Here is a 56,399-nt window from a genome sequence, read left to right as displayed (position 1 = left end):
GACTACGAGCGGGCAAACCGGCTGGAGAACCTGATCACGCTCTGTCAGCGCCACCATATGCGATGGGAGGAGTTCGCCCCGCTTCAGCCCGATATTCGCTAACCGCACCCGGTGGTGTTGCTCGCCCCCGGCAATGGGTGGCGGGGCCACCAGCGATCCCGTCCCACAATGACCGACGACACGACACTCACGGCCCGTGAACGGCTTCGCATTCACCTCCGCGAAGCCCGCCGCACAACCGACTCCCCAAGCGTGGAAGCACAGCTCGACGCCGCGCTGGACGCCTGGAACGACCTCCCGCCGACACCGCTGCGGGAGTGTCCCGTCTGTGGGAAGGTCGGACTTCCAGAACGGATTCGACATCACAGGTGTGACTGAACCGGTGAGAGAACCCGTTTCGCCTTTTTCCGAATTAAACGCCATCGGCTCTATTGAAATCTACTACGCTTCAATAGACCCCCACGAATTTGGGCTGTCAGGAAGGGCCCAAGGCTACTACTTCGATCATCGCAACGTCCAACAAAGCTGGATTTTCTCGCTCAAAAAAGTGTACAAAAAGCCTATGACCCTGTCGAGTTCGAGTGATAGTATGCCCTCCAGACGCGCACTTCTCACAACGGGGGGAGCCATACTTACCACGGCACTCGCCGGGTGCTCGCTCGCACCGAGTGGCCCCTCCACGGAGTCCTATCCATCTAGTGCTCCGAACGTCTTCGTCGCTTTCGACTGGGATCCTGACCGGTCTACACTCATCGTAACGTTCGACCGTGGCAACCGCCTGACGGCCGAAAACACCGGGCGACTCCACGTGGTGACACCAGACCCCGAACGCGTAGAGACAGTGTGGGTCGACCCCGGGGATACCGACACGGTCTCTGAGTTCCCACTCACACCCGGAGCGACGCTGCGGCACAGGATACCGGCCCCAGAGACGACCCATGTAGTCTGGGAGGGCCCGGAGCAGCAGGACACGCTGGCGGTCGCTGAGTGGCACCCAGAGACGACTCGTTCGGAGGCTGGTAGATGAACCGCCGCCGGTTTCTCGCCGGGGCAGGCATAACGACTCTCGGGACGGTCACGGGGTACGGTGGTCTCCGGATTGCGGACATTCGTCCGTACGACCCAGCGCTCCCGACGGGTGAGTCGCCGCGTGAGTCTATCACGGCGGCTGCTCAACACCGCCATGCTGCCGACCACAGAGCGGTCACGAACGTGCGGGTGCTGGACGATTGGACCGGTGAGACGCCGTATGACCTCGATGTCCGCAAACTCTGGCATCAACCCTCCCGTCGACGGCATCTCCATACGCTGACGACATTTGAGACGCCGCTAACACAGAGCAACCGTCTCGCGGACGCCCCCGACAGGGAGTACGTCACGCCACACCAGACGTTATGGGCGCTCCTTCACTACAACCGAGTGTTGGATGACGGCTACGACCTTCCGTTGACAAACGTCCGCTACATCACCGACGGAGCTTGGCTCTATGACCACGACGCGCCGACACCAGCAGGAGGCGCTGTACGCGTCTCAGACAATCGGAGTGGACACATCCCCGATGGTGACTACGAGCGGGCCTCCGAGCCAGTCCGTCGTGATCTCGTCCGCCCTCACCAGACCGACTGGACGCGAACCGCTGCCGACGACGAGACCATCACCTACCGCCTCGTTGGAGCAGACGCGTACGCACAGGTCGTCCCACTGCCGTTCGCGCCCATATCGGGGTTCGGCGACTGCTGGATCGAGGTGACACTGGACCGCAAGACGGGGCGCCTTCGGCGGATCGTCGAGAATCGTGCCGTCGTCATTGATCTCCAAGATGGCGCTGGAGAGCGGTCGTTAACGTATCGCATTGAAACCGATATCGACCGGTACGGGGACGTACGCGCACGCCGGCCGGCTGGGAGCGTCAACGGGGACCTCGAATCGCATGTGAAAGCACTGCTCTTCGACTTGGTGAACTACTGATTCCCTACAGATAGGGGACACACCGAGTCTTGCTCACTCTCCTCCTACTCATCACAATGGACGGTACACATTTGACTGCTTCCAACAGGGTGTTAGTGATGCTATCACATCTGCGATGAGGAGCAGTCCCGAGCTCAGGTAGATCGCCCAGAACAGAGCTCTTCCCATGAAGCTCATTTGTTCGTGTCCGACTTCGTGGAGGAAGACGTAATCAACGACGTCTTTTGAGAACTCATTTTTGGCCTGTGCGTTCATCAGCAGAGTTTCGAGCGGAGAGTAGTCTACCATCCGCCTGCTGTCGTTGCGGAACTAGTACACTGTCCGTGAGACCCCGCCCGCAGTGTATTCGCTGGTCTCGGTTACTTCGTCCCAGATTTTGGCATATTGATGAGTCAATCCAGACTGTATTTTACCGAGCACGGTTGCGATGTACCCTCTTTTCAGCACATACGGAAAATTGACGTATAAACAAACTAGCGGAGAGAGTCAATCACGGGATGGTCTTTCCAATGGGTTAATCACAGGCGGAGACTTCATATACTGCTGGAAAATGTCTGATAACTGGCTTTCTCTTTATTTGGACTGCTTTACGTTTGGAGGTCCACCTCGTCGTATCTTCTACGCTATTATCCTAGAAGGTGTATTCCTTCTCGGCCTTTTCAGCTTCACCTCGGAAGGTTTACTAGATACTAGTGTAGTGCCTCAGTTTACCGAGGTGCTCACTGTTGGCGCCATTGTAACTGGTCTCGGCGCATATCTCATATCACGGAGTGCCGCTAAGGACTCGTTCTCCTCCATTCTACACACGGATTTTGTCCCTGCTTTTATCGCAGTAGGTTATCTGTTCCTCGGTGAATTAGCGACTGCGATCGGGTTTTTGCTCCATATCTGGGTTTACCAGACGCCGCTAACCCCGACCAACGAAGAGATCTGGGTGGGTCTTTGTATCGGTGTTCTCTTCGGATTTTTGATTCTGTTCTACTTCGACCGTTACGAGATCGACGCCCCAGATGACTACTACCAGTTTGAGGAGGCCTCTGAAGAGGTAATCAAGGCGAAGAAGTTCCTAGAGAAAACCGAGCTACCGCCGATCGATTTGACCGGGAGGTACAAAGCACTGGAAGAATCGATGCAAGAGACTGCGGATGTGCTAAAGAAGGCGAAAACTCAGGACGGAGCAAGGCTAGCTCAGGATGTTGAGGCTTGTTTGGATGATCTCCGAGGTCGACCAGAGCCATCGAAGCATCTGATCGCCGGAGATTCGCAATCCCCAGAGCAGCAAGAATTAAAAGATCGGAGACAGGAGCTTAATTCAGTAATTAAGCGGATAAAGAAGATAGCCAATCATGGATGAACCTGTAGATGTCGAGTCTGTCTGGCCTCATACGGAGATGGTTCTGTTTCTGGTAGACTCAGATACCTGCTTTGGCGAACCGATGGGCGGCATCATGGAAGAGGTCGTAGATTGTGAGCACGTAAACGGCGAAGGTCGACACATCGATAATGACCTCTCGGCCGACACTCAACGGTTGCCCAAAGCCAGTATCGAGAGAGACAAGGAGATCATCCCTAACAGCTTGATTCTGGTTCACTGTGACCTAGTTATTGGAACTAAGATGGAGGACTATCTCAATGGGACAACGATTCCTAAATCCTCCCGCATAGTAGCCATTATTGACGATTCAGAGCACTCGAACCCGGGACAAAAACTCGATATGATTCAGCGTCCTATTGAAAGAGCTTCATCGAAGGAAGAAATCATGGATGAGGCCAGGGATTACTTCAGGACGATTTGTCCGGAGTGCAGCGGCCTATCTGCTCGTTCCTGGGTTTTCAGATGGTGCGAAGGCGCCTACCACAGGGTGGAGAATTAGCATGGCTCGCCACGAAAAAGCCTTGCTCAGAGTGTCGCAGTGGTTGGATCTTTCGCGCACGGAGCGGCAGGAGTTCGTTGATACCGCTCAGAGGATTTCATCTCGGCAGGAAGCCGCGTTCAGCCAGTACGATGAAGAGTATTTAGAGCACCTGAAGCAGGATGTCTTCACCCACGAGGAGGTACTCAGCTATCTAGAGGAGGCTGGCATCGGGGAAGACGTCGTCCAGGACTTCAGTTCCGGAGAGATTCCTTTCGACGAAGTCTACCAGAGCTGGAATGAGATCCGGTACTCGGTTAACGAGATTCTGGATCTAACGATGCTGCTTAAACTGGTTCACTCCTGCTCGGAAAACCCCGAAACGCTTTCTCAAGGGATTGACAGCCGGTACAAGTTCCAGAAACTGGTCTACCTGGTGAACCAAGAGCTCGCAGACCAGAACCGAATGGACCGTGACACTGCGCCATACGATCACGGCAAGTTGGAGAAAACCGGATTCCGCTACACATACCGGATGCGGAGCTCCGGGCCTTTCGCCAAGACATTGGAAGAAGATAAACGCCGACTCTACGCCTCCAACCTGATTGATGAGGAGGTGATGGCGAAGGTGGAAACACCGGAAATAAACGAGGAGAACTGCCGGTACCGGATCACACTGGGACGGTCGGGTGAAGTGGTGATGGACCGTTTCGCTTCCCGGCTTGAATCATTGGAGACAGAGGTCTTGTCGGACTGGGAGGATGCAATTGACCACGTCGTCCTCCAGTTCGGTCACATGACCGTGGAAGAACTCCACGAATACATCATGGACTTGGACCCGGTCAAGGAAGCAGAGGACCGGGACCTGCTGTTAAGAGGGAGACGAGTGAAGTATGATTCTGAACCCTGGATCACGATTTCTACTGGAGGAGAGATAGGCCATGTCTGAACCCAGAATTAAGGAAGAAGTCCAACAGTCGATACGGGAAGATGAGGGAATCGACGACGAGTACGTAGACGAGTTCATCGACCTTTTCGACGCTAAGTACCGGGACCTCGAGTTTGACGATGAGCTGGTCTCCTTGACCCGGATGGATATTGAAGGGTTCAAAGTCATCGATGAGTTGGACGTTTCCATTTCTGACCGGGCTACCATCATTCACGGACGAAATTCGAAAGGGAAGAGCAGCTTCATTGAGGCCACCCGGTTCAACCTTTTCGGCAGAGACAATGACGATCCATTGATCACGAGACCGATTAACCGGAACTACAAGAAGCTGAAAACCGACGGGTACTGGCGGAAGGGCCGCCGCAACTACCTAGTCCACCGGGAGATGGAGCGGAATCAGAGCTATGAAGGCTACAATAAGCCCAACGTCATCGAAAATCCGGAGGATAGTGAACACAGCGAGGCGGAGCAACGCACCCAGTCAGAAGTCGACGACCTAATCGGCATTACACCGCTGTATGAGCAGGGTTTCGACCGGTTCAACATATTCTCCTTGTTCAGCGTTATCTCCGGTGACCTCCGCAGCTTCTATGGTTGGGACGAGGCGACGGATCTGATCGATCTGCTGTTCGGTATCAAACTCACCAAGGTGGATAGGGCGTTACGCAGTGAACTTGAGGAGTGTAAGTTGGAGGACGAGGAACAGGAAGCGAAGACTAGGTTGCTGGAGTACAAGCAGCGGGCTAAACGGATCAATGACGAAATCCAGGAACTGCGGGAGGAGCAGGAACAGGTAGAGAACCAGCTTTCTGAGAAGGTAGAAAGACGGGAGGAACTTGGTCGACTTCTTGATAAGAGCGAGGCGGACTCGGCTCTCTCCGAGAAAATTGATTTGAAGGATGAGATATCGGATATTCAGTCTCGTATCCAGGAGAAGGAGGACGAGTTCCGAAGTGTGAAACAGGAGATATCAAAATTAAAGGATGAGACCGCCACCGACGAGATTGCCCCTGCTTTACAGGAGATTCAGCAGCTGATCTCGCTGCCGAACCGGTGTCCAGTCTGCACCCGCGATGTTGACCCGGAGCAGCAGCAACGTTTCAACGACCACGGCGACTGCCCGCTCTGCGGAAAGGATGTTCCAGACAACCGTTACGAAACGGTGTCCGAGGTTGACGAGGAAGCCGAGGTAATTGAGCGAGAGAAGAGGCAGGAAGAACTGGAGGAATTGGAGAGCCGGCAGAGGACACTGGAGGGAGAGATCGAGTTCTTGAAAGAAGAACTGGAGGAGAAGAGGGACCAACTTGAAACCGTAAGAACGCGGGAAGAGCAATCCGGCTTTGCAGAGTACAAGCGTGAAAAGGAGAAGATAGAGCAGGAAATCGAAGATCTGCGGGACAAGAATACTTCCCTCGAACTCAGTATCGACGCGAAGAAAGGCACGTTGCATGGTGTTGCCCGGCAGGTGTGGGAGTGGAGCCAGATTGACGAGGAAAGACAGAGGAAGGAGCAACGTATGGATGCGTTGGAGTCCTATCAAAGCATTATATCCGAGGAGCGGAAGAAAGCCCGTCGACGGTTGAAGAACAGGCTGGAAGAACGGATGGAATCCCTCTTGGACATTTTCACACGCGGCACCTTTGCCAATGCCACCGGTGTCCGCTTCGACAGAGGCGATTCGTACAGCTACACGATCCACCGGACAGACAACGCGCAGAAATCGCCAGGACTGTTGGGGCAGACTGATGCAGAGCTCCTTCTACATATGCTGCTTTTCCACACTACGGTTTTAGCAGAGTTGGAGGAAGAGCGTGAGACGGTTCCGCTTAAATTGCTGCTGATTGACTCGCCGTACGGGAATGGCCCGGACGATGAGAACGCAGCAGACGTTACAGACTTTTTGTTGGAGCTTCCTGAAATCCTGGAAAGCTACCAGCTGATTGTGGCGATGGCGGATTCAAACCTGACCGGCCGGGATAAACTGGAGGAGTCCTACGCCTTGGAGCCGGTTGAGCAACATATCTGAAAAGTTGATGCCCGTATAGGCCCACAGAAGGGGATCGGCCTCGGCGCTCATACCTTTCATTACGTTTTCGAGGACTAGGACGCCGTAATTTAAATCCCGCCAAATCCCTCAATAGGTGAGGCAGTCCCGCGTAGAGTCTATTTACCCCTGAATGGGTGAGGGGCTCGCTGTACTGGCGGGTTCCCGAAACACGGTGAGTTCAATGGCAACCAGAGACATCTACGAGAGCGGATTCGACGAGGACGTCCGAACGGAACCGAGCGCGAACCAATGTCCCGAGTGTGACGGACGGGTCACCACGAACGCGGTCGAAACGGTCTGCGAGGACTGTGGGCTGGTCATCGACGACCAGCGTATCAATACATGGATAAAAATGAAGTCTATAGCTCCAGCCTTATGAGTAATACAGCAAGATCCGAAACAGACCACGAGCCATAGCAGTCGGACTCCCTAACACCGTCCGTAGAAAATTTAAACAAATAGATCAACTTATTAAATACAGATGGAGGACGTGATTCGCACCGTCAAAGTCAAACTCAACGTGCCCACCAATCGGTGCGACGATCTCCATCAGACGAAAGACCAGTTTCTCCACTGCGCGAACACGACCGCGGAATGGGCGTGGAGACACCCGGACGAGTACTGTGTGACCTCAAAACAACAAGCCGAAAACGCGCTGTACGAGCGACTTCGGGACGAGACGGATCTGACCGCAAACCTCGTTCAGAAGGGGATTCGACGCGCTATCGAGGCTACAAAAAGCGGTGTCGCCCGACTCAAAAACGGCGAGACCACTAGTCAACCACACTTCGACGCGTGGAGCGTCGTCTACGACAAGCGCAGCGCGACCTTCCACCGCGATCATGTGTCTCTTTCCACGGTGAACGGGCGCGTCGAGTGCCCGTACGTGATTCCCGACGATCCTGAGCAGACACCGATCGGTGAGTACCTGCTGAACGAGGACTACGAATTCCGGGAGTCTACGCTCCAGTACGATCGTTCGAGCGAGACGTTTTACTTCCACGCACGAATGCGCCGGACCACAGACGACTACGAGCGGGCCGCGGTGGCTTCTTCAGACGCTGAGCACAGAACAGTCCTCGGCGTTGACCTAAACGTGGACGGCTCGCTCGCCGTGACGTCAACAGGTGCGTTCATCGGAAATGCCGATAAGATGAATCACCGACGCCGCGAGTTCGAGAAGACCCGCGGGTCGATGCAGCAGGCAGGCACGCGATCGGCGCACCTAGCAATTCAATCGATGGACGACCGAGAGCGCCGCTGGGTACAGGATGAATTGCATTGTGCCTCAAACGAGATCCTGACAGAGGCGCGCAAGCACAGCTGTACGCACGTCGTGTTTGAGGACCTCACAGATATTCGCAAGCGAATGGCTGGTGTCAAGCGATTCCACGCGTGGGCGTTCCGATGCTTGTACCAGTACGTCGAGTACAAAGCTGAGGCGCTCAGGATCGGGGTCGAGCAAGTGAGTCCGGCGTACACGAGCCAGCGGTGTTCCAAGTGCGGATTTACTGATGAGATGAATCGACGGTCGAAACACACGTTCGCGTGTCAGAAGTGCGAGTACGAACTGAATGCGGACTACAACGCGAGTAAGAATATCGCTCGGAAGCTGTTGAAACGACTCCATTCGGGGCCTACGTCTTCGGATGGAGGCGCACCCTGTCAGTGTGCGCTCAAGTCAGGGACACTGACCCTGAACGGCGAGTTCCACGCCTCCGTCAGTTCGACGGTAGAAGGAGAGTCCACTGACAAGCCCACAACTGAAATCGTGGGTTACTGACGGGCCGGAGTGGCGATCATTCAACGGTGAGACGACACCCACTCGGACGCGAGACCCACTTACTGTCGCACGCCACAATCGTGAGCTCTCAGCCAAAATCACCCACTAGGTAGTTACAAACTGAGCTAAGCTAACTGGACAGAAGCGCACACAGCATACGCAGATCCGTCAAGAGTAGATCCGTGGACAGCTCCGATCAAAAACCGATCAGACTCTCACGGATGGACTGACCGAAGTCTATCGGGTCGTAAGCGGACTTGGTGTCACAGATCTGTTCCGGAATCAAGCCTCCCAACTCTCCCGAGCGCTCAGAACGAGGATCTGCCTCGTGGCAGATCCATCGAAATCAATACTGCGGCCTGCCTCTACACGGCCCGTCGCGAAGAGGGACGCTGGCTGACGCAATCCGAGGCCGCGGCCGTGGCGAACGCCTCGATGGTGACTGTCCGTACACACTGGAATACGTTGGAGGAACTGGTCGCCTGACAATGCTCGCCCCCAGATAACCCCGTAGATAATTTTCTCAGAAAATTATTTGTTTCTAGCCCGCGTAGCACCCAGTATGACCGAGACGTGGGACGACGTCAACGAGCAGGTCAAAACGGACTGGAAAGACGACACCACGCCATTCGAGCGGGTGTACGAAGTCGTTGAACAGACCCACGACGGGCAGTCGGCAGCCAAGATCGGCGAGCGGGCCCTCGTGAGCGAGCCGACAGCGCGTCGCCACTGTAAGTCGCTCGTGAACACGGGCTTCGCCGAGACGGAACAGGAGGGCCAAACGACGCTGTACAAGCGCAACAGTGATCGGGTGTTGATGTCCCGGATCCGCGAGCTACGTGAGGAAGTCACTCGACCGGAGTTGCTTGACAGTATCCAGGAGATGAAGGCCGAGATCCGGCGCTACGAGGACCGGTACGATGTGGTGTCCCCGGAAGAACTCGCCCAGCAACTCGACGCCGACGAGACGGATGGCTGGGACGACCTTACCGCATGGCGAACGACGCGGCAGAATCTCGCCGTCGCGCAAGCCGCACTCGCCTACGACGAGGCCAGCCACCAGCTCGCCGTATGAACGGTAACGACCGTGCCGGCGAGTTCGGGCCGATCTATCTTCCGGCGCTCCAGCGGATTCGTGACCTTTGGCTCGAACTCGAGCCGCTCGTCGACACAACGTCGTACGATGATGTTGTCGCCCCCACGGAACTGCAGATCACTCTTAGCGATGGGCTCGGCGGCGCCGACAGCGCTCGGCTCGATATCCAGTGGAGCGAACTGGGGATGTATTCATTCCACTACGTCGATAGCGACGACGTCAATTGGCGCTTCGATCGCCACCCGAACACACACTCCCCCGAGATCCACTTTCATCCCCCGCCCGCGGCCGCGACGACGGACGCCGAACCGTCGTGTATCGACGTGACTGAGGTCTCACTCGTGACGCGTGCCGTCCACACAATGTGGCGTGCAGCGTACGAGGACAACAACGTCGACCAGTTGAATAGCGCCTCAAACCCGCCGTAAGGCGACATTATCGCATGGCGCGGTCAGCCACGTCCATCATCTGCTCGCGAGCAGCTTCGACATCCGAGTAGAGCACCAACGCGTGCTTGATGAGGCGACGGTCCTCCAGGTTCTCTTCCCAGCGTGTAATCACGTCACGGCGTTCGTGAAGTTCGTCACTTGAGAGATCGCCATCAGCAAGCGACTGTTCGAGCTCTTCCCACGTCTCGACATCGTAGGTCGCCTGCCACTTCTCGATCTCTTCGGTGATCGCGGCCAATTCGTTGCGCAGCTCCTCGCGCGTGTTCTCCTCAATGAGCGAACGGATTTCCTCGAAGAGCAGGCGCGTGTAGTCCGGCTGATAGCGAGTCGTCTCGCCGGCCTCGACGCGACGCAACTGGCCCTGGTCGACGAGATCCTGAAGTTCCTCGTTGGTCGTGCTCCAGGCGGCGTCGGCCTGCTCGCTGATCCAGTTGACCGACCGCGGTTCCCGAAGGGTCTCGGCGACTGCTCGAATACGGTCGCGGGCACTCATCGACTTATCCCACGACTGAACGCCATCTCGCGAGGATTCGGACATGCGTGGCACCTCTTGCAATAGTGTTCGTGCCTTATACTCATATATGGTTGTACCTTCTCGCATAATCAAGAGTTCCTTACGGGCATACGCGTCCGGACATTGAAATACGAAACCGACAGAAGCTATGAGCCAACCGATGCATAACAGATATTCAGACTTTGAGGAACTGCGGCCGACCGGCGAGGCGTCCCACGTTCCGGACACGAGGCTGGACGACGGGTACGAAGGTAACCCCAGACGGCAACGTGTCGCGACGAGCACTGACGGCTATCCTGCTGCGCCGACGGCCACCGACGGCGAGTGCCGGTCCTGTGGGGCGTCAGTTCCAGACGGACAGACGAAATGCCGGTTCTGTCTCAGCAACCATCTCGAGAGTGACACCACCAGCACGGGCGAGTCAGCGTCGACGACGGTCCTCGGTATCGTCCACCTAGTCGTCGAGTCGACCACGTTCTACGGCGCCGTCGCGAAGGGCGGCGCGGCAGCGAACCTCCTCTCCGCCAACGAGGCGGAGCCGGCCGTCGACGACTACACGCTCATCTACGATCTCGACGAGGCACCGGCTCGCCAGCTGGCCGAGCAATGGCCCTCACTTCCCGACGCGGTACAGGTGTCCTCAGCGGAGGGAGAGCAGCTTCTCAGTGCCGCCCGTGACCGGACAGGGTGCCACGGCCAGGGAGCCACGGCGCAGCAGCAGCAGCAGCCCCCGACGCGCCTCTACGACCAGCGTGGGGACGGCATCCGCGACGCGTCGCGTCTCGACGCGATCCTCGACGACACCGACGACGCGATGTGGCTAATCCCGGCGATGGTGTTGACCGAATCCGCTCGGGAGGATGAAACTGACAGCCAGGTGTCGTCGGTACCGACAACGGAGCAACTCGACTGTCAGAACTGTGGACGGACGACCGACCATCGGTTCAAGACCCACGAGCCGATTCCTGATGAGTCGTGGACGGGCCAACCGATCTGGGAGTGCCGGGTATGTGGCACAGCTCGCTACGGCCCCAGTCTCGAGTAGCGCCAGCGCTGGGCGTCGGTTAACCAACAGCCTGCGCATTCCCCCCGCGTTTTGTTGGTTAAGGCCGTGACCTCCTCGAACCCCGACGCCAGTCTCGTAGGAGTCTTTCCGCGCCGGCGAGCGGTGAGGCGCTTCCGATGGAGCAAGAGTTCAAACAAGGCTACCGGATGCATCGTATACTCAGCAATCTCAACCGGCTCGATGTCGACCGGTTGGACGACGCGGATCGAGAGCGAGTCGAGACCGCGAGAGAACTCCTAGAAGAGGTGAGCATTCTCACGCGGCCGGGCGACGGAGCCGGGGAGGATGCCCACGCAGACACCTAACTGGAGTCCCCGGCCACACCTCGTCGGGAGGCACCTCTTGCGTCTGTTTATCACCCCCGACAGGGGTACGGGGGCAACCCCGTGAAGTCCAGATATGGCGACACTGCAAGCTGCGACGACATCGACCGGCGCATTCGTATCGAATCCACAGGCAGTCCGCGAGCTCTGTGAGAGCTACTGCTTCGGGACGCTCGACTGGGAGGTGACCGAAGACGGAGAGCTCACCATCTGGGGGAACGATGACTTCGAGGTGTACGAGGCGCGTGAGAACGGCCTCCCTGACTACGAAGGCGGCATCGTGACCCACGAGTTCTTGCGAGAACTCGCCGACCATCTCGAAGCCGACGAAGAGTTCGATATCCAGACGGCGGGATTTACCAAGTGTCGCTTCCCAGTGCTGGCGAAGCGGTACGTCGTTCGCGACGGCGAAGTCCTCCACGCGGACCTCAGTTCCCCCGACCCGATCGACGAGTAGCGTTGTTCGTCCCCCCAGAGGGGTGCGGGGCGATCCAGTCGCGGTCGCCCTGCGAGGTGAGTGTTCAAATGGGTCACCGCGCACTTGTTGCGTACGAACGCACAGACGGACAGTACACGCTCCACTACAGCCACTGGGGTGCAGCAAATCTGAAGCTCAAACATCGAATCTCGGCGGAGTCGCCGTTCGGTGGCGAAGACACCGACTCCAAGTGGGCGAAGCAGCTCCTCGCGGAGTTGGCCGATGGCCTCGAGGCAGACGCCGTCGACGGCTACCTGGCCGGTGAGGATCGACCGCCGACGGTCGTCGAGCCAAAACCCCGTGCTACAGGCCTCTCGCTTGACGAGATCGTCGCTGACCATCTCGACTACCTCCACCACGAGGCGTTCTACGTGGTGTCGACGACGTTCGAGGTGACCGCTTATCGGACGCTATGGTTCGGGCTGCAGTACGATTCAGAGACAGTCGAACAGGGAGAGACGGTGGGGAACGGCGCGCTCGCGACGGTGCGCTGGTACGACGGCGAGCCGGTCGGCGACGGCCACCTGCAGGGACAGTTTGCGGCCCTCAAAGACGTCGTCGGCGATATGCTCGACAAGGGCGTCTTCACGCCGTCGACGGCGAGACAGTACCTGAAACGGAAGCTGGCCGAACGAGTCGGAGACCGACAGGAGCTGCTCATTCCGACCGAAGAATCACCCTTCGAGACAGCGAGTTTCGGCAAGCCGTAACACCAATCCCTTAGTGGATACCGGGGAACACACAAGTATGTCAAATCAATCTGAAGACGGTCTTCGTGTCTGGCTTGTCGAACGAACGTACTCCGATGACGAACAGAACCTGATCATCCTCACCTACGCGACGCCCGATGGAGAACAGTACTATCGGAAGGAACGCGCACTCACGTCCTTCACCGACGTCCGAGACACGACAGCAGCAGTCGATGCTGAACCCGGCAATCTTGGCATGGTCGATGACCCCGACCTCCAAGAGCAATACGCGGCCGAAGCACAGCGAATGCAGGAAGTTCACGACCCTGACGACGTAATCTGAGGTCTACTGGTCGACAACGCTGCAGGCCATGGGTTATGTCGTAGCAGGCCTTAGACGGGGTATGCGCGAACTCGTCTTCGCTCTCGAATACGAGCCCGGCTGTAACAGGGTGGCTGACGCTCTCGCCGACCACTCCGACGCCCGCGTCCGCTCGCTCTCGCTGCACGCCACTGCCGAACGTCTCTGGCGGGTCGACCATGCTACCGGAACTCCTGAGGCGCTCGACGCTATCGAGGACGCCTTTCTCACCGGCGACTACTACGCCGACTGTCTGGCGACTGAGGATTGCGGCGCCACACAGACCACCCGCGTCCTCGACCGCACGGACGACGCGCTCATCCTCTACTCAGATTGGGAGCGCACTCCGACCTGCGCCTCAGTCCCCCACATCGCTCGCGACCACCTCGGCGACGGCGTGCTGTTCGAGACTCGTCACGAGGGCCGCCACTACACGTGGCGACTCATCCACTCCGGTGAGGGCGACATGGCGGCGTTCTTCGACGCTCTCAAAGTCGCCGTCGGGGAGTGCGCCCAGATGGAGATGCTCCGCACAGCGGACACAACATCAGCTAGGGGACGCGACGGGACACCGAGCGGCCTCCCGCCAGCCCAGGAGGCCGCGCTTCAGGCCGCGGTCGAACACGGCTACTACGAATCACCCCGTGAGGTCGACGTCGGCGAGCTCGCCGAGCATCTCGACGTGCCACGGTCAACACTCACCTACCGACTCCGTCGGGCGGAAGAACATTTGGCGAAGCAACATGTCGCCGGCGAGCGGGTAGCGGAAGAACGGCTGGCATCCCACTGAAGGCCGTAGTTGGAATATTCCAATAAAGACATATCGAACTCCCGCTCCTACCGTGACGTGATGACAGAGAATCCGGACGCAGCAGGAGGAACGAGCGGCGGCGGGCAGCGACGTGAGCTGACCGCCCGCCTCGCCGTTCCCGAGATGGACTGTCCCTCTTGCGCCCAAAAGGTGGACAAGAGCCTCCAGCGTGTCGACGGCATTACTGACGCCACGCTCCAGCCGACCACCGGCACGGCCAACGTCACGTACGACCCTGATCGGACTAGCGAAGCCGACGTAATCAAGGCGATTGAAGGCGCCGGCTACGAGGTCGTCGGGGGCTCGGACGCCGAGGGCGATGATGAGGACAACCAGGCGGCCGATGGCGTCGACATCGCACCACCATCGGAGGTCTGGACGAGTCCTCGCGCGAATAAGACGTGGCTCGGCGCGGCGTTCCTCACCGCCGGGCTCCTCTTCGAGTTCCTCCTCGCAGGACAGAATATCGCCATCGCAAGTGTCCTCGAGTACCCGCTCCACATCGCAGATGTCCTGTTCCTCGGCGCCGTCGCGGCCAGTGGCATCCCGGTCGTCCGTAGCGGGTACTACTCCGCGAAGAACCGGAGTCTGGACATCGACCTGCTAATGGGGACGGCCATCATCGCAGCGACCGGCATCGGCTATTTCGTCGAGGCCGCGACGCTGGCTGTCTTGTTCAGTATCGCCGAACTGCTCGAAGACTACGCGATGGACAGGGCGCGAGACTCCCTGCGTGAGTTGATGGAACTTTCGCCAGAGGAGGCGACCGTCCTTCGCGATGGTGAGGAAGTCACGGTGCCCGCCGACGAAGTGGAGGTGGGCGAGACCGTGGTTGTTCGCCCCGGTGACAAGATTCCGCTCGACGGGACGGTCATCGAAGGCGAGAGTGCAGTCGACCAGTCGCCGATCACGGGCGAGAGCGTCCCCGTCGACAAGGCTGCCGGCGACGAAGTGTACGCGGGCAGCATCAACGAGGAAGGATACCTCGAGTTCGAGGCCACTTCGGCCGCCTCGGATTCGACGCTCTCGCAGATCATCGAGATGGTGCAGGGCGCACAGGCGAAGAAGACCGAGTCTGAGCAGTTCGTCGACCGCTTCTCCGGCTACTACACACCCCTCGTCGTCGTGCTGGCAATCCTGACCGCCGCAATCCCGCCGCTGGTCATCGACGACCCCATCTCGGTCGACCTGGCCGGGTACGGGTTCACCTTCGCGAGCGACTGGCAGACGTGGTTCATCCGGGGGCTCACCCTGCTGGTGATCGCCTGTCCCTGTGCGTTCGTCATCTCGACGCCCGTCTCGGTGGTGTCGGGAATTACGAGCGCCGCGAAGAACGGCGTCCTGATCAAGGGCGGCAACTACCTCGAGGCGATGGGCGAAGTCGACGCCGTCGCCGTCGACAAGACCGGGACGCTCACGAAGGGCGAACTCGCCGTCACCGATGTCGTCCCGGTCGGTGACACCACGGAGGACGATCTGCTCCGTCGCGCCGCCGGACTGGAGCGTCGCAGTGAGCACCCCATCGCTGCGGCCATTCTCGCCCGTGCTGAGGAGACGGGCGTGGGTAATCTGCCCGATGCGACGAGTTTCGAGAGCCTCACGGGGAAGGGCATCCGGGGCGAGATCGACGGCAAGACGTACTATGCGGGCAAGCCCGCGCTCTTCGAGGAGCTGGGCTTCGACCTCGCTCGAGCACGCCGCGAGACGGACGGCGGCGTCGTAGCGGAAGAGTCGTCAGAGTCCGACGACGGGGCGTTTGCCGAGAATGCACTCTCCGCGCTGGAGCGGGAGGGCAAGACGGTCGTCATCGTCGGGACGGAGTCGGAACTGCTGGGTGCGATCGCCATCGCCGACGAGGTGCGGCCGGCCGCCGAACGGGCGGTCGCACGGCTGCACGAACTCGGCGTCGCGCACGTCGTGATGCTGACCGGCGACAACGAGGGGACGGCCCGTGCGATCGCCGAACAGGTCGGCGTCGACGAGTATCGCGCAGAACTATTGCCCGACGAGAAGGTCGATGCCGTGGAGGCGTTACAGGCGGAGTACGGCGACGTGGCGATGGTCGGCGACGGCATCAACGACGCGCCCGCGCTGGCGACCGCTGAGGTCGGCATCGCGATGGGCGCCGCCGGAACGGACACCGCAATCGAGACCGCCGACATCGCGCTGATGGGCGACGACATCGGGAAGCTCCCGTACCTGTACGAACTGTCGCACACGGCCAACGGCGTCATCCAGCAGAACATCTGGGCAAGCCTTGGTGCGAAGTTGATACTCGCGCTCGGCGTCCCGCTAGGGCTCGTAAGCGTCGCGCTGGCAGTCGTCGTCGGCGACATGGGGATGAGCCTCGGCGTCACCGGCAACGCGATGCGATTGTCGCGGATTGAGCCCGACCACTTCTCCGACGCGTGAATTGAATAGCAGGAACAGCATTCCCGATTCAAACCGCCCCGAATCGAAGTTTCCGTATCCGACTTGATTCGATGCAGGTGCTGTTTTTCGTGGGGTGGAATGGGTGAGCCCCGGCATAGGATCGTGATTCGATGACCTCAGAGGACGACCCGTTCCACGACTGCGAGTTGGATCCCGAGGCGATCCTCGGGACACACACCTTCGAAGGCGTCCTGTTCACCGACGAGACGGAAACCCCGGTGAACGTGCTGACCGGCGAGACGCCCGCACATTCGCAGGCCACCGTCGAGGAAGCGAAGGCGTTCGCTGCGAGTATCGATACGGACACACCACAAATCGCGCTCCCGGCCTCTGTCGAGACGCAGATCGAGACCCAGAGCAAACCCTACACCGCGGCCGCGTTCTTCCACTTCAAGGCGACCAGATCCCTCGAGCGTCACCGCGCCTACCACGCCGCCTACGATTCAGATGCGTACACCGTCGACTTCGAAGCGGACTACGAGTCCGGGGATCTGACCATCACCGCCGAGCGTGTGGCCGACTCCTGAACGCGATCTCCCGAAGCAGGTTTATCGAGCGCCGGCGATGGGTGCCGGCGCACCGAGCAGACAGAGCGGAGCAGAGCCCGGTGAGTCGGCGCTCCGAGGTGAACGAAGATGCATATGATCATCTACGCCTTAGTCGAAGCACCGACACGGCATGATGCCCTGATCGAAGGAAAAGCAGTCTTCGACCGTCTCGTCGGGGCGAATCCCCACGGCTGCGCCGTGTTTGATTACTACTGTACTTTCGACGAGGAGGATACGACGGTCGCCGGGAAGGCTCGCTGGGGAGATCTGCCGACGGCAGCACCGATAAACTCAGAGGAGGGTGGTGAACTGCTCGACCGGGCTTGGAAGGCCACGAAAGAGGAGTTTCAGCGGAATCTCGACCGGGTGAAGGAGGCGCTCGACGAGCTCAGCGACGAGGCGATCATGCGCGACAAGGACCTCGCCCGCCACGCGTTCCACCAGGTCGGCGCGTACGAAGGGCCCTCGATCCCGATGTACGACCAGCACGCACAGGGGATTCGACATCGGGATCAGCTCGACCGAGTCCTCGAGGAAGACGAGGACAGCCAGACGCTCTGGATCGTCCCCGCAGACGTTCACTTCTAACCGACGATGAGCAGAATCACCAATTGGTCCCGGGAGAGTCGTACACCAACACTCGCGTATCGGAACACCGAGACCGGTGCCCGAGCCATACTACACCGGCCCCCAGCGTCGTACCGATACAAGTGGCGCGCGGCGATCCTCGTCGACGGCTACCCGGTCTGGTCGCGAGGCTTCGAGACGAAGGAAACGACATCGTTCCGTGACGAACTCCGGGAGCGGCCCGCACCGGACCTCAGCTGCCCGGAGTGTCCGAACAACGACGTTCGCGTCGGCGAGAAGGCAGCAGACGGGGCGAAAATCCAGCGATGGTACGACTGCCCCGACTGTGGGTACGAAGCCCCCTCACGCATCGTCTACGGGCGGAGTACGCCGTGACTCAGGGCTTAGATTCGAGAGTGATGCCCGCACGTTCCGCTAAGGAACAGGTGTGCGTGGTTCGTTCGCTTCACCTATAGGAGGAGTATCCACCGATCAAATTAAGTATATCTAAAGGATATACACAGATATGGCGAATCGGTTTCAAATCGACGGCGAGGAAGTTCTCGACGGCCAAGTCAAGGAGTTCGGGAACAGCGCCCACGTCACCGTCCCCAAACGCTGGCGTGGGGCTAACGTGAAAGTCGTCCGTACCTCAGAACCAACCGAACAAGACGAAGAATGACTAATTCACAGGCTCTCATCAAGACGCTGGACTTCCAGCTCGACATCCAGAGCGATAATGAGAGCCTGCTGTACGACGCCACCCTCGAAGCGAGGTCGGTATACAACCAATCTATCCGACTCGCCAAGGAAGGTGTGGATTGGAACGTTATTCCCGACCGCGTGGCCGAGGACGCCAGCCTCGTGAAAAACACGATACAGCGCGTCGTCGCCAAAGCACTCGGTGCGATGGAGAACTACTACGAGTATGATGACTACAACAAACCCAGCCACACCAAAGACGGAACGTACCCGCTCCGAACGAACTACGAGGAGGGGTACAACCTGTCACTCACCGACGACGGCGACGTGGCGTTCCGGATCAGCGCGAAGCCCTACAAGCACGTCAAGGGCGTCCTCGATGGTGACGACGCTCATCTCGACATTCTCAAGACCGCCCTCGAAAGCGATGCATGGACGATTGGGACGGCGGAAGCCCTGTTCCGAAACGGCAACGCCGAGCTGCACGTCAACGTAACTAGCTCCGAGGGGACCGTTCGAGACAAGGAAAATTCACGGACAGTCGTTGGCGTGGATGTCAACGAGGACAATGTGGCGCTGACTGCACTCTCCAAGGGCAGTGTCGAGGACACAGTCGTTATCGAATTTCCGGACATCAAGTTCAAGCGCCACCGCTATTTCACGATGCGGAAGCGCGTGCAGAACTCAGGGAAGGACAGCATCCACGACACGTTGGAAGGACGTGAGGAACGGTTTGTCCGCGACCGACTCCACAAAGTGAGTCGTCATATCGTCGAGTGGAGCCGTCAGTTCGAGAAGCCGTGCATCGTCTTTGAAGACCTCAAAGAGATGCGCGACGGCCTCGACTACGGCACGCGGATGAACCGACGCTTGCACCGCCTCCCGTTCCGCGCGCTTCAGCACTACACGTCCTACAAGGCAGCATTCGCGGGTATTCCGACGGCTTGGATCAATCCCGAATACACGAGTCAATGCTGTCCGATGTGCGGCCATACGGAACGATCGAACCGTCACAAGAAGCGGTTCAAGTGCCAGTCCTGTTCGCATCAAGACCACGCCGACCGGAGTGCAAGCGTAAATATCGCCGTGAAAGGTGTCGAAGAGTATCAAGAGTGGACTGTGCCTGCTCTCAACAGCCTTCCCGTTGTTCGGAAGGTGCGACGGCAGGCATCGGGGGCTGTGGACGCCCCGACCGTGACCCACGACGCCGTTCGAGGCTATCAGACCGATGGCGTCGCGGGAGTGTCCGACTAATCCACGGGAAGTCTCGAGGACCGATCTCGAGACAGTTCACGGCGCCGAACGGTGAGCGAGTGGATCCCCGCTGGCCGCTGTTTTTCGGCCGGGCACGAGGTGGTGGCCCGGTACGACCGGGTGAGTCAACCAATGAGTCTCGAAGTACTTGACCGACACAGCGAGGCACTGTTCGAGTTCCTCTGGTGTCCCGTCTGCGGGCAGGAGGTCTTCACTCACATCCCGTTCGAGGGGGTGTTCTGCAAGAACTGCAACACCCAGGTCGAACTCCAGGAATCCCGAGAGACGCGCGGCTACGAGGAGGCCGTGCTCGCCTGCTTCGATTCTACCACGACCTGGAACCTCCACGTCGACGAGAAGCTACGTCGCGACCTGCCTGATGGGTCGGCCCGCGTGAAAATCTTCGGCGCACCGGGCGCCTACAAGGTCGACTGGTGGAGTCCAAAACCTGACGACGATTGGGAGCCGGTTGAGCGAGGCGAGTTCGACGACGTCGAGGAACCTGCGGAAGTATCGCACTTGGCCTAGTGGTTGCGGAGGACGGCTTCCTGACCGAGTCACTCATCAGCGTCGTCGAATTCGATCAGATTCTCGCGGCCCAGCTGGAGTTTCTCGATCGTTCCCTCGTCGACCATGTTCCCGATGACGCGTGACGTTTTCGAGGCCGACCAATCAAATTCGTCGGCGATGGCGGCCTGGCGCATGCGCCCACCGTTCGCTTCGAGCAGGTCCTGGACACGTTCGGGATCAGTCAGGACCGCCCCGCCTGTCGCCACGTCATCCGTCGGTGCGTCCTCACCTGCCGGTGCCTGCGTCTGATCATCTGCATCCCCGGCTTCGTTTACCGACTCTGGTTGGTCGCTGCCGCTCGAATCGTCGCGGCGGCGCCAACCGACGTACGCAGCGATACCGACGAGGGTCACCAGGAGTACCCCACCCAGGACGACTCCCGGTCTCGTATCACCGAACGGCGACGACGTCGCCCTATCGGGCGACGGTGACTGCTGATCGGGCTGTTGTGACTCTGTGGTGGTATCGAACACAACGCGCGGGTGGCGGTTGGCGAAGTCCTCGCGACCGACCCACGTCACGACCCCATCGTCCCGGCTGGCAGGCGTCGGTTCCGCACGACTGATTTCGTACCCGGTCGGTGCCTCCATCTCGAGCGTATCGTTCGCCGCCAGGAAGAAGCCACCCTGGAAGACGTCGCCGACGGCGAGCGAGTCATTCTGTTGGGCGGCGAAGCCCGTCCAGGTAAACTGGTAGGTGACGATCCCCCAGCGGCGGGGGACCTCCTGGATGCTCGTCGAGGCGGTGAAGTTCACGGCACGCATCTCGCGTCCGGTTGCGTTCGCTGCGTTGGCCACGACACCTTGCATCCGCTGGCGGAAGGAGTCAAGATAGCGCGATTTGTTCTCGCGGAAGCGCTCTTGGAACGCTTCGTACTCGGTGACTCGGTCGTCGGTGTCCAGTCGGGTTCGAATCCGGATCGTCCACTGCGCCGATCCGTTCGGGGAGACGTGAATACGGGTGACCGTGTTGTCCGCTTCTGGTTGTGCCGTCTGTCCTGCAGCGCTCACGGCCGCCATCGGCAGAAGGGGCGCAGTGAGCAAGAGCCCGATGACACACATCGAACCGACAGTCATCGAACGATTCCGCAGAAAATCAGTCATTCAGTTACATCCAGATTCCGACGAAATACGTATAAGTTGTTTGCTCATCGGACGCGTCTGCGGGTCAACCCGCCCGAGGTGCGCTCGATTACGGATAGGACCTGTATCACTCCGAAGTAAGGCGATTTGAACGGACATTCCCGTTGCAAATGAGTGCAAACGTCCGCGAATGACTCTGACTATCTTGACAGTTTATGACCGTATCCCGTATACAAATGGCTCACGATGAAAGCAACGTCACTCGGATACGTACTTCTCGCACTGTTCGTCGTCGTCGGGATGACGATCCCGGCCGCGGCGGTCTCATTCGATGGGGCGACAGCCACCGATGAAAACGCGGCAGTGGCCGCTACGACTGCCCAGGTGAATGAAACCCAGAACAACTCGAGCGTGAACATCAGCGTCGGACAGCAACTCTCGACGGTCATCAGCGCGTCGAGCGACGAAGTCCAGACCGACTTCGAGAACACCGCCTTCGAGGTATCGGTTGAGGGCGCTGATGAAGAAGCACAGGCCGAGGCCATCGCCGACCGCGCGGAGGGGTTGCGCGACCGATCTGAGGACATCCGCGAGGACTACGAAGACGCCACCGAGGCGTACGAAGAAGGAGAGATTACCAAGTCCAAGTACGCTCAGCGGCTCGCCACGCAGAACGCGCGGGCGACGAATCTCCTCAACAGCTACGAACAGCTCCAGAAGCGCGCTCAGAACGTCTCCGCGCTCGAACTCCGGGCGGCTGGCATGAACCAGTCGGCGCTACGTGCCTCCGTCGAAAACCTGAGTAGCGTCAGCGGCACTGGAGCCGCGGCCCTCCTGAAGCAGTTCACCGGCGAAGCCGAGGGTGAGATCGAACTCGAGACCGCCGACGGCCTCTCGATCGAGATTCAGAACGAAGACGGCGAGCAGTCCCGCGAGATCGAACGCCCCCGTGATGCCGATTCAACCATCACGGTGAACCAGTCGACCGCCCTCGACACGGCACGGGCGGCGCTTTCGACGCCGGAGAACGGCACCTGGACGCTCACCGAGGCAAAAATCAAGCAGGACGAGGGCGCCTACGAGTTCGCGTTCGTCCTGCAGGGTGCTGCCACTCAGACTGGCGAGGCTGAAGTCAGCGTCGACGGATCCTCGGGCGAGGTCTACAAGCTCGAAGAGGAGATTGAACGCAACGACGCCGAGGACGAGGATGAGGAGGACGAAGAGGAACGTGAGGAAGAAGATGAAGAGAATGACGAAGATGCGGAAGACGGCGAACTCGCGGTGCTCGTCTCCGACGGGACGCCCGGTCCGAACGCGACCGTGACGCTCACTGTCCTCTCGAACGGGGCACCCGCCGAGAACGTCACCGTCTATCTGAACGAGGAGGCCGTCGGGACGACCGACGCCAACGGCACGGTGACGGTGACGTTGCCCGAGCGCGGTGAGGCGGAACTCACGGCCCAGAAGGGTGATGCCGAGGGTGAGCTCGAATTCGGGTTCGAGGAGGACGACGAAGATGACGAGGTCTTCCAACACCTGAACGTGGACGCGTCGCTGGCTGACGACACCGTCTCAGTGTCTGTCGCCTACAACGGCTCGGGCGTCGCGAATGCGACGGTCTACGCGAACGACCAGGTGCTCGGGACGACCAATGCTGACGGGACGGTGACGTTCACCATCGACGCTAATTCGACCGAGGAGCTCGAACTCGAGATCGTGAAAGGCGCGTTCGAAGCCGAACTGGAATACGAGATCCAGGACGGCGCACTCGTGTTGACCGAAGAAGAACACGAAGGCGACGGTGACAAGGCCGAGGACGAGGAGGAAGAACGCGAAGAGGACGAAGAAGACGAAAGCGAGGGTGACGATGATGCGGACGAAGAAGACGAAAGCGAGGGTGACGATGATGCGGACGAAGAAGACGAAAGCGAGGGTGACGATGATGCGGACGAAGAAGACGAAGAGGAAGACGAAGATGAGGATGATGACGAGGAGGAGGATACCGACGAGGAAGAAACTGAGACCCCCGAAGAGGACACTGACGAGGACGACGAAAGCTAGGTAACCTCCTGGCTCCTGCGATTTCAGGTTGTCAATTGGATCACGCACCGTGTTTATTCAGTAATGACAGTTTCCACTGACCCATAATACTCATCCATGATTGACCGTACCGACTCGACAACACGTCTCGCGGGAGCGGAGGGCATCCGTGTCGGCTGCGTCCTCGTCGTCCTCGTCTGTCTCGTGACCGCGCCGGTGGCTGCAACGGCGGCGACAGCACAATCCACCGAATCGGTAGCGTCGCTGTCTGCGGAGCCAGCGTTCGTCGTCGGTCTCGAAACAGACGAATCGGCTCGCGTGACGCTGGTCACCACCTTCGATCTGACCACCGATAGCGAACGTGAGGCGTTCGAGGCGCTGCGCGCGAACGAGACTGCCCGAGAACAGCGAACGAACCGGTTTGCGACCCGAATGCAGGCAATCGCAACCCGGGCGCAAAACGACACCGGTCGCGATATGGCGATTCGTAACCCCGCAATGACGTTCACGACCGAGAATGATACCGGTATCGTGGGCCTGTCGGTGACGTGGGGCGGGATCGCCGCTCAGGAAGGCGACCGACTCGTGCTTCGGGAACCCTTCGCCAGCGGCTTCGACATCGATCGGCCGTTCAGGGTCGTCGGCCCCGACGGCTACGCGCTGGACACAGCCTCCCCGCCGCCGACCACCCAGAAGCAGAACAGCGCGACATGGAGTGCGACGACGCAGTTCGAGGGGTTCGAGACGGTCTTTGCACCCGCAGCGGGCGGAACCGCGACTGACGCGGGTGATGAGGCGAGCGGAGCCGGCACCCCAGGATTCGGGATCGGCGTTGCGGCCGTCGCAGTGCTGGCCGCCAGCGCGCTCTTGGTGGTTCGTCGCCACCGAGAGTGACCCGATCGAGGCTCTCGCTCAGGGAGATGCGTTCCCGAAGCCTCGCCCTTGTAGCCAGTCCGCTACGTATGGAACCCACTCCGTGAATGGTGCCTGGACGTTTCGTATTCTCGTTCTTGAAATCGATTCTACTGTCCTGGGTAGCGTTTATTTCGCGCCGGCGATGGGTGCCGGCGCACACGCGCCGGCGAGTACCGATGTCGACACGGAGTCAACTCCGATTCGTCCAACGAGTCGAACAGACCGGTGAGACAGATGGCAGCGCCGACCGCGTCGCGCAGGTGTACCGGCATTCGGACGGGTACCCCGGGAGCGTCCTCCGGGATCTCGCACAACTGAAAGAGCTTCTCGATGCGACCCGCGCAGAGCGGGGACCGGGCTACACGGCGGCGACCTTCGTGTTCCTCGACAAGCTCTCGACGGTCGACCTCTATCTGGATGGCGACCCAGAGCAAACGATCGACGCAGCCCAGCCTGCTGACCTCCTCGAGCCGTCCAATATGGAGCACCTGGACCAGCCGCTGTTCCTGCTGGGCCACGGCGTCGAGAATCCGGCTGACGGCATCCACGGCGACGAGGAGTACCTCTACGTCGTGGAACTCCCGACGGAGAACCCGTTCGACGAGCCGACCGAGTGGACAGTCAAAGTGAGCGGTCACTCCGCGTTCCCCCGCTGGGACGGCCCGACCGACGAGGCCTTCGAGCGAGCGAGCTGGCAGTTCCACGGATCGCTCGAGGACGCGCTCGCAGAACTGGTCCGGGACGAAGCAGTCGTCAAGTAAAATCCCAAATCGTATTTATATAGTTAGGGTTTAGAAAGACACAGATGATTTTGAAGGCCGGACTCGCCGTGCTTGACGCGCTGAGCACCGGCCGTAAAGCAACACCGGCGGAACTGGCGGCCGAAACCGGATATTCACAGGAACATCTGTACGACGTACTCGACGAATTGCTCGCAGCGGGATTGCTCACAGAAACCCGTGGGTCCAGCAATCAGCGTCGTGTCCGCATCGCGGAACATCCAGTTACCGAAGCGTATCGAACGCTGCAGTCGGAGTTCAGCCACGTAGACTGGACGGAACTGCTCTCCCCAGCCACACTCCGCGTGTGTTGGTATCTCGATAGACCACGTTACATTGCTGATATCGCAGACCGGCTCGGAATCACTCGACAAGGTGTCCACAGCGCGTTATCGCCGCTCAAGCACCGAGCACTACTCTCCAGATCCGATTCGAAGTACGCCCTTCATGACGAAGTCTCGCCGCTGTTGGCGTTCGCCCGGGCTACTGTAGAGCACGAACATCGAGCCCGAGTCCGGGAGATCGCCCCCAGCGCCACGATCGCGTGGTGCGATCCGAACCGATCCCTCGTCCGCGTACAGACCGCTGAGGATACGGACGCACTCCAAGCAGCTCCGGACTGGGAGATGACCGGACTGGGTCGGTTTGCAGCGTATGGTCTACAGTTTTTCCTCGCCGGCGAGCCTCCGTTCTGGTATGCTCCAGACGAGGAGCTAACGCCTGCTGAAGTCGTATGCCATACGCTCCTTCTCGATAGCGGATCCCGACGAGTCAGCTATTCGATGCTGCTGATCGAGACGAAAGATATCGATCAGGAGACACTCGTCGAGACCGCGCGGTGGTACGACCTGGAACCCACTGTGAAAGCGTTGTATCGGCCATTTCAGGGCGACTTCGACAGGACAGATGATCTGCCAGTCATCCTCCCGAAGAAGGACGAATATATCGCGCTCAAAGAGCAATACGGCGTCTCGTAACACCCACCCTGCAGTCTGGCGGAAAATTGCGACGGGTTAGATGATGCCGCCGATCACGAGTAGTCCGACGACGAGCAGCAGCGTCGCAACCACGCTCCCGCCAGCCAGTAGCCTGTTCTCCATCGCCTTCTCGTGGATCGGCATCTCGGCGTACTCCTTGCGGAACGCGTCGAGATTCTGTTCGTCGTAGAAGTACTTCGTCTTCAGCGCGAACCGTTCGGTCACCGCACAGCCGGTACAGACCGGCTCCCCTTCGAGCCGTTCGGTCTTGATGTGGGTGTCGCAGGCGATCGCCCCGCAGTTCGGACAGTAGGTGTACGTCTCGTCGACGCCGCTCGTTTCGCAGTGGACGCAGCGATGAATCCCGTCCTCCAGAGTGACCCGTGAGGGGCCAGCAGCATAGTATTCGTACGGATACGAGTACTCCAGTATCTCTGTCGTCTGCCGAACCTCAGGTAGATACACCGGCTCAATCGATTGCACTGAGATGTCCGAGAGATTCGGCTCACACGTCTTGTTGTACGTGACGTTATTGTCGCCGGTGTAGGTCACCGTCGTCGTGTGGTAATCCTGGAGGCGGTCAACAGCCCACTCCTTGTACTCCGTTTGGGTCTGGCCGAACCGTCGTTCGTCGACGTCGTCGAATACCTCGGTAAACTGTCCGGTATCGAGGGGAACCGTCGCGTGGAAGTTCTCGGTGACCAGCGTCGCGACTTCGTCGTCGGCCACCTTCGGATGGCCGCGCTCAGCGTGGACAACGAACTGTGTGCGGTCGTTGATCCGGTGGATGACACCGACGGAGGTCTCGAAGACAGCGTTCGTGTCGGCGGTGATCGCAACCACTGGTCGGAACGTCACTTGCGAGTGCGGCACCGGCAGATCCGCGGCCTCGATGTTCTCGATGTCGCGGAACGCCTCCTGGACAGGTGCGTCGACATCCGCCGCCGGATCGTACGGTCGGAGCGTCTCGTCACAGAGGATCTCGATGCGCCCGTTGTAGAGATCGAGACCGATTTCGTCGGCGATCTCACGAAGGTCCTCGCCGTCGATCAGCTCGATGGGATAGGGATCGTCGTTCCGCTGGAGCCGGTCAGCGTACTCCTCGGCAGGGTTCGTAAATCGACCTGTGGTGGCGACCATCCCGCGTTTCGGGCCGTCGAAGTCGAACGTCGCGATGGCCGAGTGCAGCTTCTGGACGACCGGCCGGCCGACCGTCCCGGTGTGCTTGCACTCGACGATGATCGCACGGCGGGTACCGTCGACGACCTCTTCCATGATGACGTCGCGCCCCTCGTCAGCCGTGCGGTCGGCCTGGCGGACGTTCTCGTAGCCGAGGTTCCGGAACACGTCCTCCATCACGTCCTCGAACTCGAACCCCGAGAGATCGTCCAGTACAGCCATCCTCAATCATGTGGATAGTACGTTGCAACTGCCAAATACGTTGCCGAACGCTACGCCGTCCTGTTTGTTGAACCCCTGAGAGGGGTGCGGGGGTCACCGAACCGCCCGCGAGCTATGACCGATTCAGAGCACCCTTTGCGAGACGAATTGCTCCGCCGCGGACCCTACCTGAAGCAAGATCTGAGTACGAGGTCGAGAGTTTATAACACATTACGGGGGAACCGCGGAGGGAGGTGACGGAGTCTTGACCGACCATATCTGTGACTACTGTGGCGAGTCGTTTGCGACCTCCAACGAGTTGGGTGGCCACGTAACCGCTGTCCATCGTCGCGACCAGATCGTAACGGACGCGGATAAAATTCTCGACGACATTCAGCGTGTCGCAGACAAATTAGGAAAACCGCCGACAGCAAAGGAGATGAGCGAGCACGGAGAGTATTCTCAGCGTGTCTGTCAGAACAAATTTGGGAGTTGGAACGAGGCGCTTCGTGAGGCTGGCCACGCTCCGAATCGGAAATTCCGACTCACCGATCAGGACCTGTTGGATGAGATAGAACGCCTTGCGGAGCAGTTCGGTCGCCCGCCATCGAGCGGGGAGATGGATCGGGTTGGGGAGTATCACAGATGGACGTATGACCACCGATTTGGGGGGTGGGAAGAGGCACTCAACGAAGCTGGCTTCTCACAACCACGGTCCTATCAAGAACGTTCAGAGATTCCGTACGGGCCAAATTGGCCGGAGCAACGGCGGCAAGCATTGGAACGTGATGACTTCCAGTGCCAAACGCCGTGGTGTGGGATTACCCAAGCGGATCATCAAGAGCAAGTTGGGAAGGACATCTCTGTCCATCATTTGGTCCCGCGGAAGGTCTTCGTCGGTCCCAACGGGCAGTTTGACTACGAACAGGCGAATCGAGTCTCGAATCTCGTGACGGTCTGTTCGAAGCATCATCTCATCTGGGAAGCCGTCGCCCCGCAGCGGTTGGATACAATTGTCGACGCCACACGGCCACCAGAGCGAGGTGAACCGGACGGTGTTGCTCTCTCCCTACGAGGGAATGAGGGGTAACCCCCTCGTGATTCAAATGCGACAGACAGACGAGTCCATCCCGACGCCAAACGCAGACGACCTCACGAAGAGAGAACGACTTCACTGGCACCTGACCAGTGCCCTCGCATGCGCCGAGTCGCCGGAAACGAAATCCCATCTTCGAGGAGCACTTGTGGAGTATCGGAAGCTCCCGCCGACACCACTCGTTGAATGTCCGTTCTGCGGAAAGGTCGGGCTTCCAGAGCGGATCCAAGCTCACGAGTGTCAACGACTGTAGGGTCGTTTTTTGCGCCTCGATGGGTGGAGGCGCAGATCAGAACGCTTCGCGCCTTCGGAGGATGCTATGAAAGACCCAGAGACAGCTACGGTCTTCGCAGGCCTCGATGGGCGAACCGACACTGAACTACCTGAGTGGTACGCGGAGCAACACGCTACCCCCGATCCAGTCAGCTTCAGTCAGGCGATTCGAGAGCTTCCACAGGCGATCGAGACAGCAGTCGCATATCGTAACCCGTACAGCGATGAGTGGGTCGAAACGGAACGGTTCAACGCACTCGTCGAGCCGTCGCGATTACAAGCAGAAGCGAATGGGGACGCCGAGACCGAGTCGTTATTTCACATCCCGACTGACTCGTACTCGATCATCAACCCGGTCGACGTCTACGGGCCGCTAGAGGAGGTCCTTCGGGAGGAGACCATCGACGGGACGCCGCTGGGCGACGTGATGTTCGGCGAGATCCGGCGCTACCGGGGCGGCGGCGAGGTCCACATGGACATCATGTTCGACGGCCTCGAGGTGCGCCTTCCTGGCCGGTCGGACCCGATCACAATGGGCGTGACCTCCGGCTACGACTTCTTCGGTGAGCACGCCGTCTACGTGGAGGGGTTCGCCCAGGACGGGTACTGTTCAAATACGATGCGGTCGCTCACCGACAAGGAGGTCATCAAGCACGTCGGCGACGTACGGAACTTCCGCACCTAGTGGGAAGAACTCCTCGCACAGGTCGAACTCGTCGCCGACGACCTCTTCGAGTTCATCCGTGACGCCCAGGACATCGACCTCGACTTCTCGGAGCTCCCGTTCACCGTCACGGAGTTTTACAGTCTTCTGGGCTTCCCGGACTACCTGGCCGAGCGCGCTGCGAGTGATGCGGAGGCCAACGCGACCTCCCCCGTCGAGATCGATATGTGGACGCTGCATTCCGGCGCCACGTACGCGCTCACCCACTTCTTCCAAGGCAAGGAGGGTGCGTCGCTGGACGGCTACGTTCGCACGGCCAACGACATCCTGTTCAACCCGGAGGGCACCATCGAGCGCGTCGAACGCGCTTACGAGGAGGAGCTGGAGACAGACGGCGATGACGGGTCGCAGGCGTCGCTCGCCGGCGAGCGCGCGCTCGCGAGCATCGAGCGCATCAGCGACGATCTGCAAGAGAAGGTCAACCAGTTCGAGGAGCGCGAGGACGCGCTCCGTGAGCGGTTCCAGGATGCCATGAGCTGATTGTCGGAGCGGCGTTCACTGAAACGATCCTCAAATAGCAGCTTACGTGAGCGGTTCCGGTTCCTCGTTATATTCGACTGCTAATTCGACATCCTCAGGACCGGGTTCATCGCGTTCCGCTTCCAGCGTCTCAAGAGCGTCTTTGACCGGGAAGAAATCCGGCTTCTCGAGTGCATCTTCTGTCGCCCAGGCGTATCGAATCGTTTGCTCGGAATCGATAAGGAACACGGCACGCTGCGGGACGCGCTCGTGGTTCTCCCATTCGTCATAACAGACATCATACGACTCGGCAACCCGCCCGGAACTATCACTAAGTAACGGGAAATTGAGGCCGTATTCCTCGGCGAATGCTCGGTGGGCGTAGACGCTGTCACCAGAAATTGCCCAGACATCGAGAGCGGGCGTTAGCTGAAACCACTCTGCATCGCGAATCGCACACAGTTCGTTTGTACAAATAGGACTGAAATCAAACGGGTAAAATACCAGCAACGCAGCCCGATCATTGGCTGTTGACTCATCCAAGCAGTACCCGGTTTGTTCTCCGTCACGGAGACCCGGAAGAGTAAATGACGGTGCAGACGCTCCCTCGTTTATCATGCGACATAGTAGCACACGAAGACAGGATAGTCTTGGGGCTAACACCCCCACCTGAATGGAGGAGCCTCAGATGTGGGATGTAATTCACTGGAGTCCGTACGTCAGGAGTTCGCCGTCGCCCACTCAAGAAGGGGTTCTAATCTCGAACGAATCTCATCCCCCTCGTCAGTTAGCGCGTATTCGACGCGTGGCGGAATTTCGTTGTACTGCGTCCGTGAGACGAGTCCTGCTTCCTCGAACTCGTCGAGGCGTTTCGAGATTGTCGAGGTGCTCGCTGTCGGAAGGTGGTCTTCGATCTCCGCGAACCGCAGTGAGTCGTGTGCGCCGATGATGCTGACGAGTTGCATCGCGTATTTTCGGCTCAACGTGTCGATAACTCCTGTGAGCGGACAGTAGCACGTCCCCTCAACATCGCACGTTGGCGCCGGTGAAGTAGTATCTGCCATAGCTTCGTAGCCTCCAACCTACTCCATAGCTTCGGACTCTGGAGTATAAGAACTTCCCGTCGTAAAGTATCAGTATAGATGACTCACACCTCCGACTATGATCTCGTGATTCTCGGTGGGGGCGCCGCAGCCTTCGCCGCGATCACTGAAGCGAGCCGACGGGACCTCTCGACGGCGGTGGTGAATACCGGCTTGCCCATCGGCGGGACGTGCGTGAACGTCGGCTGTGTCCCGAGTAAGCATCTACTCGCCGTCGCCGAGAGTGGCGCTGCAGCGTCGGAGAATCCCTTCGACGCCGTCACATATCCCGAAGAGCCGACTGTCGACTGGGCCGACGCCCTCGACGGCACCAACGAACTCGTCGAGCGGTTCCGGCAGGAGAACTACGTCGACGTCGCTGAGCGCTTCGAGACCGACATCTACGAGGGCTATGGCCGGCTCGTCGACGACACGACCATCGAGGTCGTCGACGGCTCCGACGAGGGCGCGCGCATCACTGGAGAAAAGGCTCTCGTCGCGACCGGGAGTTCACCGTGGGCACCACCCATCGACGGCCTCGACGACATCGACTACTACACGAGCGAGACAATCCTCGAGGAGCGCGACCTTCCCGAGAGTATTCTGATAGTCGGCGGCGGGTACATCGCGCTGGAGTGGGGCCAGATCCTCCACCGTGTCGGCGTCGACGTAAGGGTTCTCCAGCGCTCCGGTCACGTGCTCTCAGGTATGGAAGGCCAGCTCGGCCGGGAGATGGAACGAGCCTTCCGCGAGGAAGGGATCGACATCATGACCGGTAACGACTTCCAGCAGGTTCAGGGTGTGGCTACCGACAATAGTGCTGACTCTGGTCAGCAGGGCGTCGCTGTGGAGACTGTCATTGAGGGCGATAAACGAGCGTTCACCGCCGAGGCGTTGTTCGTCGCGACAGGCGTCCAGCCCAACAGCGAGGACATCGGCTTGGAAGCAGTCAGCGTCGAGACCGAATCCGATGGCGCGATCCACGTCGACGAGCATTTCCAGACGACCAATCCCGACGTCTACGCAGCGGGCGACGTGATCGGCGAGCCCGAACTGGAGACGGTCGCCGCCAAGGAGGGCAATCACACCGTCAAGAACGCCTTCGGCAACGAGGGCGTCAGCATCGACTACGATACAGTCCCCGCAGTCGTGTTCACCAGCCCGGAAGTCGCAGCCGTCGGGACGACAGAACGCGAGTATATGGACGAGCACGGCACCTGTTCGTGCCAGACCATCCAGATGGCGGATGTCCCGCGGGCGAAGGCAGTCAAGAACACGGATGGCCTCGTCCAGGTCGTCAAACACCACGAGACCGACGAGATCGTCGGCGTCCACATGGTCGGGCCGCGTGCCGCCGACATGATCATGGAAGCCACGCTGGCTGTGAGGTTTGGGCTGACTGTCGACGACATCATCGACACCGTCCACCCGTTCCCGACGTTCAGCGAGGCGTTCAAACACACCTGTCAGGCGTTCCGACGGGACACGTCGACAATGAGCTGCTGTATCGAATGAATCTCACTCCGGGTCGGCCGGCGCAGTACTGCGGAGGAGCATCGTCTTCACGCGACCGACCCCATCGAAATCACGGAGCCGATACACGAGTTCCCGCACCCGCGCCGCATCGCCATGACAGAAGACGGTCTCTAAACACCACTCGCCCTGGTGGGTGTGGCTCATCGTCTCGATGACGTCCTGAAACTGGTGCTGGGCAGTATGGAGATCGTGAATCACCTCGTGGTGCTGGTAATCGAACGCCAGTACAGCGACGACCTCACCCGAAACCTCTTCGAGTTGTGAGTGCCCCTCGATGTATTCCTGCATCGCTTCACGAATCGCCCGCGAGCGGGAATCCAACCCCTCAGCCTGCCACGTCTCGTCGAACTCCTCGAGAATGTCCTCAGACACGTTCAAGCTCGTGCGCATACTCCCCAATTGATCCCCTACTGTCTTGACCCCTCGATTATTACGGGACCCCCGTTTCAGTCTTAACAACCGCTATACAACGCAGGGATAGAGAGATAGATGAATGCTCCACGGCGAGGCGTTACCAGTATTGGTCGGCGCGATTGCTCTCGGATTTGTACACGGCATCGAGCCCGGACACGGATGGCCGGTCGCTGCGAGCTATGCGCTCGATCAATCCAACAAGTGGCTCTACGGACTCGCCAGCAGCTTGCTAATCGGCATCGGCCACCTCATTAGCAGTCTGGCGATGGTCGGCGTGTTCTTTTACGCGAAATCCTATTTTCGGTTGACGCAGGTGAACGAGCCGATCTCGATTCTTGGCGGCGTTTCCATCGGCGGTCCGGTCAGCATCGTCGCAGGCATCTTACTCATCGGACTCGGGATTCGAGAGTACACACACGGCCATTCTCACCAGCACGAGGACGACCACGATGGGCATACGGAGGAGCAGTCGACCCACCACAGTCACGGCACGTCACCCACGCACGAACACGCCCCGGATGGGGTTCTTACCTGGGTGAAAACTCGGCTTGGAGAAATCAGAGGGCACTCCCACGAGCACAGGACCGATCCGGCTACTGACGCCGACCGCGGGCTACTCGGAATCGCCTGGTTCGCATTCGTCCTCGGGTTCGCTCACGAAGAAGAATTCGAGATTATCGGCCTCTGTGCCGGTTCGACGTACTGTCTGGAGCTGATGACTGCGTATGCGCTGACGGTCATCGTCGGCATCGTCGGGTTAACGATGCTCCTCATCGCCGGCTTTCAGGAGTACGAAGAAACGGTGGAGAAGTACACACCGTACCTGCCGCTGTTCTCAGCGATCGTCCTCGTCGTCATGGGACTCGGCTTCATCGCCGGCGTCTTCTGAATCACGCCGAACGCTCTCCACCGTCCCATTCTCAGTGAGGTCAATAAGCGCGCGATTTAGCAGTTTCCGGAGGACGAACTCCTCGTAATGCTGTGTTGCACAGTACTCGCACGGCTTCATTTCTCGTGCCACTGCCTCGATCTCGTCGCCGTGCTCCCCATAGAGCGTCTCGACGAGTCCTGCTAATTCGGCTGTCGCGGTTTCCTGCGCCCCAGCGAGCGTCTGCTCGGCGTCCTCTGGAAGGTCATACGAGAAAATCCGCGTGTTCGACTTGTAGAACTTCCGCGTCCCGCCGCCAGCTTCTTCGAGACGGGCGATCTCGACCATCTCCGCATCTTTCAGGATGTTCACGTGGTGGCGGACCGTCGTCTCCGCCTTTTCCTCGCCACGACGATGCAGTTCGTCGTGAATCTCCTCAATCGTCATTTCCTCGGCAGCGAGCATATCGAGGATCTTAGCTCGGACGTCGTTTTCCAGCGCCTTCGCTTTCTCCAGATCCGTCGTCACGACTTCGCGGATCGGCACGTCAGATTCGAGGAGCGCCATTCTTGTGACGAAGTAAGCGCATGACGACAGTAAGAGTAACGCTACGCTTCCGACAGTGGTATTAGGAATTCAAGACCGCTATAACTATTGTCGTAATGGTTATCCGCATACCACGATAACCACCATCCACGATGGGAACGACACACGAACAATTCAACGTCGGGGGGATGTCCTGCTCGTTCTGTGCCGAGAGCATCGAGAAAGCCTACAGCCGGACCGACGGCGTCGAGGATGTCGACGTGAGTCTCGCCCACGAGGAGGTCCTCGTGCAGTATGACGACGACCGGCTGAGCGAGGTCGAGGTGAAGGACACGCTTCGAGATCTCGGCTACACGATCCGCGATCCGGACAAAGCGAAGCGATATGAACAGCAGCAGGCCGAACTCGCCGATGGAAAGCGTCGGCTGCTGCTCGCCGGCGGCGCATCCATCGTTGTTGCTGCGCTGATGGGGTGGATGATTTTCGTGATGGGACGTTTCGAGTCGGCGTCGCCGGCGATGGATCTCGTGACCTTGGGGCTGGCTCTCGGGACGATGTTCGGTCCCGGGCGCTACATCAAAGAGAAAGCCTTCCAGAGCGTGCGCCGGGGGATCTTCAACCAGCACGTCCTCCTGGAAGCGGGCGCGTTCGCCGGGCTCGTCGGCGGACTGCTTGGCCTGTTCGTGTTCCCTGGCTTCCCAACCGTCCACTTCTTCGCCGTCTCCGTGTTCATCACCACTTACCACATCCTTTCGGAGTACACCAGCCTCATCGTCCGCACGCGCGCCTCCCAGGCCGTCCAGAACCTGCTCGACCTCCAGCCCGACACGGCACGCCGCGTCAGTGATGACGGCGATGTCGAGGAAGTCCCCGTCGACGACCTCGACGTTGGCAATCGCGTCCGCGTCAAGCCCGGCGAGAACATCCCCGTCGACGGCGAGGTCATCGAGGGCGAATCGACGGTCGACGAGTCGGTCGCCACCGGTGAGTCCATCCCCGAGGAGAAGGCCGCCGGCGACGCCGTGATCGGTGGCAGCGTCAACGAAACCGGGACCCTGCTCATTGAGGTAACTGCAACCGGCGAGGACGCGTTCCTGAATCAGGTGGCCCGCGAGATCGAAGAGGCGCGGGCGATGAAGCCCGGCATCATCCAGCTCGCCGACCGCGTCCTCAAGTACTTCGTCCCGGGCGTATTGGCGATTGCCGCGCTCTCGTTCCTCTTCTGGGTGGTCGCACCGCTCGCCTGGGGTGCAGACCCCAACATCCAGCGTGGGGCGTTCGCAGCGCTGGCCGTCCTCGTCCTTGGTTATCCGTGCGCGCTCGGGATGGCGACACCGCTGGCCCTGATCCGGGGCGGCGGGAAGGCCGCGAACCGCGGCATCCTGATGCGGTCGGGCGACGCCTTCCAGATCTTCCCCGACGTCGACCACATCGTGTTGGACAAGACCGGCACCATCACCGTCGGCGAACCCACCCTCAGTGAGGTCGTCGCGTTCGGTGCCGACGAGGTGGATGTACTCACGACTGCGGCCAGTGCAGAGGCGTTCTCCGAGCATCCTCTCGCAGATGCGATCCTCGAGTTCGCCGACGAACAAGATGTCGAGTACGCTGACCCCGATGATTTCGACTCCGTGACCGGCAAGGGCGTCCGGGCAACCGTGGCCAGCGACGACGTGCTGGTCGGGAAACCGGGATGGCTCAGCGACGAGGGGATCGACCTGTCGAAGGGGGACGACGACATCGAGCGACTTCAGGGCCACGGCCTCACCGTTGCTGGAGTTGTTCGTGACGGTGACCTCATCGGCCTGATCGGTATCGGTGACGAGGTCAAGAGCGACGCCGCTGCGACCGTCCAGCGGATGACAGAGGTCGGCATTACGCCCGTGATGATCACCGGGGACAACGAGCGCACCGCGAACGCGGTCGCCGAGGAGGTCGGCATCGACCGCGTTATGGCAGACGTGCTGCCCGACGAGAAACGCGAAGAGATCGGTCGCCTGCAGGACGAGGGTTACCGCGTAGCCATGGTCGGCGACGGCATCAACGACGCTCCCGCACTCACGCAGGCCGATATCGGGATCGCCATCGGCGCCGGGACCGACATCGCCATCGAATCGGCGGACATCGTCCTGATGGGCGACCGGCTTGGTGGCGTGATGGACGCCTACGAGATCGGGAACGAGAGCTACCGGAAGACCCGTCAGAACCTCGCGACGGCCTTCGCGTTCAACGGGCTCGGTGTCGCCGCCGCGACCACGGGGCTCGTTCACCCAGTGTTCGCGATGCTCGCGATGGTGCTGTCCGTCTCGGCCGTCCTCGCCAACAGCTTCGCTGGTCAACTCCTCTCCGGCGAGGGTGTCAACACCGAGTTCGCCCTCGACGACCGCACCGACGGTGAGCGTGGGGACGGCCGATTGACAGCCGATTAAGCCACTACGTCGTAGCCAGCTTGTTCGATTGCCGCGTTCACGTCGTCGTCTGAGACTCCATCCTCGAGGACCACGTCGACCGTGTCAGCGTCGTGATTGGCCTCGACCCGACTCACACCGTCGAGGTTTCGCAGGGCGGTCTCCACGTTCTGTTCGCACCCGTTGCACGACATCCCGGTGACGGAGATCGTCTTTCGCTCCATACGGGGCTGTAAACACTCGCGGGGGATGACCATTACGGTAACTGTTGTATCGGTTTTATCTCTATTAGAGATGGAGCGTCATCGTCCGGAGAGTTGTTTGTGTCGGCCCCAAAGGGGTGGAGGCTCTTCGAGATGGGAACTACTAACGACGAAGAGAGCGACGAATTCCCGCCAGAGAAGCGGCTTGAAGCATCGAACACGCACCTGATCAAGGCCGGTATCGCGACGATTCCCGATATGGAGACTCTTCAGGAGTGTGTTGCCTACGAGAACGCCCATCAGAACCGGACGCAGATTCTGCGCCAGCTCAAGTGGAAGGCTGAAGAGCTACGTGAGAACGAAGAGTAGGCTCTATTCTTAACCAACACACTCCGCGTGAGTTCCCCTATTGTTGGTTAATCGGCTGTGCCTCGGTTTTTCGGCCCCTGAGAGGGTGCGGGGCAGCCAGCAGCGGCCTCGCGAGTTCAGTGGTTACAGACGCCAGCGATAGATCGACAGCAAGCAGACACCGGGACTAACATTCAAATACCAAGCCGGGACCAAACTGAGTGATTCATTCACATCGCTAATTATGGGCAAGAAGCTGTACTCAGACGAAGAACTCCTCAACCGTCTCCAAGAGTTCGCTGCGGAACTCGGGCGACCTCCGTCTCAGAATGAGATGAACGACTCTGGACCTCATGCTACAGCAACCTACGCAGCCCGGTTCGGGTCGTGGAATGAAGCACTCAAGACAGCTGGCCTAGAGACGGGCACAAACGAACCGGATGGGCGACCACCGACCCCAAAGGAGGACCTCCTTGCGGACCTCAAGGCGGTTGCCGAAATTGTCGGAGAGGCTCCATCAGAGCGAACCTACAGGCAGCACGGGGAGTATTCGGTGAAAACATACTGCAAGCGGTTCGGGGGGTGGAATTCGGCGCTACAGGCGGCTGGTTTTGAACCGAGCGTTGAAATCAACCTCTCCGAAGAGACGCTTATTACTGCTCTTCAGGAGTTCGCTGAGGAACTGGGTCAAGCACCGACATCTGATGAGATGGACCAGAATGGTCCATACACAGCGGCTCCATACAAGCGAGTATTCGGAACGTGGAATCGAGCTCTTGAGCAAGCTGGACTGGGAGTCCACTCTGCGTGGGGTGTGAGCAAGGAAGATCTGATAGCCGAACTCAGGAGGCTCAACGAAGAGTTGGGACACGTTCCCCGTAAGAGTGAGATGCGGGATCAGGGAAGATGGAGCGGATCGATCTATCAAAAGCGGTTCGGTTCCTGGAACGAAGCCCTGACAGCCGCTGGCTTCGAGCCAAATACCCGATGGCGCATTCCACGCGAGGAGTTATTAACTGAATTGCGAGAGCTCGCGGAAGAGTTGGGTCATCCGCCGACGACGGGTGAAATGCTTGAACACGGGGAATTTACGACCCAGCCGTATTGGCGTGTATTCGGATCATGGCGAACAGCCCTACAGGCGGCCGATCCGGACTATCTGGAGAACTACCGTCAGTCAAATACCGAGACAGTTCCGTTTGGGTCGAACTGGCCACAGATCCGTGAGGAAATCATTGCCCGTGACAATGAATCCTGTCTCCGCTGTGGAATGAACCGCGAAACACATCGAGACCAGTTCGGCCGTGATCTCCCGGTTCACCATCGAATTCCACGCCGGCGGTTCTACAATCATCCAGATCGAGCGGTCGAGGAGTCAAACGTTCCGAGTAACCTACTGACACTCTGTATTCCGTGTCATCGCCGTCTCGAGCGGCTGCCAGTCCAACCAATAATTGAGTAAACCATGAAAGAGCAGTATTTAATCGGAACTGCTGAAACCATATTTTTCAGAACTATTCTCGTCTGAAATATCTGGTCGCCAAAGGGTGCCTATCTAGCATCGTCGTCTTCGTCAACCCATGCTCCGATGAGTGTCTCCTTACCCTCCTGCCGCCACAGGATTTCCACAACGTTCGTTTCCCACAAGAGTTGGAGCCGTATTTCATCGCCATCAATCGTGTCGCTTGGCTCCATCTCATCATCTAACTCAGACCATGCGATGGTGTCTGTCTCTCGGGACTCCCAATCAACAACAACCCCGCGGAAGTACACATCACCCGCTTGTAGGCTCTCCTGGCCACCCGTATGCTGAACATCTAATCTATTAGCCACATGATCAGCACCCTGAAACTCAAAAGAAAAACAGGCGACCTCGTCGCACCTCGTTATCCCATAGTAACCAAGAGCCCCAAATCCGACCGTTGCCGCACCGCCCAAGAGAATGGCTCGCCGCTTCAAGGACATACCTGAAACCACATAGTAGTGATAATAGGCTTTTTGGGCTCTGTTGAAATCCTCAGAGAGTTACATGTTCGCCGCGTAATTTGATGAGATGAAGGCCCTCCCGAAGTCGCAGATTCTCCGGTTTANGGCTCTGTTGAAATCCTCAGAGAGTTACATGTTCGCCGCGTAATTTGATGAGATGAAGGCCCTCCCGAAGTCGCAGATTCTCCGGTTTACTGAGAAGGCGATCCATCTGGCACGGCGAGCTGTCTCCCAGTATTCCTCGAAATTCTCTAAACACCGCTATACACTTCCGCAACACGTTGTTTTGCTGTGTCTCAAAGTTCGGAAAAACACGACCTATCGTGGTCTACTTGATGAATTAATCGAGATGCCACGCATTCGTCGAGTTCTTGGATTAGCCGAACTTCCCACGCCATCAACGCTCTGTAAAGCGTTCAATCGACTTGATATGGCTGTATGGCGTGCGATATTGACTCTCTCAGCGACGCTACTTCCGACGAGCGGTGTCGTTGGTGTTGATGCGTCAGGGTTTGACCGCAGTCACGCTTCGAAACACTACACGAAACGAGCTGAACTCACGATTCAGCAGCTCAAAGTGACGTTGTTGGTCGATACGAAAGTGAACGCGATTCTCGATTTACACGTGACGACGACTCGGAAACACGATAGCCAGATTGCGCCGTCGTTGATCAAGCGCAACCCCGAGGATATTGGCATTCTACTCGGTGACAAGGGCTACGACGACGAGGATATCAGGCAACTTGCCCGGCAACACGAAGTTCGGCCACTGATAAAGCATCGTGAGTTTACATCGCTCCACAAGGCATGGAACGCGCGCTTAGACGCTGATCTCTACGGCCAGCGGAGTCAATCCGAGGCGGTCAACTCAACGCTCAAGCGGAAGTACGGTGCGTTTGTCCGGTCACGGTACTGGTGGAAGCAGTTCCGTGAACTCACCATCGCCTGTCTCAGTCACAACATCGACCGATCACTCTGAGCGGTCAATACAGAGTACGTATATATCACTAATTCCCGTTTCGATGTCAAAATTTCTTAACTCTTTAGCTGCTGTTCGTCGGTGATTCTATACGCCCACTGTATTGCTCGTAATCAATGTACGGTCGGACAAGATCTTCTTCTTTGTATATGACCACGTCAAGCAGTGTGGGACCTTCCACGGAATCGTCGGGGTTCGGAAAGTAGTGATAATGCTCTGTGATGTCTCGGTAGCCGCCGAGCGATGCTCGAATGAGGTAGCGTTGCTCATCGACCACGGGNCCCCCGGTATCGCTCGCCTCCAGTTCGAAAAATCGGTCAAACACGACGGCCTCATCTCTCGTTTCCTCGTCAGCCCGGAGGAGTTCAATTCCAAGCCCCTGTGGCTCTGCGGTGGCATTGCTGGGTTGAATTTCGAGTTGGGAGGGTGAAGAAGACGAAACCGGGAGTTGACTACATCCCGACAGAGCCCCAAGAATGACTGAACCACTTCCAGCGAGAACCCTTCGTCTAGAACACGGGCTGGTCATGACTGTCGACAGAGTCTAACTAATCATATATCTGGTGAAATTAATCACCGCGATCGATTTACACTCTTCAGCGACCAGTCGTTTTAGACGAGAATATGTCTGAAGAATAGGATTTCAACAGAGCCNGAAATTAATCACCGCGATCGATTTACACTCTTCAGCGACCAGTCGTTTTAGACGAGAATATGTCTGAAGAATAGGATTTCAACAGAGCCGCTTTTTGACTATTTGTCCTTGTTCCGGTAATACAGTTGAGCTGGGCGTCGTTGGTGATTGGACCACCTGTACTGACCGATCTACCGTCGATACTTCCGCGGGGTTGCGCGCCTGAGTCAACCACAATATCGTGCTTGCGTAGTGACCGATTCAGGTTTGATACAAAATAGCATCCGAACACCGGGGACAAAGCATATACTTAGTGTCGGTAAAATGTAACATATGGAACGGCGAGCCCTCCTTGTCGGAACCGGGATGACACTTGCTACCGTCAGTGGCGGATGCCTCAATAGGCTACCGGGAGGAAGTTTCGACATAAACTTTGAACAGATAGAAACGGATATTGACGCCGATTCACCACCGGAGATCACGGTCGAAGGCGAGACGATACTCGTGGAAGGTACTGTCGCATACGGATCGACTGATTGCGCCGACCTCGAATTAGCCCACGCCGAATATCAACGATCACAGGAGCGTTTAGATCTGCTTATCGCCGGCGTCGACGACGGCGTCGGCGGTGGCTGTAACGACGCATTAGCATCCCAAGGATACCGTGTAGAGGCAACCCGTAGCGGTGGGTTTCGATACGTTTCTGCGACAGAGCATCACTCCCAAGGGAAAGTGTATTCAGCATCCTTTGAAGAGTGAACAAATTGCCGGATTTTTGGTTCTGTTGAAATATCCTTCTTCAGACACATTATCATATGAAACGTCTGGTCACTGAAGAGAGCGAATCAGTCACCTCATAATTTCTTATTGTTCTAGGCCTAGAAAGGCAGATTGTGTATGGTTCCCGTTGACATTCGAACCCTCCTACTGGGTGCGGATCGAAAACGAGCGAGACAGTGGAGTATCGGTGCTGGAATACTCTTCGTTGCGTCGCTCCTCTACTTTGCGGTGGTAAGAATAGCGGACTTTCGCCTGCTGGATGCGGTGCTGTGGTGGCAGGGGTACGCCGTTCTGCTCACGGTGTTCGTTGCGGTCCAAGCGTACTCTAACGGTGGGATCGGAGTGAGTTGGTTGCTCGTGTTCGCCGCGGTTGCCGGAGTCATCCTGAACTACGGTGGTATCGCGTTAACTATGGGCAAACCGGGACTACCGTGGCTCATCGGATACGCCATCGTCGGAAGTGTCGTTGCCGCGGCGATCCTGGGGACGCTCGGCTTTGGCATCGGAACTGCGGTCCGACGAATTACTAGATAGGCTCCCTGTGTTGACCGCAAGGGGATCAAAATACGCGGCCTGTTGAGGAGTTCAACAGAGCCCGAATCCAGTATTACGAAAGACACTTCGAAATCACTCGGAGCGCGTTAGTTTGATAGATCAGCCGGCGTGATCTCATAGCAACAACCGTTTTACTGGTTTAATAAAAAATAATGAGTATGCCCTCCACTGACCAAGGTCACTCCCTCACGAAACGTCAACTTCTGGCCGCTTGTGGTTCTTCCGTAGGTGCCGGCGCACTCGGAGGATACGCATACGGGTCTGGACTCTTGCTTGAAGACGACTGTAGTCCCACCCCGATGGATAACTCAGCCACAGACTGGCCCCTCCCCCACTACGATGGAAGCAACACTCGCACAGTCCCACCTGAAAACGCGCCCGAGAGCGGACTGTCCGAACAATGGAGTGCCGCTATCCAAACCCCCGCTCAACCCATCATAATCAACGATTCTGTATTTGTTGTGTCAAGTGTAGTTTCGGGAAAAACTGTTAGGGCATACGACTTGGCCACCGGTCAAGAGCAATGGATGAAGCACATCGATTTCACAGGCCAGCAACTGCCGCTCACGGCGGGTGGCAATTCTCTTTTTCTCGGTCACGATCGAGACGACGGAGACGCAGTTTCGAAGGCATTAGCCACGGCCGACGGGAGCGAACGGTGGACGAGCGACGTAGCAAGTACACAAGTAACGGCGGTACTTGACGAAGGGCTGCTCATTTTCGAAGACTCCAACGATATTATCGCAGTCGATGCTCACCGTGGTGAACAGTGCTGGCAAAAAAGCGTCCATCCACGTCTTAGCGTGAGTGCAATTCATGCCAGAGAAACCATCATACTGGATACCATCACAGATGGAAAGATCGTCGCGCTAGACGCGACGACAGGCGAACAGCAGTGGGAAGCCGACATTTCCGACTATTTCCATCCTGACGAGGATGTGCTCAACGACGGAATTGGCGGTCACGTCATCGCCGGGACCGATCGTATCTATTTTTCGACTATTGGCGGGATGTTGATCGCTCTCGATGCTGCGACTGGTGAAACGGACTGGGTGACGCCGGAGACACCTCCGGAGATACCCACTGAAGGCGAGCGACAGTATTCTCCTCCAGGATTTGAACCAGCTGCCCTCGCTAACGATTCACTGTTGGTTATCGAATCGGATGGGACAAATAAATCGGAGCAGGTGTACGCGATTGATCCGGCGACAGGAGACGAACAGTTACTATTCGAACCAGAACCCGAGGAGGATGCGCACATCGGTTCGGTAGCAGTAGCCGGAGACACACTGTTTCTTCCCGTAATGGATGAACTTCGTCTCGTCGATCGTACAAGTGGGGAGCCCCTCGAAACTCACAGCCTCAACGACCATGCACAGTCGGTGACTCTCGCGAATGGCTATTGTCTTATAACCACGACTAAGGGACTCGTCGGATTTCAAGAGGAATCGGATCGATGAGAAAGGACTGCCTGGCTCTGTTGAAATCCTCTGCTTCGGACATATTCTCGCACGAAACAACCGCTCGCTGAAGCCTGTGAATTAGCCGTACTCGACGTAGTTACTCCTCTCGGAGGAATAACCGGTCGATGGCCAGCATACAAACTAAAAAGGTAATTACAAAGACGATGATGACACCGACCGCGCCGGGAAGACCTCCGAGTCCTGCCGTGGGGACAAGTGTCGCAGCACCGCTCGCAATTGCGAACGATACTACCAAGAAACCAAGATTCTCGTTCCAAGTCGGTTCTCTGTTCAACATATTTTTCTGTAAACAAGAAGAGTATAAACAAGTTGCTCTACTGAGCAATTCGTGAGTTCTCTGTACAGACCGATCTCCGGTCGATACTTCGCGGGGTTGCGCGCCTGAATCGCCCCAAGATCGCACTTGCTTATTGAACCCGGTCATAGAGTACCTGTTCGTTTTGGAATTTTAGTTCACCCGAAAGCACTTATTCTCAGTCAAATCATTTTGAACCAATGAAAAGACGCCAATTCCTCGCCGGAACCGTACCCACAACATCCGTAGCTTTGGGCGGATGCCTCGGGAGCGGTCCGTCTTGTTCGGGAGAGGATAACTGGCCACTGAATGTTCAAGTGGAGGAATTGGAACTCACACCGAGCGACTCGGCATCCTTCGAGATACAAGTGGACGGAATTACTGGTTTCTCGTTCGACTCACGGTTGTATTCATGCGGTACAGATGCGCCAGTCAGATTTGGGGATGTCGACACCTCGCCAGCGATTGATGCTCAACTTGACTCGTGCCCGCCAATATGGATATGGGATGACTGTACACGTGTGACGGTAGATGTGCCAGTTCAAGTTGATCCTGATGCCGAAACCGGCACTTACGAATACGGTTTCAGCGTTAGGGAAACGATCGGCGATCGGAACTCACATGACTACGAATATGTCATCACGGTGACTGGGAACTGAAACCTGACTATGAAGCATTAATCATTCCTTCTGTACTGAGCGATCGAGAGTGTCAAAATATCAACTGCTGTAGATTGTAACAGAGCCTCTACTATCTATATGTCTGATTTTCCGGGAGCCTTCACGATGAAAAGCTTATACAACCAGTGACCCATCGACATGTATGGATTCGCGGTTAGAATCGTTCCTTCTAGGGAAGTCGTTGAACCTATCGCTTCGGTATCTCGGGTACTCAGTCATTCTCATGGCCTTGTTCTTCGGTCAACTCTATCTTGTTGGAAATTCCGGTATGGGAAGCTCATTTGGTTTGCTTATGAGCCCGCTTGGAGTTACGGTATCAGCGATTATTCTGGCAGGGATACATACATATCGAAACGACGGAATACTAGTGAGCGCTGCCGTCACCGTGATCGTCATCAGCGGCTCTACACTGTATAGTGTTATCTCGCTTAACCACCCTCAACCTGACTATGGACTTTTAACCGGCGTGGGGACAGCGATGTTGTATGGCGTCCCAATAGGGACTATATCATCTACTGTTGCGTTTGCGTTACGGCGATTTGGCCCGATCCAATCAGGTGTCGTATCTGAGGAAAAGTAGAAATATAAGGATCTGTTGAAATCCCCTCTTCAGACATATTCTCATTTGAAACAGCCGGTCGATGAGAGTTGCGGATTGACCACTAGAGAGCCAATCAATCAGAGAATCGTAATGGAGGTTCCTACGGTCTACTAAATCACATATATTTATCTACAATTTTCGATTTATTACTTTTGTCCCCCAGAAGGCATTTATTTGTATATTTTAGTCATCATATATGAACCGTAGAGAACTACTAGCAGCTGCTTCTGTCTCAATTACTGGGGTCACTGGTTGTTTGAACAGGGATACTGGAAGCGAACCGACTGGAGATGCTGTCCACTGGACAACTCAGATTGAAGGTTCCATTCGACACCAGCCGGTAATTCAGGACGGAACAGTCTACGTCAGCGGTGGTACCAATGATAGAGCAACCCCTAACAGCGACACCGCCTTTCCGGAAACGAGTGAGAACGTCTACGCCTTCAGAGCAACTGATGGAACTGAACAATGGCGATACGAAGCACCCGCAGGTGTCAGAACGCCCCCAACCGTGGAAGACGGCGTTTTCGTCGTGGTTGGCTGGAGTGATGGCGTCGGCCGAAGCCAGCGACTTGTGCGGATAGACGACGGTTCAGAAACATGGACAACTGAACCACGCGATCAACAGCTCGGTCTGCTGGCTGTCTCCGACGGAACAGCCTACCTTGGGACCTCCGATGACGCGTTGGATGTTGAAGATGAGACATTATACGCTGTCCAGACGAGTAATGGCGACCAGCGCTGGGCAATTGAGGCGGGTGACGCGAGCGACACGGATGATGCTGCCGTTTACGATGATACGCTTTATGTTGTGGAGGGTCGCAGTCGAACGACAGCCCGAGCGGTCGCCGATGGAAGCGAACAGCGATATTGGGATATGCCACCGGCAACGGATAGCCCTCGCGTGTTTGATGACGAACTATACCTAATATCCTCTCGAAGCAACAGATCTGACTACCAAGTCGTCTCGGTGAGCGCAAGTGAAGGAACCGTACACTGGCAGTTTTCTGCCCCGGTCAATGACCCGTTCGACCCAACCGGAGTCGCTGTTTCAGACGATACTGTGTGTGTCACCGAGTACGGTGGCTGGCTGTTCGGGGTTGACCGTGCGGATGGCGTCGAACGGTGGCGATACTCTGTTGAGGACGGAAGGCCAACGTCTGAGGCGATCGTTGACGGGACCACCTACGTGACCACCGTAAACGGGAGTGTCCACGCGGTAGACGTGGCGACTGGTGATCGACAGTGGAGAGAGTCATTACCGGGGTCTGCAGGAATTGTTGCTGCTGATTCGCAAGGACTCATCATCGGGAGTATTGATGATGAGGAGCGGAATATTCGAGCTTACACGTTAAAGGGAACTGAACAGTGGTCGTTCTCTCACACTGGCCGCCTTACGCAATCGGGGGTTGATGGAACACGAACAATCATCGGGACAGAAACCGGAAACGTAGCCGCATTGGGAGAGTGGTAACCCGTGGACACGCAACACTGCGATGAAATCTCTCGGAACCGGTCAGTTCTTCTGTTCGCTTGTTTCTGTTGAAATCCTCTTCTTCAGAAACAACACAGCATGAAACGGCTGGTCGCTGAAAGGTACTTACTGAGCGACTTGTGCTTCACCTGTACTGCCCGATCTACAGTCAATACGTACGGGGTTACGCGGCTGAATCAACCGTAGGATCGCGCTTGCGAATTCAACGAGTGCGGCCTCAGACTAAGAGATCGCGCGGAAGTCAACGAACAAATTCTCCGTTGTTTCGTCTCGATAGATGCTAATATCTATCCCAGCATCGGTTGAGTCGTCGGGATAATAATGAGAATGGAACTGTTCGTGCCTTCCGTTTTTAAGTAGGACTCGAACGATGTATCGTCTTTCAGGCACTACATCTGTTTCGCGTATGGTTCCCGCAGAGTCGTCACCTTCTCCCGGAGCTGGAACAGTGTATTCGGTATCAAGTACGGACGCTTCACCCAGCTCGTTTTTGTCTTCGCGGAGGAGTTCAAGTCGGAGTGGTTGTTCCTTGTCAGTATAATTGCGGAGAGTCAGATCAATTTCCCGGGGGTCCCCGAGATTAACGCTTTGACAGCCCGCAATGGCCCCAATAGCTACGCTACTTCCAATTAGAATGCTCCGACGGGTAGAGGGCATAACATGGTATAACACCTTACCGACAAAAAATCTACTAGTGTGGGTACTCTGGTAATCGGAACACTCTGTTCACACGATGTACTAACCGATACGTGAGTCCCCTGTACTGTCCGCAACGCAATAGAAACGGTTACTTCTGAGGATTCCAACGGAACCAATCTAGTTCAAAAAAGCACGCCGGCGAACAGAGCGTCTACCTCCCGCTGGCGTGACTTCACGACCTGTTTTTCGTGCCCCCAGAGAGGGGTGCGGGGGTCACCGCCCGCGAGCAACGATGCTGTTGAATGATTATTCTGTGAAGTAAGACGTCAAGCCAAGCAATCATCAAAAACGTTAATTCTCGGGGAACCTAGCACAAACAAAGCTTATTACAGAGTATTTTTATAAACGCTCATATCTAATATTATTTTAAATATAGGTGTACCCTTTGTTATTCTTGATAGAGTAAGCTGATTGGCCATATACGATATATTTATTAACAGGGTCCCACCCGTTACAAGTTCCAGCAACAGCAACTTGATCACTTCCCACCTTCTGATAGACTATGGATCCGCTATCACCCGGGTCAAAGTCACCATCATCTTTTCCCCATTTCACTTGATGATTTCGGAAACCGCACCCTATGTCAACAGGCCCAATATATCCATTAGCCGATCGGATCTTTCCAGTAGTTTCACAGGTTTTAACACCTCTTTTGGTCAATTCTTCATCATTAGCTACTTTATCATGAAGCGCATTTTTTGTAAACTGCTCAACGATAGTTAGGTCCGAAAGGGTTCCATTGGGATTTGCCAACCTATATGTCGGTGTGTGGCCATTGATTGGCTCAGCAACAACAAAATCGTACGTGCAGTATGATTCTATAACGTCACCAATCGCAGCATCATCATCTTGATTGTACAACTTTCTTGACTCAGGATCGTCATTATAAAATATATGCTGGCATGTCGAAAAGTATGAGTTCCCGTCCTTGTTCAGTTGCGCTCCCATAGTACAATAACCGGTCTCATATCCGACCTCCATTTCGGCACCTGCTGGGACGCTATCGCCGTAATCGTATTCGTAGCAGCCGTTTCTAAACTCAGTGACTTCGTGGACATCAACTGGAATTCGCTCAACTTCTGTAGGAATCTTGTCTTTTGCCTCCTGAGTAGAGGGAAGATCAGGATGAGCTGAGCCGTCGGGGTTCTGAATGACTCCAACCTGAATTTGTGGTCCTGCTCCACCGTGTATTGGTGGAATCAGATCAACCTCACCTACATATGGTTTTGATTCAAAATTTTTTCTCTTACGGACTTTTCACTCCTCTTGAGCGAACGGTACCAGTCTCGAGGAACTCTCTTAGTCCGTTTTGTGATTGCGGAGGTTGGGTCTCCTGGCTCTTCTCGACGAAGTGCGTAGTCGATTTCTTTTTCATCTGATTTTTTCTCAGAAGATGCGACACCCACCCGTGAAAAGCCAAATGAACCCACTCCAAGTATACCGACGGTTTTTAATATGGACCGTCGACTAGATATTGTCCGTTTCTGAGTATCTGTTGAGCACTCTTCATTTCTGCGCGAGCTACTCTCAGTAGTGGTCGCTTCATTCGACTCGTCTTGATTTTGACCAGCTTGAACGTCTTTTTGTTTAGTGGTCATGTGATCACACCACACACAAGGAATAATGCTGTGTTATATTCACCTTACCGGTCGATAATTTTTTCATATAATGAGGTATCACCCTACATATTGATCCCCACTCCTCCAGTTTGATTTTCTTGAATATAGTGAATAGTATTATCTTACTCCTAGTGAATTAACCTATTTAAATGTGAAAAATTTAACTGATTGCTGGACTAAGGAGTAAGTATGGGTTATTCATCAAGCGATGACCCCGACAGTGTCCTCTCCGAACGCTACTCGTTCCTTCACATCCTAATGGATCAGCCTCGCTCAAAGAGCGAACTGGAAGAGGTGGTTGATGTCTCACGTTCTACGCTGGACCGCGCTTTGCGTGACCTCGCCGATAGTGAGTTCGTGGTCTACAAAGACGGCGTGTGGAAACCTACGCCACTCGGAAGGTGTAGTTACAGGGCACGAGAAGCATATCTGGGTCGGCTGGAGAGTCTTGTTGAGGCAGGTCCACTAATCAACGAACTTTCAACAACGGATATGATTGATTACCCGTTTCTTGAGGGGGCAAGTGTCAACAGAGCTGACCCGTCGATGCCAGATGCCATTATACAGCTGTTGCTAGATAGTGTCGAAACTGGTAAATATATTACCATTATTACCCCAGTCGTGATTACTGGCTTCGCTGAGGAGCTCTACGAACGTGTACGCAGTACTGAAGATTACTCTCTCGATTTAATTATCCCACCCGACGTATTTGAACGGATGCGTGCCGTATTTTCATCACTTACAAATAAATTACAAGACGACAGTAATGTCAGTTTACACACTGCTACGATGCCGTTTAGTTTTGGCCTCTGGATTGTTGATTCGTCTGAGGCAGGTGTCATCATTTTCACGGAACAGGGAGTGCGTGGAATTCTCATGAATGATACCCCAGATGCGCTTGATTGGGCGGAAGATCAATACAATCGCGTGAAACAGGAAGCTAATTCGGATTTTCTTTGAGTCATCATCTGAACGAAAATAGGGGTTGTTGAATTCCTGTAAAACACCTCAACAGAGTATCTCGCCTGAAACAGGCGGTCGACAGGAATTGCGTACTCGGCCAAACAACTAATAATCCGGAAGTGAAACAAAGGGTATGAGACATCTCAACAATGGTCGGGTCCGGAGACACATCCTCGGTGACCGTCTCCCTCGTTGGGCTGTTATCGGTTCTGTTGTCGGTCTTTTGAGTCTCGCGTCCGTCGCGTTCCTCCTCGGTGTGGGTGTTCGCCTCTATGAGTTCTGGGGCTGGCTTGTGATTGTTCCGGGAACTGCCGTCATTGCGGGGATATTCGGTGCGGGCTTAGTCCCAACCGTCGGCACACTATGGCTGGTTAGCCTCTGGGGGTACGCTTTTCCACCACTCGTCGGTTATCTCTCTGGTGAGTGGATGGGGGCAGGCCGGTACACCTCGCCGAGAATGTCGGGGTTCGCATACGGGTCTGCCCGCGCCGAATTACTTGGGGGACTCGAAACAAGCGTCAATTTTGGCCTAGCGCTTGCGGTCATCATCGGAACAATCGGCTACGTTGCGGGGTCCGGCATCAGATGGATGGCGACGCGTATACAGTCGGCTTAATTGTTGAACAGCCTGTACTGTCCGCAACGCAATAGAAACGGTCACTTCTGAGGATTCCAACGGAACCAATCTAGTTCAAAAATCACGCCGGCGAGCAGAGCGTCTACCTCCCGCCGACGTGACTTCGCGACCTGTTTTTCGTGCCCCCAGAGAGGGCGAGGGCTCCTTCGAAAGCTCTCCGAGGTGACTTCTAGTGAGTCAACAACAGCATCCTGACAACGTCTCGATCGACGATATTCCCGTCGATATCGACAACACGCAATCAGCAGAGGTCGATTCCGCCGACGTGCCCGACGAAATCGAATCCATCACCCGTGGGCTCGCCGGTGAGCAGCCGCCGACGAATCCGCTGGTCGTGCTGAAAGCAGCCCGATGGTGGTACATTCACGGCAAGGGCGGCACGGATCCCGCCTTCCAGTGGGCCATCGAATGGGCGCGTCATCTTGCGACCGACACCCCCAGTGACGTCGAGCGGTTCGACGAGTTCCTCGAGTACCTCGTCTCGGTTGGCTTTGCGAACGAACGCCACGAGCTCCGCTGACCGACAGCGCGGTTTTTGAACGCCCCTGAGGGGTGCGGCGCGGTCTGAACAGACGCTGTCGCCGTAAACTTGATTCGGTGAACACAATGGCTACGACCAGTGATTCGTCGGTCTCCTTCGAGGAGACCGACACGCGATCCGACGAGATGAACAGCACTATCGAACAGTGGATCGACGACCTCGTCGCTGGCGTCGACGACGCACAGGCCAGCGCGGAGTTCCAGGAGTGGCTCGACGTCCAGAGCCGCTTCCACGACTACTCCTACCGGAACACGCTCCTCATCAAGCGGCAGTATCCCGAGGCGAGCCGGGTGGCGGGCTACCGGACGTGGCAGGAGGAGTTCGACCGCCACGTCACGGAGGGCGAGTCGGCCATCTGGATCTGGGCACCGATCATCACCAAGCAGTGCCCGGAGTGCGAGAACTCGCCGAGCTACCACGAGGACAGTGACTGTGAGTACGACGAGACGCCACCCGAGGAGTGGTCCGAGGGCCTGGTCGGGTTCAAGCCTGCTCCGGTGTTCGACGTCTCCCAGACCGAGGGCGAGCCGCTTCCCGACCTCGACACGGAAGCGACCGGGGACGCCGGCGACCTCGTCGAACAGTTGACTGCCGCCGCTGACGACCTCGGCGTGACGGTGCGGATCGTACCAGCTGAGGAGTGGACCCACGACGAGGCGAAGGGCATCTGCGAACAGCTGAGCCTCGTCGATATGCAACCACGGGTCGAGGTGCGTGATCGGGCGAACGATGCCGACCTTGCGCGGACGCTGATCCACGAGTACGCACACGCCCTGCTCCACTTCGACGTCGACGACGACACCGAGCGGGCGAAACGCGAAGTCGAGGCCGAAGCCGTCGCGTACGTTGTCGGGCGCTACTGCGGGCTCGACACCAGTGGGTCAGCGTTCTACCTCGCAGCCTGGGAGTCGGACGACCCCGAGGTCGTTCGTAACCGTCTCGACCGGATCAGTTCCACAGCAGAAGAGCTCATCGACGTGCTCGAAGACGCCGTCTGAATTCTTAACCAACACTCGACTCGACACCCCCAATTTCGTTGGTTAAGTCTGCTCATCTCCGCCGTTCACGACAGTCGCAAGGCTAAAAGCAGGCCCGTGTTTATACTCTATGTAAGAAACGCAGGTATGAGTATCATAGAACAAACGCAAAATATGCGCCAGGGTCTCTCGACTCGAGAAAGTCGACTCCTTGCACGACTCGCTGGCGCGGGTCACCAGATCATCTCCGTTGACGACATCGAGACGACGCTGGAGGTCCCCCCAAACACCGCCCGTGAGATCGCCTCCCGACTCACCGAGAAGGGCTGGCTCGACCGGCTCCTCCCGGGCACGTATCTCATCATTCCACTCACAGCCGGCGAGGAAGCCGTGTACACCACCCACGAGTACCTCATCGCCGCCCACGTCGCCGAGCCGATGTACATCGGCTACTACTGCGCTCTCAGCCACCACGGACTGACCGAACAGGTCCCCCGGACGGTGTACGTCGTCACGCCGATCCGAGCGCAAAGTCGAGAGATCCACGGCGTCCCGTACCGCGTCACGACGGTCACCGAGCGGAAATTCTTCGGCGCTGAGCCGACATCGATCGAGGGCACGACCGTACAGGTCAGCGACCTGGAGAAGACGCTGGTCGACTGTGCGGACCACCCCGAGTTCAGCGGTGGCCTTCGGGAACTCGCAACCGCGATGCGTACTGCCGACGAACGGGGTTGCGATTGGTCCACTGTCGGCGAGTACCTCGAACGCCTCGACAACGGCGCTGCGACCAAGCGAATCGTCTACCTCGCCGACCAGCTCGGCATCGACCTCCCCGCCCGCGAGGAGCTCGTCGCGTCGTTCACGAGTGGCTATTCCCCACTAGACCCGACGCGGCCCGACACCGGATCGACCGACAGCACGTATCGCCTCCGGATCAACGTCGAGCCAGCTACGCTGGAGCCGACGGAGTCCTGATCGCGATGATCAGTCAGTACTGACTTTCGTCGGCGGTTACGCACTCAATAAAGGCGGAGCTTCGACTGGTTTCCCACATTCAATCGCTGCCTGAAACAAACTACTATTTAGCTACCCGTTATCGCGATACCCACCGTCACCAGCGCCGTCAACAGCAAGTTTTCACTCGACACCTTTCCGGTCGCTTCGGTCGCGCTACAATAAGGGCTTAGAATCAAGCTGCCCCACCCCGTCGCGGTGACATATTTCAGATTACTGAAAGATTCAGTATCTATACTCCCGGTGGTTGACGTAATCAATCAGAGGAATATACTACTGGCTGTTTTTGTGTCATGTTATGTGTCTGTCCAGCTACCAACAAGGTGATTAAGGGATACAATCCTACCTAAATGCGAATGTCTATCGTTTACACCTAATTCTCACCCTCCGACTTACACCTATGATTGCCATTTTCGAACATTTCAGCTTTCTCTGATTTCGACATATTTTCCCACTTGTCTTTATCGACGTCCTGTGGCGTGGCCGGTCGTGTCTTCATACCGCTCATCTCCGGACGACCTGGACTGAATCTTTTTTTGGTGGAGGTATGAGGTTCTTTTTTCTCACCTTCATATGCTTCTATTTTCACAACTACACTCTCGCCCTGATCTAAGCCTGTCAGTCTGTGGTGAGTGGATTGCGTTTTAATTTCTTTCTGTCCATTTATATAAACAGTATAAACGTTGTCTGAATTACCACTTTCTTCATCCCAACTTATCGCCAATGCCTGCGGAGATCCTGCTACTTTATTGATACTCAAACCGGGGCTATTACCACCATCCGCTGAAGCAACTCCAGAGGTTGATATGGAAACTCCGCCGATACCTAGCCACTTGAGTAATTTTCTGCGGTCCATATTAGAGTCCCTCTAAGTGATCCTCAACAATGCCACGACCACACCCGTCGCTATACTTGTCCAAGTAATTACTCCCAGCTTTATCGACTTCATAGTTGCTTACTGAACAGAAGTCACTAGGCGGATCAGATCTTCCACCTATGAATCCGTCGCATGCGTTAAACGATCGGTCTGTCTGGATATAAGGGACAGACATGAGCGTCATATCATCTGGGAAGGTGGCACCAGTACTTGCTTCGCTGATTTCATAGTCGCCATCTTCGTGGTCAAGACCCAGCGTATGCCCTAGCTCGTGCATGGCCATGTACCTCGTTTCCTCGCTGGAGACAGCTGCTCCATTCCCCGTTACTCTACATACATAGTATTCATTTCCGTCAAGATTGATTGACCCATTTGGGTATATTCTGCCATATCCATCTAATGCCAAAGCGTCAACAAGAATAATGTGATCATTGTCATTTAGTATATTGTCGTTGTGAAGATCCTGAACGGCATCATACATGTAGGACTCATAGTCATCCTGAGGCTTTACTGAGTGTGTGAATCCATTTAGTGAGTACAACTGTTCTGAGGTTTGGTTGGACACCCAGTCACAAATTGTATCATTTCCATCCTCTGCGGCTGGTAGATTTGGTACACTATCCTTCTCGTAGGTTGCCGTTAATGCTGCTGGCATCAACAATAGTCTGGTATTACATATATTAATAGCCTAGGAAGAAAAATTTTCATGAGTGACTATCAGTTCATTATTGAAATAATATTCTAGAGATAGAAGAATACAAAATTAGTGGAAATTAAAAACAAGCCGAAGGTAACAGTAACAAGATATATGTCTCACCAGTCGATTTAATTGAAGCGTGCTTAAACCCATGAAGAGTGTCCTAAGCATCAGAGAATCAATTGTAAAAAAACGACTTAGTGAGGTTGGCTATGGGGTTTTATCTGTCATCGGTATAATTTTGTTCGCACTAACTTTTAGATCAGTTGAATTTAATGCGTCCTCAATAGCCACATTATTTCCATTTTTAGCCAGCCTGACTTTTCTTTCTTATGGATTATCAGGATTTGTGCCAGATAAGTATAAGAACACAATATTGCTACTGCGGTCTGGTGTAATAGTTATAGCATGTGCCGCGGTTGGTTTCGTAGTATTCTTTATATTGTTCGCGCTTGGAAATTCCCCTTAATTTGATTGTTTGAGAGTATTTCCACTATTAAATGGCCTCAGATATTTTGGATAGTAGATTCATTGACCAGCTTTCCACCCTCCTGAATTTTATCATACGACATCTCCATCCAATCGATTGCTTGTGGAGAATCGTTTGATAATATTCCCTTGACCGCACCGTCTAGATGGACTACAAACCCACCCTGCGTATTTGATGGAGTCTCCGCAATCCATAGGGAGTAGGGGACAGGATCGGAAATAGAGTAAATTTTCACATTTTCTACTTCGTATAATTCTTTCATTTCTTCTCGGCACAACTTTGACATAGATTTGATGACCTTTTTTTGAGCGCATACTTCAACACTAATTCCTCTTTTTTTGACGATTTTACATAGTTTATTTACACCATACGTCATCGCGACCCGTGAAGTTGTACGAAAATGTGTAGATTTTTCAAGAATTTGAATTATTGGTTGAAGACAAGCTTCTGGCGCTTTTGGATCGGCCATGCTAATGTTAGCACCGCGAAAAATAAATCGGGGGACTTGTTCTGCTTGGTTCAGTGAGCTAATCAGATCAGTAGCAGATGCCATACTATCGGTCAGTGTGTGAAAGTCTTCAGTCTCGTCTTTGATCATCTTTCCTTTCGGTGTCAATTCGTATTTTCTTCCCTTAATTTCCCGAATCAAATTGTGCTCGATCAGGGATTTTATTGACCGATCAACAGTCGTCCTTGAGAATTTAGTATTAGATGGCTCTGTTGAAATCCTCAGAGAGTTACATGTTCGCCGCGTAATTTGATGAGATGAAGGCCCTCCCGAAGTCGCAGATTCTCCGGTTTA

63 protein-coding genes and 2 pseudogenes (1 of these 65 running past the window's edge) are annotated in these 56,399 nt (G+C 56.7%); 48 read left to right on the top strand and 17 right to left on the bottom strand.

All coding sequences use genetic code 11. The features are described from left to right. The 3 genes from C471_RS17115 to C471_RS09805 all read left to right on the top strand — a co-directional run. Nucleotides 1-102 carry the final stretch of a homing endonuclease associated repeat-containing protein gene (locus tag C471_RS17115; protein WP_152421883.1) on the top strand. It extends 1,032 nt beyond the left edge of the window, so 102 of the gene's 1,134 nt are visible here — the last part of the coding sequence; its start codon lies off the left edge, out of view; its stop codon occupies nt 100-102. A gap of 226 nt (nt 103-328) precedes the next feature. Continuing rightward, nucleotides 329-1,027, top strand: coding sequence for a hypothetical protein (locus C471_RS17110; RefSeq protein WP_160163142.1), 699 nt, complete (start codon nt 329-331; stop codon nt 1,025-1,027). Beyond that, nucleotides 1,024-1,968 (top strand): hypothetical protein, encoded by a 945-nt coding sequence (locus tag C471_RS09805; RefSeq protein ID WP_004048607.1) that lies wholly within the window; start codon nt 1,024-1,026, stop codon nt 1,966-1,968. The genes C471_RS17110 and C471_RS09805 overlap by 4 nt, the downstream gene beginning before the upstream one ends. A gap of 51 nt (nt 1,969-2,019) precedes the next feature. Here C471_RS09805 and C471_RS17105 read toward each other — a convergent pair whose 3' ends face one another. Next, entirely contained in the window at nt 2,020-2,256 is a 237-nt protein-coding gene (locus C471_RS17105; RefSeq protein ID WP_004048606.1) for a hypothetical protein, read from the bottom strand. A gap of 262 nt (nt 2,257-2,518) precedes the next feature. Here C471_RS17105 and C471_RS09800 point away from each other — a divergent pair, with 262 nt between their 5' ends. From C471_RS09800 to C471_RS09770, 9 genes and pseudogenes are all read left to right on the top strand, one after another. Further along, nucleotides 2,519-3,322: a hypothetical protein gene (locus C471_RS09800; RefSeq protein WP_152421881.1), complete on the top strand. Its 804-nt coding sequence runs from the start codon at nt 2,519-2,521 to the stop codon at nt 3,320-3,322. Next, nucleotides 3,315-3,842 carry a hypothetical protein gene (locus C471_RS09795; protein ID WP_049909229.1) on the top strand — a complete coding sequence of 176 codons (528 nt, stop codon included), beginning with the start codon at nt 3,315-3,317 and terminating at the stop codon, nt 3,840-3,842. The genes C471_RS09800 and C471_RS09795 overlap by 8 nt, the downstream gene beginning before the upstream one ends. Nucleotide 3,843: 1 nt before the next feature. Beyond that, nucleotides 3,844-4,770, top strand: a complete 927-nt coding sequence (locus tag C471_RS09790; RefSeq protein ID WP_004048603.1) for a hypothetical protein — start codon at nt 3,844-3,846, stop codon at nt 4,768-4,770. Beyond that, nucleotides 4,763-6,796 carry an AAA family ATPase gene (locus C471_RS09785; RefSeq protein ID WP_004048602.1) on the top strand — a complete coding sequence of 678 codons (2,034 nt, stop codon included), beginning with the start codon at nt 4,763-4,765 and terminating at the stop codon, nt 6,794-6,796. Before C471_RS09790 ends, C471_RS09785 begins: the two co-directional genes overlap by 8 nt. 202 nt (nt 6,797-6,998) lie before the next feature. Continuing rightward, nucleotides 6,999-7,157 (top strand): annotated as a pseudogene (locus tag C471_RS17100) (TFIIB-type zinc ribbon-containing protein); the annotation flags it as partial. A 141-nt stretch (nt 7,158-7,298) separates the two neighbouring features. After that, the gene (locus C471_RS09780; protein WP_004048601.1) at nt 7,299-8,600 is read left to right on the top strand and encodes an RNA-guided endonuclease InsQ/TnpB family protein; all 1,302 of its coding nucleotides are present in this window, start codon (nt 7,299-7,301) and stop codon (nt 8,598-8,600) included. Nucleotides 8,601-8,795: 195 nt separating this feature from the next. Beyond that, on the top strand, nt 8,796-9,086 hold the full coding sequence (locus C471_RS18215) for a hypothetical protein (protein ID WP_275039944.1): 291 nt from the start codon (nt 8,796-8,798) through the stop codon (nt 9,084-9,086). Nucleotides 9,087-9,162: 76 nt separating this feature from the next. After that, on the top strand, nt 9,163-9,675 hold the full coding sequence (locus tag C471_RS09775; RefSeq protein ID WP_004048600.1) for a DUF7342 family protein: 513 nt from the start codon (nt 9,163-9,165) through the stop codon (nt 9,673-9,675). Then, nucleotides 9,672-10,124 carry a hypothetical protein gene (locus tag C471_RS09770; RefSeq protein WP_004048599.1) on the top strand — a complete coding sequence of 151 codons (453 nt, stop codon included), beginning with the start codon at nt 9,672-9,674 and terminating at the stop codon, nt 10,122-10,124. The genes C471_RS09775 and C471_RS09770 overlap by 4 nt, the downstream gene beginning before the upstream one ends. 7 nt (nt 10,125-10,131) lie before the next feature. Here C471_RS09770 and C471_RS09765 read toward each other — a convergent pair whose 3' ends face one another. After that, on the bottom strand, nt 10,132-10,683 hold the full coding sequence (locus C471_RS09765; protein ID WP_004048598.1) for a DUF7342 family protein: 552 nt from the start codon (nt 10,681-10,683) through the stop codon (nt 10,132-10,134). Nucleotides 10,684-10,819: 136 nt separating this feature from the next. Here C471_RS09765 and C471_RS09760 point away from each other — a divergent pair, with 136 nt between their 5' ends. The 13 genes from C471_RS09760 to C471_RS09710 all read left to right on the top strand — a co-directional run bounded on the left by C471_RS09760 (nt 10,820) and on the right by C471_RS09710 (nt 20,419). Then, nucleotides 10,820-11,704, top strand: coding sequence for a biosurfactant protein 1 (locus tag C471_RS09760; protein ID WP_004048597.1), 885 nt, complete (start codon nt 10,820-10,822; stop codon nt 11,702-11,704). Between the two features lie 137 nt (nt 11,705-11,841). Next, nucleotides 11,842-12,030: a hypothetical protein gene (locus tag C471_RS09755; RefSeq protein ID WP_004048596.1), complete on the top strand. Its 189-nt coding sequence runs from the start codon at nt 11,842-11,844 to the stop codon at nt 12,028-12,030. 94 nt (nt 12,031-12,124) lie between these two features. After that, nucleotides 12,125-12,505, top strand: coding sequence for a hypothetical protein (locus C471_RS09750; RefSeq protein WP_004048595.1), 381 nt, complete (start codon nt 12,125-12,127; stop codon nt 12,503-12,505). A 68-nt stretch (nt 12,506-12,573) separates the two neighbouring features. Beyond that, entirely contained in the window at nt 12,574-13,236 is a 663-nt protein-coding gene (locus C471_RS09745) for a DUF6735 family protein (protein WP_004048594.1), read from the top strand. 37 nt (nt 13,237-13,273) lie between these two features. Beyond that, nucleotides 13,274-13,558, top strand: coding sequence for a hypothetical protein (locus C471_RS16455; protein WP_049983734.1), 285 nt, complete (start codon nt 13,274-13,276; stop codon nt 13,556-13,558). 61 nt (nt 13,559-13,619) lie between these two features. Continuing rightward, the gene (locus C471_RS09735; protein ID WP_004048592.1) at nt 13,620-14,366 is read left to right on the top strand and encodes a helix-turn-helix domain-containing protein; all 747 of its coding nucleotides are present in this window, start codon (nt 13,620-13,622) and stop codon (nt 14,364-14,366) included. A gap of 60 nt (nt 14,367-14,426) precedes the next feature. Further along, nucleotides 14,427-16,799 (top strand): heavy metal translocating P-type ATPase, encoded by a 2,373-nt coding sequence (locus C471_RS09730; protein ID WP_193366119.1) that lies wholly within the window; start codon nt 14,427-14,429, stop codon nt 16,797-16,799. Between the two features lie 131 nt (nt 16,800-16,930). After that, on the top strand, nt 16,931-17,347 hold the full coding sequence (locus C471_RS09725; protein WP_004048590.1) for a hypothetical protein: 417 nt from the start codon (nt 16,931-16,933) through the stop codon (nt 17,345-17,347). 108 nt (nt 17,348-17,455) lie between these two features. Further along, nucleotides 17,456-17,956: a hypothetical protein gene (locus C471_RS09720; RefSeq protein WP_004048589.1), complete on the top strand. Its 501-nt coding sequence runs from the start codon at nt 17,456-17,458 to the stop codon at nt 17,954-17,956. 6 nt (nt 17,957-17,962) lie between these two features. Beyond that, on the top strand, nt 17,963-18,331 hold the full coding sequence (locus C471_RS16450) for a DUF7568 family protein (RefSeq protein WP_004048588.1): 369 nt from the start codon (nt 17,963-17,965) through the stop codon (nt 18,329-18,331). Between the two features lie 130 nt (nt 18,332-18,461). Further along, complete coding sequence (locus tag C471_RS16445; RefSeq protein ID WP_004048587.1) at nt 18,462-18,617, top strand: DUF2080 family transposase-associated protein; 156 nt, start codon at nt 18,462-18,464, stop codon at nt 18,615-18,617. Continuing rightward, a complete protein-coding gene (locus tag C471_RS09715) occupies nt 18,614-19,891 on the top strand; it encodes an RNA-guided endonuclease InsQ/TnpB family protein (protein WP_004048586.1) in 1,278 nt (425 codons plus the stop codon). Before C471_RS16445 ends, C471_RS09715 begins: the two co-directional genes overlap by 4 nt. 132 nt (nt 19,892-20,023) lie before the next feature. Then, complete coding sequence (locus C471_RS09710) at nt 20,024-20,419, top strand: DUF7567 family protein (RefSeq protein WP_004048585.1); 396 nt, start codon at nt 20,024-20,026, stop codon at nt 20,417-20,419. A gap of 29 nt (nt 20,420-20,448) precedes the next feature. On the opposite strand, the gene C471_RS09705 is transcribed toward C471_RS09710, so the two are convergent. Continuing rightward, nucleotides 20,449-21,564, bottom strand: coding sequence for a DUF7345 domain-containing protein (locus C471_RS09705; RefSeq protein ID WP_152421880.1), 1,116 nt, complete (start codon nt 21,562-21,564; stop codon nt 20,449-20,451). 225 nt (nt 21,565-21,789) lie between these two features. On the opposite strand from C471_RS09705, the gene C471_RS17870 reads away from it, so the two are divergent. The 4 genes from C471_RS17870 to C471_RS09685 all read left to right on the top strand — a co-directional run bounded on the left by C471_RS17870 (nt 21,790) and on the right by C471_RS09685 (nt 26,254). Next, the gene (locus tag C471_RS17870; RefSeq protein ID WP_004048583.1) at nt 21,790-23,604 is read left to right on the top strand and encodes a DUF7096 domain-containing protein; all 1,815 of its coding nucleotides are present in this window, start codon (nt 21,790-21,792) and stop codon (nt 23,602-23,604) included. Nucleotides 23,605-23,700: 96 nt separating this feature from the next. Beyond that, nucleotides 23,701-24,477, top strand: coding sequence for a DUF7345 domain-containing protein (locus C471_RS09695; RefSeq protein WP_004048582.1), 777 nt, complete (start codon nt 23,701-23,703; stop codon nt 24,475-24,477). A 197-nt stretch (nt 24,478-24,674) separates the two neighbouring features. Then, nucleotides 24,675-25,259 carry a hypothetical protein gene (locus C471_RS09690; protein WP_004048581.1) on the top strand — a complete coding sequence of 195 codons (585 nt, stop codon included), beginning with the start codon at nt 24,675-24,677 and terminating at the stop codon, nt 25,257-25,259. A 44-nt stretch (nt 25,260-25,303) separates the two neighbouring features. Further along, nucleotides 25,304-26,254, top strand: a complete 951-nt coding sequence (locus C471_RS09685; protein ID WP_049909225.1) for a winged helix DNA-binding protein — start codon at nt 25,304-25,306, stop codon at nt 26,252-26,254. 36 nt (nt 26,255-26,290) lie between these two features. Here C471_RS09685 and C471_RS09680 read toward each other — a convergent pair whose 3' ends face one another. Beyond that, entirely contained in the window at nt 26,291-27,655 is a 1,365-nt protein-coding gene (locus tag C471_RS09680) for a restriction endonuclease (RefSeq protein WP_004048579.1), read from the bottom strand. Between the two features lie 244 nt (nt 27,656-27,899). Between C471_RS09680 and C471_RS17450 the strand changes: the two genes are divergently transcribed. Further along, nucleotides 27,900-28,724, top strand: a complete 825-nt coding sequence (locus C471_RS17450; protein ID WP_160163141.1) for a homing endonuclease associated repeat-containing protein — start codon at nt 27,900-27,902, stop codon at nt 28,722-28,724. A 325-nt stretch (nt 28,725-29,049) separates the two neighbouring features. Next, nucleotides 29,050-30,207 (top strand): annotated as a pseudogene (locus tag C471_RS18375) (hypothetical protein). 42 nt (nt 30,208-30,249) lie between these two features. Here C471_RS18375 and C471_RS09670 read toward each other — a convergent pair. Both C471_RS09670 and C471_RS09665 read right to left on the bottom strand, forming a co-directional pair. Then, a complete protein-coding gene (locus C471_RS09670) occupies nt 30,250-30,804 on the bottom strand; it encodes a peroxiredoxin (RefSeq protein WP_049909224.1) in 555 nt (184 codons plus the stop codon). Nucleotides 30,805-30,905: 101 nt separating this feature from the next. Then, nucleotides 30,906-31,250 carry a winged helix-turn-helix transcriptional regulator gene (locus C471_RS09665; protein WP_080505578.1) on the bottom strand — a complete coding sequence of 115 codons (345 nt, stop codon included), beginning with the start codon at nt 31,248-31,250 and terminating at the stop codon, nt 30,906-30,908. 78 nt (nt 31,251-31,328) lie between these two features. On the opposite strand from C471_RS09665, the gene merA reads away from it, so the two are divergent. Next, entirely contained in the window at nt 31,329-32,783 is a 1,455-nt protein-coding gene (merA, locus tag C471_RS09660) for a mercury(II) reductase (RefSeq protein WP_004048575.1), read from the top strand. Nucleotides 32,784-32,786: 3 nt separating this feature from the next. On the opposite strand, the gene C471_RS09655 is transcribed toward merA, so the two are convergent. After that, a complete protein-coding gene (locus tag C471_RS09655) occupies nt 32,787-33,194 on the bottom strand; it encodes a CopG family ribbon-helix-helix protein (protein ID WP_004048574.1) in 408 nt (135 codons plus the stop codon). A gap of 103 nt (nt 33,195-33,297) precedes the next feature. Here C471_RS09655 and C471_RS09650 point away from each other — a divergent pair, with 103 nt between their 5' ends. Further along, nucleotides 33,298-34,107 (top strand): hypothetical protein, encoded by an 810-nt coding sequence (locus tag C471_RS09650; RefSeq protein WP_004048573.1) that lies wholly within the window; start codon nt 33,298-33,300, stop codon nt 34,105-34,107. Here C471_RS09650 and C471_RS09645 read toward each other — a convergent pair. Next, nucleotides 34,054-34,653: an ArsR/SmtB family transcription factor gene (locus tag C471_RS09645; protein WP_004048572.1), complete on the bottom strand. Its 600-nt coding sequence runs from the start codon at nt 34,651-34,653 to the stop codon at nt 34,054-34,056. The two genes, C471_RS09650 and C471_RS09645, sit on opposite strands and share 54 nt — an antisense overlap. Before the next feature lie 131 nt (nt 34,654-34,784). On the opposite strand from C471_RS09645, the gene C471_RS09640 reads away from it, so the two are divergent. Then, nucleotides 34,785-37,061, top strand: coding sequence for a heavy metal translocating P-type ATPase (locus C471_RS09640; protein WP_004048571.1), 2,277 nt, complete (start codon nt 34,785-34,787; stop codon nt 37,059-37,061). On the opposite strand, the gene C471_RS09635 is transcribed toward C471_RS09640, so the two are convergent. Continuing rightward, nucleotides 37,058-37,264: a heavy-metal-associated domain-containing protein gene (locus C471_RS09635; protein ID WP_004048570.1), complete on the bottom strand. Its 207-nt coding sequence runs from the start codon at nt 37,262-37,264 to the stop codon at nt 37,058-37,060. The genes C471_RS09640 and C471_RS09635 overlap by 4 nt on opposite strands. Nucleotides 37,265-37,396: 132 nt before the next feature. On the opposite strand from C471_RS09635, the gene C471_RS09630 reads away from it, so the two are divergent. After that, nucleotides 37,397-37,612, top strand: a complete 216-nt coding sequence (locus tag C471_RS09630; protein ID WP_049909283.1) for a hypothetical protein — start codon at nt 37,397-37,399, stop codon at nt 37,610-37,612. A gap of 223 nt (nt 37,613-37,835) precedes the next feature. After that, nucleotides 37,836-39,053: a homing endonuclease associated repeat-containing protein gene (locus C471_RS17095; protein ID WP_152421879.1), complete on the top strand. Its 1,218-nt coding sequence runs from the start codon at nt 37,836-37,838 to the stop codon at nt 39,051-39,053. Nucleotides 39,054-39,142: 89 nt separating this feature from the next. Here C471_RS17095 and C471_RS09625 read toward each other — a convergent pair whose 3' ends face one another. Beyond that, nucleotides 39,143-39,556, bottom strand: coding sequence for a hypothetical protein (locus C471_RS09625; protein WP_049909222.1), 414 nt, complete (start codon nt 39,554-39,556; stop codon nt 39,143-39,145). A gap of 178 nt (nt 39,557-39,734) precedes the next feature. Between C471_RS09625 and C471_RS09620 the strand changes: the two genes are divergently transcribed. The 4 genes from C471_RS09620 to C471_RS16420 all read left to right on the top strand — a co-directional run bounded on the left by C471_RS09620 (nt 39,735) and on the right by C471_RS16420 (nt 43,985). Beyond that, a complete protein-coding gene (locus tag C471_RS09620) occupies nt 39,735-40,556 on the top strand; it encodes an IS5 family transposase (protein WP_004048566.1) in 822 nt (273 codons plus the stop codon). Between the two features lie 967 nt (nt 40,557-41,523). Further along, entirely contained in the window at nt 41,524-41,949 is a 426-nt protein-coding gene (locus C471_RS17085) for a hypothetical protein (RefSeq protein ID WP_204365936.1), read from the top strand. Nucleotides 41,950-42,087: 138 nt separating this feature from the next. Then, nucleotides 42,088-42,504 (top strand): hypothetical protein, encoded by a 417-nt coding sequence (locus C471_RS09610; protein ID WP_004048564.1) that lies wholly within the window; start codon nt 42,088-42,090, stop codon nt 42,502-42,504. 482 nt (nt 42,505-42,986) lie between these two features. After that, on the top strand, nt 42,987-43,985 hold the full coding sequence (locus C471_RS16420) for a PQQ-binding-like beta-propeller repeat protein (protein WP_394295191.1): 999 nt from the start codon (nt 42,987-42,989) through the stop codon (nt 43,983-43,985). Between the two features lie 100 nt (nt 43,986-44,085). Here C471_RS16420 and C471_RS17080 read toward each other — a convergent pair whose 3' ends face one another. Further along, entirely contained in the window at nt 44,086-44,286 is a 201-nt protein-coding gene (locus tag C471_RS17080; protein ID WP_152421877.1) for a hypothetical protein, read from the bottom strand. Between the two features lie 218 nt (nt 44,287-44,504). Between C471_RS17080 and C471_RS17445 the strand changes: the two genes are divergently transcribed. The 3 genes from C471_RS17445 (at nt 44,505) to C471_RS16415 (ending at nt 47,059) form a co-directional block, all read left to right on the top strand. Then, on the top strand, nt 44,505-44,963 hold the full coding sequence (locus C471_RS17445; RefSeq protein ID WP_160163140.1) for a hypothetical protein: 459 nt from the start codon (nt 44,505-44,507) through the stop codon (nt 44,961-44,963). Between the two features lie 163 nt (nt 44,964-45,126). Continuing rightward, on the top strand, nt 45,127-45,564 hold the full coding sequence (locus C471_RS17075) for a hypothetical protein (RefSeq protein WP_152421876.1): 438 nt from the start codon (nt 45,127-45,129) through the stop codon (nt 45,562-45,564). Between the two features lie 217 nt (nt 45,565-45,781). After that, on the top strand, nt 45,782-47,059 hold the full coding sequence (locus tag C471_RS16415) for an outer membrane protein assembly factor BamB family protein (protein WP_080505576.1): 1,278 nt from the start codon (nt 45,782-45,784) through the stop codon (nt 47,057-47,059). A 243-nt stretch (nt 47,060-47,302) separates the two neighbouring features. On the opposite strand, the gene C471_RS17070 is transcribed toward C471_RS16415, so the two are convergent. The 3 genes from C471_RS17070 to C471_RS17060 form a co-directional block, all read right to left on the bottom strand. Next, nucleotides 47,303-47,737 (bottom strand): hypothetical protein, encoded by a 435-nt coding sequence (locus C471_RS17070; protein WP_152421875.1) that lies wholly within the window; start codon nt 47,735-47,737, stop codon nt 47,303-47,305. 408 nt (nt 47,738-48,145) lie between these two features. Continuing rightward, entirely contained in the window at nt 48,146-48,727 is a 582-nt protein-coding gene (locus C471_RS17065; RefSeq protein ID WP_152421874.1) for a hypothetical protein, read from the bottom strand. A 266-nt stretch (nt 48,728-48,993) separates the two neighbouring features. Then, nucleotides 48,994-49,377 carry a hypothetical protein gene (locus C471_RS17060; RefSeq protein WP_152421873.1) on the bottom strand — a complete coding sequence of 128 codons (384 nt, stop codon included), beginning with the start codon at nt 49,375-49,377 and terminating at the stop codon, nt 48,994-48,996. A 210-nt stretch (nt 49,378-49,587) separates the two neighbouring features. Here C471_RS17060 and C471_RS16410 point away from each other — a divergent pair, with 210 nt between their 5' ends. The 5 genes from C471_RS16410 to C471_RS09585 all read left to right on the top strand — a co-directional run bounded on the left by C471_RS16410 (nt 49,588) and on the right by C471_RS09585 (nt 53,494). Further along, entirely contained in the window at nt 49,588-50,358 is a 771-nt protein-coding gene (locus tag C471_RS16410; RefSeq protein WP_004048561.1) for a helix-turn-helix transcriptional regulator, read from the top strand. A 136-nt stretch (nt 50,359-50,494) separates the two neighbouring features. Further along, a complete protein-coding gene (locus C471_RS16405; protein WP_080505575.1) occupies nt 50,495-50,977 on the top strand; it encodes a hypothetical protein in 483 nt (160 codons plus the stop codon). A gap of 193 nt (nt 50,978-51,170) precedes the next feature. Continuing rightward, nucleotides 51,171-51,518, top strand: coding sequence for a hypothetical protein (locus C471_RS09595; protein ID WP_004048560.1), 348 nt, complete (start codon nt 51,171-51,173; stop codon nt 51,516-51,518). 86 nt (nt 51,519-51,604) lie between these two features. Beyond that, a complete protein-coding gene (locus C471_RS09590; protein ID WP_004048559.1) occupies nt 51,605-52,537 on the top strand; it encodes an ImmA/IrrE family metallo-endopeptidase in 933 nt (310 codons plus the stop codon). A gap of 126 nt (nt 52,538-52,663) precedes the next feature. Further along, nucleotides 52,664-53,494, top strand: a complete 831-nt coding sequence (locus tag C471_RS09585) for a type IV toxin-antitoxin system AbiEi family antitoxin domain-containing protein (RefSeq protein WP_004048558.1) — start codon at nt 52,664-52,666, stop codon at nt 53,492-53,494. A gap of 412 nt (nt 53,495-53,906) precedes the next feature. Here C471_RS09585 and C471_RS17055 read toward each other — a convergent pair whose 3' ends face one another. The 3 genes from C471_RS17055 to C471_RS17045 form a co-directional block, all read right to left on the bottom strand. Next, complete coding sequence (locus C471_RS17055; RefSeq protein ID WP_152421872.1) at nt 53,907-54,389, bottom strand: hypothetical protein; 483 nt, start codon at nt 54,387-54,389, stop codon at nt 53,907-53,909. Between the two features lies 1 nt (nt 54,390). Beyond that, on the bottom strand, nt 54,391-55,065 hold the full coding sequence (locus C471_RS17050; RefSeq protein ID WP_152421871.1) for a matrixin family metalloprotease: 675 nt from the start codon (nt 55,063-55,065) through the stop codon (nt 54,391-54,393). Between the two features lie 548 nt (nt 55,066-55,613). After that, entirely contained in the window at nt 55,614-56,150 is a 537-nt protein-coding gene (locus C471_RS17045; RefSeq protein ID WP_152421870.1) for a transcriptional regulator FilR1 domain-containing protein, read from the bottom strand. Between the last annotated feature and the right edge of the window lie 249 nt (nt 56,151-56,399).

The sequence above is a fragment of the Halorubrum saccharovorum DSM 1137 genome (assembly GCF_000337915.1).
GTDB lineage: Archaea > Halobacteriota > Halobacteria > Halobacteriales > Haloferacaceae > Halorubrum > Halorubrum saccharovorum.
Note: the sequence above shows the minus strand (reverse complement) of the source record. Positions and strands in the feature narration are given on the sequence as shown.

Coding starts and splice junctions, on each gene's coding strand:
- C471_RS09805 (WP_004048607.1), top strand. CDS start 1,024: ATGAACCGCCGCCGGTTTCTCGCCGGGGCAGGCATAACGACTCTCGGG.
- C471_RS17105 (WP_004048606.1), bottom strand. CDS start 2,256: ATGGTAGACTACTCTCCGCTCGAAACTCTGCTGATGAACGCACAGGCC.
- C471_RS09800 (WP_152421881.1), top strand. CDS start 2,519: ATGTCTGATAACTGGCTTTCTCTTTATTTGGACTGCTTTACGTTTGGA.
- C471_RS09795 (WP_049909229.1), top strand. CDS start 3,315: ATGGATGAACCTGTAGATGTCGAGTCTGTCTGGCCTCATACGGAGATG.
- C471_RS09790 (WP_004048603.1), top strand. CDS start 3,844: ATGGCTCGCCACGAAAAAGCCTTGCTCAGAGTGTCGCAGTGGTTGGAT.
- C471_RS09785 (WP_004048602.1), top strand. CDS start 4,763: ATGTCTGAACCCAGAATTAAGGAAGAAGTCCAACAGTCGATACGGGAA.
- C471_RS09780 (WP_004048601.1), top strand. CDS start 7,299: ATGGAGGACGTGATTCGCACCGTCAAAGTCAAACTCAACGTGCCCACC.
- C471_RS09775 (WP_004048600.1), top strand. CDS start 9,163: ATGACCGAGACGTGGGACGACGTCAACGAGCAGGTCAAAACGGACTGG.
- C471_RS09770 (WP_004048599.1), top strand. CDS start 9,672: ATGAACGGTAACGACCGTGCCGGCGAGTTCGGGCCGATCTATCTTCCG.
- C471_RS09765 (WP_004048598.1), bottom strand. CDS start 10,683: ATGTCCGAATCCTCGCGAGATGGCGTTCAGTCGTGGGATAAGTCGATG.
- C471_RS09760 (WP_004048597.1), top strand. CDS start 10,820: ATGCATAACAGATATTCAGACTTTGAGGAACTGCGGCCGACCGGCGAG.
- C471_RS09755 (WP_004048596.1), top strand. CDS start 11,842: ATGGAGCAAGAGTTCAAACAAGGCTACCGGATGCATCGTATACTCAGC.
- C471_RS09750 (WP_004048595.1), top strand. CDS start 12,125: ATGGCGACACTGCAAGCTGCGACGACATCGACCGGCGCATTCGTATCG.
- C471_RS09745 (WP_004048594.1), top strand. CDS start 12,574: ATGGGTCACCGCGCACTTGTTGCGTACGAACGCACAGACGGACAGTAC.
- C471_RS16455 (WP_049983734.1), top strand. CDS start 13,274: ATGTCAAATCAATCTGAAGACGGTCTTCGTGTCTGGCTTGTCGAACGA.
- C471_RS09735 (WP_004048592.1), top strand. CDS start 13,620: ATGCGCGAACTCGTCTTCGCTCTCGAATACGAGCCCGGCTGTAACAGG.
- C471_RS09730 (WP_193366119.1), top strand. CDS start 14,427: ATGACAGAGAATCCGGACGCAGCAGGAGGAACGAGCGGCGGCGGGCAG.
- C471_RS09725 (WP_004048590.1), top strand. CDS start 16,931: ATGACCTCAGAGGACGACCCGTTCCACGACTGCGAGTTGGATCCCGAG.
- C471_RS09720 (WP_004048589.1), top strand. CDS start 17,456: ATGCATATGATCATCTACGCCTTAGTCGAAGCACCGACACGGCATGAT.
- C471_RS16450 (WP_004048588.1), top strand. CDS start 17,963: ATGAGCAGAATCACCAATTGGTCCCGGGAGAGTCGTACACCAACACTC.
- C471_RS16445 (WP_004048587.1), top strand. CDS start 18,462: ATGGCGAATCGGTTTCAAATCGACGGCGAGGAAGTTCTCGACGGCCAA.
- C471_RS09715 (WP_004048586.1), top strand. CDS start 18,614: ATGACTAATTCACAGGCTCTCATCAAGACGCTGGACTTCCAGCTCGAC.
- C471_RS09710 (WP_004048585.1), top strand. CDS start 20,024: ATGAGTCTCGAAGTACTTGACCGACACAGCGAGGCACTGTTCGAGTTC.
- C471_RS09705 (WP_152421880.1), bottom strand. CDS start 21,564: ATGACTGATTTTCTGCGGAATCGTTCGATGACTGTCGGTTCGATGTGT.
- C471_RS17870 (WP_004048583.1), top strand. CDS start 21,790: ATGAAAGCAACGTCACTCGGATACGTACTTCTCGCACTGTTCGTCGTC.
- C471_RS09695 (WP_004048582.1), top strand. CDS start 23,701: ATGATTGACCGTACCGACTCGACAACACGTCTCGCGGGAGCGGAGGGC.
- C471_RS09690 (WP_004048581.1), top strand. CDS start 24,675: ATGTCGACACGGAGTCAACTCCGATTCGTCCAACGAGTCGAACAGACC.
- C471_RS09685 (WP_049909225.1), top strand. CDS start 25,304: ATGATTTTGAAGGCCGGACTCGCCGTGCTTGACGCGCTGAGCACCGGC.
- C471_RS09680 (WP_004048579.1), bottom strand. CDS start 27,655: ATGGCTGTACTGGACGATCTCTCGGGGTTCGAGTTCGAGGACGTGATG.
- C471_RS09670 (WP_049909224.1), bottom strand. CDS start 30,804: ATGATAAACGAGGGAGCGTCTGCACCGTCATTTACTCTTCCGGGTCTC.
- C471_RS09665 (WP_080505578.1), bottom strand. CDS start 31,250: ATGGCAGATACTACTTCACCGGCGCCAACGTGCGATGTTGAGGGGACG.
- merA (WP_004048575.1), top strand. CDS start 31,329: ATGACTCACACCTCCGACTATGATCTCGTGATTCTCGGTGGGGGCGCC.
- C471_RS09655 (WP_004048574.1), bottom strand. CDS start 33,194: ATGCGCACGAGCTTGAACGTGTCTGAGGACATTCTCGAGGAGTTCGAC.
- C471_RS09650 (WP_004048573.1), top strand. CDS start 33,298: ATGCTCCACGGCGAGGCGTTACCAGTATTGGTCGGCGCGATTGCTCTC.
- C471_RS09645 (WP_004048572.1), bottom strand. CDS start 34,653: ATGGCGCTCCTCGAATCTGACGTGCCGATCCGCGAAGTCGTGACGACG.
- C471_RS09640 (WP_004048571.1), top strand. CDS start 34,785: ATGGGAACGACACACGAACAATTCAACGTCGGGGGGATGTCCTGCTCG.
- C471_RS09635 (WP_004048570.1), bottom strand. CDS start 37,264: ATGGAGCGAAAGACGATCTCCGTCACCGGGATGTCGTGCAACGGGTGC.
- C471_RS09630 (WP_049909283.1), top strand. CDS start 37,397: ATGGGAACTACTAACGACGAAGAGAGCGACGAATTCCCGCCAGAGAAG.
- C471_RS17095 (WP_152421879.1), top strand. CDS start 37,836: ATGGGCAAGAAGCTGTACTCAGACGAAGAACTCCTCAACCGTCTCCAA.
- C471_RS09625 (WP_049909222.1), bottom strand. CDS start 39,556: ATGTCCTTGAAGCGGCGAGCCATTCTCTTGGGCGGTGCGGCAACGGTC.
- C471_RS09620 (WP_004048566.1), top strand. CDS start 39,735: ATGAAGGCCCTCCCGAAGTCGCAGATTCTCCGGTTTACTGAGAAGGCG.
- C471_RS17085 (WP_204365936.1), top strand. CDS start 41,524: ATGGAACGGCGAGCCCTCCTTGTCGGAACCGGGATGACACTTGCTACC.
- C471_RS09610 (WP_004048564.1), top strand. CDS start 42,088: ATGGTTCCCGTTGACATTCGAACCCTCCTACTGGGTGCGGATCGAAAA.
- C471_RS17080 (WP_152421877.1), bottom strand. CDS start 44,286: ATGTTGAACAGAGAACCGACTTGGAACGAGAATCTTGGTTTCTTGGTA.
- C471_RS17445 (WP_160163140.1), top strand. CDS start 44,505: ATGAAAAGACGCCAATTCCTCGCCGGAACCGTACCCACAACATCCGTA.
- C471_RS17075 (WP_152421876.1), top strand. CDS start 45,127: ATGGATTCGCGGTTAGAATCGTTCCTTCTAGGGAAGTCGTTGAACCTA.
- C471_RS16415 (WP_080505576.1), top strand. CDS start 45,782: ATGAACCGTAGAGAACTACTAGCAGCTGCTTCTGTCTCAATTACTGGG.
- C471_RS17070 (WP_152421875.1), bottom strand. CDS start 47,737: ATGCCCTCTACCCGTCGGAGCATTCTAATTGGAAGTAGCGTAGCTATT.
- C471_RS17065 (WP_152421874.1), bottom strand. CDS start 48,727: ATGGGAGCGCAACTGAACAAGGACGGGAACTCATACTTTTCGACATGC.
- C471_RS17060 (WP_152421873.1), bottom strand. CDS start 49,377: ATGACCACTAAACAAAAAGACGTTCAAGCTGGTCAAAATCAAGACGAG.
- C471_RS16410 (WP_004048561.1), top strand. CDS start 49,588: ATGGGTTATTCATCAAGCGATGACCCCGACAGTGTCCTCTCCGAACGC.
- C471_RS16405 (WP_080505575.1), top strand. CDS start 50,495: ATGAGACATCTCAACAATGGTCGGGTCCGGAGACACATCCTCGGTGAC.
- C471_RS09590 (WP_004048559.1), top strand. CDS start 51,605: ATGGCTACGACCAGTGATTCGTCGGTCTCCTTCGAGGAGACCGACACG.
- C471_RS09585 (WP_004048558.1), top strand. CDS start 52,664: ATGAGTATCATAGAACAAACGCAAAATATGCGCCAGGGTCTCTCGACT.
- C471_RS17055 (WP_152421872.1), bottom strand. CDS start 54,389: ATGGACCGCAGAAAATTACTCAAGTGGCTAGGTATCGGCGGAGTTTCC.
- C471_RS17050 (WP_152421871.1), bottom strand. CDS start 55,065: ATGCCAGCAGCATTAACGGCAACCTACGAGAAGGATAGTGTACCAAAT.
- C471_RS17045 (WP_152421870.1), bottom strand. CDS start 56,150: ATGGCATCTGCTACTGATCTGATTAGCTCACTGAACCAAGCAGAACAA.